The organism is Vibrio sp. ES.051, assembly GCF_002563795.1.
GTDB lineage: Bacteria > Pseudomonadota > Gammaproteobacteria > Enterobacterales > Vibrionaceae > Vibrio.
Genome location: NZ_PDJL01000003.1, coordinates 173,014 through 230,547 on the forward strand (window position 1 = coordinate 173,014; position 57,534 = coordinate 230,547).

57 protein-coding genes (2 of these 57 cut by a window edge) are annotated in these 57,534 nt (G+C 43.7%); 27 read left to right on the top strand and 30 right to left on the bottom strand.

What is annotated here, in order from left to right:
- The 6 genes in view from ATG66_RS01455 to ATG66_RS01480 are tightly spaced (at most 38 nt apart) and all read right to left on the bottom strand, a layout consistent with a single transcriptional unit that may run on beyond the window.
- Positions 1-517, bottom strand: the 5' end (the start) of a protein-coding gene (locus tag ATG66_RS01455) for a BatD family protein (protein WP_179885564.1). Its footprint begins 1,130 nt before the window's first position; 517 of the gene's 1,647 nt are visible here — the first part of the coding sequence; it begins with the start codon at positions 515-517; its stop codon lies beyond the left edge, outside the window.
- A gap of 4 nt (positions 518-521) precedes the next feature.
- Positions 522-2,318, bottom strand: coding sequence for a VWA domain-containing protein (locus tag ATG66_RS01460; RefSeq protein WP_098413639.1), 1,797 nt, complete (start codon positions 2,316-2,318; stop codon positions 522-524).
- Positions 2,311-3,315 (bottom strand): vWA domain-containing protein, encoded by a 1,005-nt coding sequence (locus tag ATG66_RS01465; RefSeq protein WP_179885565.1) that lies wholly within the window; start codon positions 3,313-3,315, stop codon positions 2,311-2,313. The genes ATG66_RS01460 and ATG66_RS01465 overlap by 8 nt, the downstream gene beginning before the upstream one ends.
- Entirely contained in the window at positions 3,308-3,784 is a 477-nt protein-coding gene (locus ATG66_RS01470; RefSeq protein WP_098413640.1) for a DUF4381 domain-containing protein, read from the bottom strand. The genes ATG66_RS01465 and ATG66_RS01470 overlap by 8 nt, the downstream gene beginning before the upstream one ends.
- A 38-nt stretch (positions 3,785-3,822) precedes the next feature.
- Positions 3,823-4,749, bottom strand: coding sequence for a DUF58 domain-containing protein (locus ATG66_RS01475; protein WP_098413641.1), 927 nt, complete (start codon positions 4,747-4,749; stop codon positions 3,823-3,825).
- A 14-nt stretch (positions 4,750-4,763) separates the two neighbouring features.
- On the bottom strand, positions 4,764-5,720 hold the full coding sequence (locus ATG66_RS01480; RefSeq protein ID WP_098413642.1) for an AAA family ATPase: 957 nt from the start codon (positions 5,718-5,720) through the stop codon (positions 4,764-4,766).
- Between the two features lie 298 nt (positions 5,721-6,018).
- Between ATG66_RS01480 and ATG66_RS01485 the strand changes: the two genes are divergently transcribed.
- The 5 genes from ATG66_RS01485 to ATG66_RS01505 all read left to right on the top strand — a co-directional run bounded on the left by ATG66_RS01485 (position 6,019) and on the right by ATG66_RS01505 (position 11,327).
- Positions 6,019-7,935 (top strand): methyl-accepting chemotaxis protein, encoded by a 1,917-nt coding sequence (locus ATG66_RS01485; RefSeq protein ID WP_098413643.1) that lies wholly within the window; start codon positions 6,019-6,021, stop codon positions 7,933-7,935.
- Positions 7,936-7,991: 56 nt separating this feature from the next.
- A complete protein-coding gene (locus tag ATG66_RS01490) occupies positions 7,992-8,192 on the top strand; it encodes a restriction endonuclease subunit S (RefSeq protein ID WP_098413644.1) in 201 nt (66 codons plus the stop codon).
- Between the two features lie 368 nt (positions 8,193-8,560).
- Complete coding sequence (locus ATG66_RS01495; protein ID WP_098413645.1) at positions 8,561-9,409, top strand: mechanosensitive ion channel family protein; 849 nt, start codon at positions 8,561-8,563, stop codon at positions 9,407-9,409.
- A 253-nt stretch (positions 9,410-9,662) separates the two neighbouring features.
- Positions 9,663-10,520: a glutathione-dependent disulfide-bond oxidoreductase gene (yghU, locus tag ATG66_RS01500; protein ID WP_098413646.1), complete on the top strand. Its 858-nt coding sequence runs from the start codon at positions 9,663-9,665 to the stop codon at positions 10,518-10,520.
- Between the two features lie 402 nt (positions 10,521-10,922).
- Positions 10,923-11,327 (top strand): SPOR domain-containing protein, encoded by a 405-nt coding sequence (locus ATG66_RS01505; protein ID WP_098413647.1) that lies wholly within the window; start codon positions 10,923-10,925, stop codon positions 11,325-11,327.
- A 369-nt stretch (positions 11,328-11,696) separates the two neighbouring features.
- Here ATG66_RS01505 and ATG66_RS01510 read toward each other — a convergent pair whose 3' ends face one another.
- The 4 genes from ATG66_RS01510 to cspE all read right to left on the bottom strand — a co-directional run bounded on the left by ATG66_RS01510 (position 11,697) and on the right by cspE (position 13,617).
- Positions 11,697-12,170: a peroxiredoxin gene (locus tag ATG66_RS01510; RefSeq protein WP_098413648.1), complete on the bottom strand. Its 474-nt coding sequence runs from the start codon at positions 12,168-12,170 to the stop codon at positions 11,697-11,699.
- A 593-nt stretch (positions 12,171-12,763) separates the two neighbouring features.
- Complete coding sequence (locus ATG66_RS01515) at positions 12,764-12,904, bottom strand: PA3496 family putative envelope integrity protein (protein ID WP_098413649.1); 141 nt, start codon at positions 12,902-12,904, stop codon at positions 12,764-12,766.
- A 52-nt stretch (positions 12,905-12,956) separates the two neighbouring features.
- A complete protein-coding gene (locus ATG66_RS01520) occupies positions 12,957-13,166 on the bottom strand; it encodes a hypothetical protein (RefSeq protein ID WP_098413650.1) in 210 nt (69 codons plus the stop codon).
- 241 nt (positions 13,167-13,407) lie between these two features.
- On the bottom strand, positions 13,408-13,617 hold the full coding sequence (gene cspE, locus ATG66_RS01525) for a transcription antiterminator/RNA stability regulator CspE (protein WP_098413651.1): 210 nt from the start codon (positions 13,615-13,617) through the stop codon (positions 13,408-13,410).
- Between the two features lie 539 nt (positions 13,618-14,156).
- On the opposite strand from cspE, the gene ATG66_RS01530 reads away from it, so the two are divergent.
- Positions 14,157-15,005, top strand: a complete 849-nt coding sequence (locus ATG66_RS01530; protein WP_098413652.1) for a pirin family protein — start codon at positions 14,157-14,159, stop codon at positions 15,003-15,005.
- A 256-nt stretch (positions 15,006-15,261) separates the two neighbouring features.
- Here the strand turns inward: ATG66_RS01530 and ATG66_RS01535 are convergent, their stop codons facing one another.
- Positions 15,262-16,176, bottom strand: coding sequence for a chemotaxis protein (locus tag ATG66_RS01535; protein WP_098413653.1), 915 nt, complete (start codon positions 16,174-16,176; stop codon positions 15,262-15,264).
- 253 nt (positions 16,177-16,429) lie between these two features.
- On the opposite strand from ATG66_RS01535, the gene ppiC reads away from it, so the two are divergent.
- The gene (gene ppiC / locus ATG66_RS01540; protein ID WP_098413654.1) at positions 16,430-16,708 is read left to right on the top strand and encodes a peptidylprolyl isomerase PpiC; all 279 of its coding nucleotides are present in this window, start codon (positions 16,430-16,432) and stop codon (positions 16,706-16,708) included.
- 401 nt (positions 16,709-17,109) lie between these two features.
- Here ppiC and ATG66_RS01545 read toward each other — a convergent pair whose 3' ends face one another.
- Positions 17,110-17,331, bottom strand: a complete 222-nt coding sequence (locus ATG66_RS01545) for a hypothetical protein (RefSeq protein WP_098413655.1) — start codon at positions 17,329-17,331, stop codon at positions 17,110-17,112.
- Between the two features lie 221 nt (positions 17,332-17,552).
- On the bottom strand, positions 17,553-19,007 hold the full coding sequence (locus ATG66_RS01550) for a glyceraldehyde-3-phosphate dehydrogenase (protein ID WP_098413656.1): 1,455 nt from the start codon (positions 19,005-19,007) through the stop codon (positions 17,553-17,555).
- Positions 19,008-19,893: 886 nt separating this feature from the next.
- Here ATG66_RS01550 and ATG66_RS01555 point away from each other — a divergent pair.
- Positions 19,894-20,877 (top strand): Gfo/Idh/MocA family protein, encoded by a 984-nt coding sequence (locus ATG66_RS01555; RefSeq protein ID WP_098413657.1) that lies wholly within the window; start codon positions 19,894-19,896, stop codon positions 20,875-20,877.
- A gap of 72 nt (positions 20,878-20,949) precedes the next feature.
- Here ATG66_RS01555 and ATG66_RS01560 read toward each other — a convergent pair whose 3' ends face one another.
- Complete coding sequence (locus ATG66_RS01560) at positions 20,950-22,287, bottom strand: MATE family efflux transporter (RefSeq protein WP_098413658.1); 1,338 nt, start codon at positions 22,285-22,287, stop codon at positions 20,950-20,952.
- Between the two features lie 120 nt (positions 22,288-22,407).
- On the bottom strand, positions 22,408-22,722 hold the full coding sequence (locus tag ATG66_RS01565) for a DUF496 family protein (RefSeq protein ID WP_098413659.1): 315 nt from the start codon (positions 22,720-22,722) through the stop codon (positions 22,408-22,410).
- 332 nt (positions 22,723-23,054) lie between these two features.
- On the opposite strand from ATG66_RS01565, the gene ATG66_RS01570 reads away from it, so the two are divergent.
- The 8 genes from ATG66_RS01570 to ATG66_RS01605 all read left to right on the top strand — a co-directional run bounded on the left by ATG66_RS01570 (position 23,055) and on the right by ATG66_RS01605 (position 31,477).
- Complete coding sequence (locus tag ATG66_RS01570) at positions 23,055-23,270, top strand: hypothetical protein (RefSeq protein ID WP_179885605.1); 216 nt, start codon at positions 23,055-23,057, stop codon at positions 23,268-23,270.
- Positions 23,271-23,439: 169 nt separating this feature from the next.
- Entirely contained in the window at positions 23,440-24,090 is a 651-nt protein-coding gene (locus ATG66_RS01575) for a YceH family protein (RefSeq protein ID WP_098413661.1), read from the top strand.
- Positions 24,087-24,404, top strand: a complete 318-nt coding sequence (locus tag ATG66_RS01580; protein ID WP_098413662.1) for a GIY-YIG nuclease family protein — start codon at positions 24,087-24,089, stop codon at positions 24,402-24,404. The genes ATG66_RS01575 and ATG66_RS01580 overlap by 4 nt, the downstream gene beginning before the upstream one ends.
- A gap of 397 nt (positions 24,405-24,801) precedes the next feature.
- Positions 24,802-25,899 carry an autoinducer 2-binding periplasmic protein LuxP gene (locus tag ATG66_RS01585; RefSeq protein WP_098413663.1) on the top strand — a complete coding sequence of 366 codons (1,098 nt, stop codon included), beginning with the start codon at positions 24,802-24,804 and terminating at the stop codon, positions 25,897-25,899.
- Positions 25,899-28,478, top strand: a complete 2,580-nt coding sequence (gene luxQ / locus ATG66_RS01590; protein ID WP_098413664.1) for a quorum-sensing autoinducer 2 sensor kinase/phosphatase LuxQ — start codon at positions 25,899-25,901, stop codon at positions 28,476-28,478. The genes ATG66_RS01585 and luxQ overlap by 1 nt, the downstream gene beginning before the upstream one ends.
- Positions 28,479-28,705: 227 nt before the next feature.
- On the top strand, positions 28,706-29,161 hold the full coding sequence (locus ATG66_RS01595) for a MarR family transcriptional regulator (protein WP_179885566.1): 456 nt from the start codon (positions 28,706-28,708) through the stop codon (positions 29,159-29,161).
- Between the two features lie 207 nt (positions 29,162-29,368).
- Entirely contained in the window at positions 29,369-30,427 is a 1,059-nt protein-coding gene (locus ATG66_RS01600) for an HlyD family secretion protein (protein ID WP_098413666.1), read from the top strand.
- Positions 30,428-30,439: 12 nt separating this feature from the next.
- Positions 30,440-31,477 (top strand): DUF2955 domain-containing protein, encoded by a 1,038-nt coding sequence (locus tag ATG66_RS01605; protein WP_098413667.1) that lies wholly within the window; start codon positions 30,440-30,442, stop codon positions 31,475-31,477.
- 140 nt (positions 31,478-31,617) lie between these two features.
- On the opposite strand, the gene ATG66_RS01610 is transcribed toward ATG66_RS01605, so the two are convergent.
- A complete protein-coding gene (locus tag ATG66_RS01610) occupies positions 31,618-32,544 on the bottom strand; it encodes a DMT family transporter (RefSeq protein ID WP_179885606.1) in 927 nt (308 codons plus the stop codon).
- Between the two features lie 148 nt (positions 32,545-32,692).
- Here ATG66_RS01610 and ATG66_RS01615 point away from each other — a divergent pair, with 148 nt between their 5' ends.
- Both ATG66_RS01615 and ATG66_RS01620 read left to right on the top strand, forming a co-directional pair.
- Positions 32,693-33,148 (top strand): Lrp/AsnC family transcriptional regulator, encoded by a 456-nt coding sequence (locus tag ATG66_RS01615; RefSeq protein WP_098413669.1) that lies wholly within the window; start codon positions 32,693-32,695, stop codon positions 33,146-33,148.
- A gap of 5 nt (positions 33,149-33,153) precedes the next feature.
- Positions 33,154-33,777 (top strand): class I SAM-dependent methyltransferase, encoded by a 624-nt coding sequence (locus ATG66_RS01620; protein WP_098414488.1) that lies wholly within the window; start codon positions 33,154-33,156, stop codon positions 33,775-33,777.
- A 553-nt stretch (positions 33,778-34,330) separates the two neighbouring features.
- Here ATG66_RS01620 and ATG66_RS01630 read toward each other — a convergent pair.
- On the bottom strand, positions 34,331-34,885 hold the full coding sequence (locus ATG66_RS01630; protein WP_098413671.1) for an ATPase: 555 nt from the start codon (positions 34,883-34,885) through the stop codon (positions 34,331-34,333).
- Between the two features lie 102 nt (positions 34,886-34,987).
- Here ATG66_RS01630 and ATG66_RS01635 point away from each other — a divergent pair, with 102 nt between their 5' ends.
- Positions 34,988-35,659 (top strand): SH3 domain-containing protein, encoded by a 672-nt coding sequence (locus tag ATG66_RS01635; protein WP_098413672.1) that lies wholly within the window; start codon positions 34,988-34,990, stop codon positions 35,657-35,659.
- Between the two features lie 117 nt (positions 35,660-35,776).
- On the opposite strand, the gene ATG66_RS01640 is transcribed toward ATG66_RS01635, so the two are convergent.
- Positions 35,777-36,820, bottom strand: coding sequence for a DUF4382 domain-containing protein (locus tag ATG66_RS01640; protein WP_179885567.1), 1,044 nt, complete (start codon positions 36,818-36,820; stop codon positions 35,777-35,779).
- 237 nt (positions 36,821-37,057) lie between these two features.
- Between ATG66_RS01640 and ATG66_RS01645 the strand changes: the two genes are divergently transcribed.
- On the top strand, positions 37,058-37,297 hold the full coding sequence (locus tag ATG66_RS01645; RefSeq protein WP_098414489.1) for a YdcH family protein: 240 nt from the start codon (positions 37,058-37,060) through the stop codon (positions 37,295-37,297).
- A gap of 54 nt (positions 37,298-37,351) precedes the next feature.
- On the opposite strand, the gene ATG66_RS01650 is transcribed toward ATG66_RS01645, so the two are convergent.
- The 3 genes from ATG66_RS01650 to ATG66_RS01660 all read right to left on the bottom strand — a co-directional run bounded on the left by ATG66_RS01650 (position 37,352) and on the right by ATG66_RS01660 (position 39,699).
- Positions 37,352-38,005, bottom strand: a complete 654-nt coding sequence (locus tag ATG66_RS01650; protein WP_098413674.1) for a cupin domain-containing protein — start codon at positions 38,003-38,005, stop codon at positions 37,352-37,354.
- Positions 38,006-38,220: 215 nt separating this feature from the next.
- The gene (gene azu, locus ATG66_RS01655; protein WP_098413675.1) at positions 38,221-38,673 is read right to left on the bottom strand and encodes an azurin; all 453 of its coding nucleotides are present in this window, start codon (positions 38,671-38,673) and stop codon (positions 38,221-38,223) included.
- Between the two features lie 375 nt (positions 38,674-39,048).
- Positions 39,049-39,699, bottom strand: a complete 651-nt coding sequence (locus tag ATG66_RS01660) for an HAD family hydrolase (protein WP_098413676.1) — start codon at positions 39,697-39,699, stop codon at positions 39,049-39,051.
- A gap of 470 nt (positions 39,700-40,169) precedes the next feature.
- Here ATG66_RS01660 and ATG66_RS01665 point away from each other — a divergent pair, with 470 nt between their 5' ends.
- Entirely contained in the window at positions 40,170-40,865 is a 696-nt protein-coding gene (locus ATG66_RS01665; protein ID WP_179885568.1) for a hypothetical protein, read from the top strand.
- A gap of 76 nt (positions 40,866-40,941) precedes the next feature.
- Here the strand turns inward: ATG66_RS01665 and manA are convergent, their stop codons facing one another.
- Positions 40,942-42,174, bottom strand: coding sequence for a mannose-6-phosphate isomerase, class I (manA, locus tag ATG66_RS01670; RefSeq protein WP_098413678.1), 1,233 nt, complete (start codon positions 42,172-42,174; stop codon positions 40,942-40,944).
- Positions 42,175-42,246: 72 nt separating this feature from the next.
- Positions 42,247-44,154 (bottom strand): fructose-specific PTS transporter subunit EIIC, encoded by a 1,908-nt coding sequence (locus ATG66_RS01675; RefSeq protein WP_098413679.1) that lies wholly within the window; start codon positions 44,152-44,154, stop codon positions 42,247-42,249.
- A gap of 381 nt (positions 44,155-44,535) precedes the next feature.
- Here ATG66_RS01675 and ATG66_RS01680 point away from each other — a divergent pair, with 381 nt between their 5' ends.
- Complete coding sequence (locus ATG66_RS01680) at positions 44,536-45,378, top strand: helix-turn-helix transcriptional regulator (protein ID WP_098413680.1); 843 nt, start codon at positions 44,536-44,538, stop codon at positions 45,376-45,378.
- 18 nt (positions 45,379-45,396) lie between these two features.
- Here ATG66_RS01680 and ATG66_RS01685 read toward each other — a convergent pair whose 3' ends face one another.
- Together ATG66_RS01685 and ATG66_RS01690 are read right to left on the bottom strand one after the other, a co-directional pair.
- Positions 45,397-46,173 (bottom strand): PTS sugar transporter subunit IIA, encoded by a 777-nt coding sequence (locus tag ATG66_RS01685; protein ID WP_098413681.1) that lies wholly within the window; start codon positions 46,171-46,173, stop codon positions 45,397-45,399.
- A gap of 8 nt (positions 46,174-46,181) precedes the next feature.
- A complete protein-coding gene (locus ATG66_RS01690; protein ID WP_098413682.1) occupies positions 46,182-46,484 on the bottom strand; it encodes a PTS fructose transporter subunit IIB in 303 nt (100 codons plus the stop codon).
- A gap of 281 nt (positions 46,485-46,765) precedes the next feature.
- On the opposite strand from ATG66_RS01690, the gene ATG66_RS01695 reads away from it, so the two are divergent.
- A complete protein-coding gene (locus ATG66_RS01695) occupies positions 46,766-48,643 on the top strand; it encodes a fructose-specific PTS transporter subunit EIIC (protein ID WP_098413683.1) in 1,878 nt (625 codons plus the stop codon).
- Positions 48,644-48,725: 82 nt separating this feature from the next.
- Complete coding sequence (locus ATG66_RS01700; protein WP_098413684.1) at positions 48,726-49,604, top strand: NAD(P)-dependent oxidoreductase; 879 nt, start codon at positions 48,726-48,728, stop codon at positions 49,602-49,604.
- A 61-nt stretch (positions 49,605-49,665) separates the two neighbouring features.
- On the opposite strand, the gene ATG66_RS01705 is transcribed toward ATG66_RS01700, so the two are convergent.
- From ATG66_RS01705 to malK, 5 genes are all read right to left on the bottom strand, one after another.
- On the bottom strand, positions 49,666-50,283 hold the full coding sequence (locus tag ATG66_RS01705) for a glutathione S-transferase family protein (RefSeq protein ID WP_098413685.1): 618 nt from the start codon (positions 50,281-50,283) through the stop codon (positions 49,666-49,668).
- A gap of 20 nt (positions 50,284-50,303) precedes the next feature.
- Positions 50,304-51,338 carry an NADP-dependent oxidoreductase gene (locus ATG66_RS01710; protein ID WP_098413686.1) on the bottom strand — a complete coding sequence of 345 codons (1,035 nt, stop codon included), beginning with the start codon at positions 51,336-51,338 and terminating at the stop codon, positions 50,304-50,306.
- A 131-nt stretch (positions 51,339-51,469) separates the two neighbouring features.
- Entirely contained in the window at positions 51,470-52,069 is a 600-nt protein-coding gene (locus tag ATG66_RS01715; RefSeq protein ID WP_098413687.1) for a TetR/AcrR family transcriptional regulator, read from the bottom strand.
- 50 nt (positions 52,070-52,119) lie between these two features.
- Positions 52,120-52,440, bottom strand: a complete 321-nt coding sequence (gene yqfB, locus ATG66_RS01720; RefSeq protein WP_098413688.1) for a N(4)-acetylcytidine aminohydrolase — start codon at positions 52,438-52,440, stop codon at positions 52,120-52,122.
- A 361-nt stretch (positions 52,441-52,801) separates the two neighbouring features.
- Positions 52,802-53,920 (bottom strand): maltose/maltodextrin ABC transporter ATP-binding protein MalK, encoded by a 1,119-nt coding sequence (gene malK, locus ATG66_RS01725; RefSeq protein WP_098413689.1) that lies wholly within the window; start codon positions 53,918-53,920, stop codon positions 52,802-52,804.
- Between the two features lie 672 nt (positions 53,921-54,592).
- On the opposite strand from malK, the gene malE reads away from it, so the two are divergent.
- The 3 genes from malE to malG form a co-directional block, all read left to right on the top strand.
- On the top strand, positions 54,593-55,771 hold the full coding sequence (malE, locus tag ATG66_RS01730; protein ID WP_098413690.1) for a maltose/maltodextrin ABC transporter substrate-binding protein MalE: 1,179 nt from the start codon (positions 54,593-54,595) through the stop codon (positions 55,769-55,771).
- A gap of 78 nt (positions 55,772-55,849) precedes the next feature.
- Positions 55,850-57,424, top strand: coding sequence for a maltose ABC transporter permease MalF (gene malF / locus ATG66_RS01735; protein ID WP_098413691.1), 1,575 nt, complete (start codon positions 55,850-55,852; stop codon positions 57,422-57,424).
- A gap of 12 nt (positions 57,425-57,436) precedes the next feature.
- A protein-coding gene (gene malG / locus ATG66_RS01740) for a maltose ABC transporter permease MalG (protein WP_098413692.1) crosses the window boundary here: on the top strand, positions 57,437-57,534 show its 5' portion. The gene runs 793 nt beyond the window's last position; only the first 98 of its 891 coding nucleotides appear in the window; its start codon is at positions 57,437-57,439; its stop codon lies off the right edge, out of view.

The following is a 57,534-nucleotide window of genomic DNA, read 5'->3' on the forward strand; positions in this document are numbered from 1 at the left end:
GCACAATCTGTGGGTTATCCAGACGGCGGGTATCCGCTTTGATCAAAAGCTGCATACGTAATGTCGCAGATTGCTGAGGGTACAGCGTGCGGTTGTCGACATTGATATTAAAGCTAAATAGGTCATCGAGATTAGGTTCTGCTTGGCTTGCGGTGACACGCAGTTTTATTGGCTCCGTTCTCATGCCATCAGCGGAAAAACTCGGAATAGTCAGCACACCTTCTTTCATCGGCGCAATCGAGATACTCCACTCAGTACGCACAGATTTTCTTCCGTTAATGTTATTGCTGGAGCGCCCATAATGAGGTTGACCCAAGAAAAAGTCTTTCTCAAGTACATTAAAGTCAATTGCATCTGAGCTGATCTCAGTATCTGCCATGATCCTGAGGTTGATCACTTCATTCTTAGCAACTTGTGTTTTATTGACACTGGCTTGAAGCGTCTGTGCCATCACCGAGAAGCTGGATAATAGGCTGGCCACAAGAATAAAGATCAGTTGTACGCCTTTGTTCATCACGGGCTTACCACTCCTTTTGAGATTGTTGTGGAGGTTGTTTTTGTTGAGCTTGAAGCTGCATTTGTGCACGAATCAAAAAACTTGGGTCGCGAGCGCTTTCGACGGCTTCTAGACGACGGAATTCAGGATCATCCTGATGCGTATTTTTTGGCTGCACTTGAGCCTGCTGCATTGGTTCACCTTGTTCCTGAGCTTGCTTTTCATCTTGTTTTGGTCGATGTTGCTCTGTTTTTTTCTTTTCTGTTTTACTTTCAGATTCTTGCTGGTTTTGTGACGGCTGCCCTTGCTCTTCCTTCTCACCGTTTTGAGACTTGTGTTGCTGTTGCTGTTGCTGTTGCTGTTGCTGTTGCTGTTGCTGTTGCTGTTGCTGTTGCTGTTGCTGTTGCTGTTGCTGTTGCTGTTGCTGTTGCTGTTGCTGTTGCTGTTGCTGTTGCTGTTGCTGTTGCTGTTGCTGTTGCTGTTGCTGTTTCAGCTTCTGTTCCACAACCGACAGGTTTTTCTTTGCGGCTTCAAAGTTAGGCTTTTCTTCAAGCAGTTTTTTATAAAGCTCTGCCGCTTCTTCTAATTGGCCATTTTGCGCCAGAGAGTTGGCAAGGTTATAGCGGCCGTTAAGAGAGGCATCATGAGAAAATGCTTCGATAGCGGCTTCGTAGTCACCTTTTTGGTAACTGGCTGCCCCTTTCCAGCTTGGGTTTGTAAATAGATTTTGGGCTTGTTCATATTCCCCTTGCTTGTAGAGTTCCGCTCCTCGTTGGTCGGCATTTAAGAACGGATTGGCTTCGGCGTGTGGTGTCCAAGTCATCGGTATTATGGTTGCCACAAACATCCAAATCAGGCCGCGTCGGAACAGTAAAGCTGCAGGCAGAAGTAACAGCGGCAGTAACCAAAAGCCACCATTTAAGCGAGAGTCAGTGCTCACTTCTTCACTCTGCTTGGCCGAAAGGTGACTGCCAACGTTGTTCGTAAAGGCCGAAATGTTCTCAACATCGCGATTGGTGTGCTGAATAGGAACAAAAATTCCACCTGTTTGCTTGGCTAGTACTTGTAAGTTCTTAAGGTTTGTTTTCGCTACGACTGTTGTACCTTGTGCTGTCTTTAAAAGCGAACCGTCGGGTAGGGCGATGGGCGCGCCATTAGCAGTTCCTACTGCGAGAACAGAGATGCGAATGTTTTTACCTTTGACTAAATTCAACGCGCGAGACAGCTCTGATTCATCAAGGTCATCGGCTAACACGATGATGTCGCCTTGCAGCGTGCCTGTTTGAGAGAACTGATTAAGCGCTAATTCAATCGCGGAAGGCAGGTTTGCCCCTTGAAAAGGCATCAGTTCTGGTGACAAATTCTCAATAATGCCGGCAAGCGTGCTTGAGTCGGTCGTCAGTGGACTTAAGTTATAGGCATCGCCAGCGTAAGCAATAAGCCCCGTAGCGCCCTCTTGCCATTTAGGAAGTAAGTCCAGCGCTTTATAACGCGTTTGTGTTAGTCGATTGGGCTTGATGTCCGTAGCAAACATCGAACGAGACATATCAAGCACTAAAATGCGGTTTTGGTTTAACTCAAAGCTTGGTCGAGCGTTGGATTGCCAGCTTGGTCCCGCTAGCGCAATACAGGCAATCGCCCAAGCTATGCCCCAGAGAATAAAATAGTGTTTGGACTGCGCGTTTTGTCCGAGTACTTTTGCTAGATGAGGAGCAATCAGTGTCGAATTTTTTGCTCTAAATTTGTGATTGAGCAAGAGCGCGATAGGGATCGCGATGAGCCCCAACAGCCAATAAGGGTTAAGGAAAATAAACTCAGCCATGTTTTCTCCTCAGTAGGAATAACAATACCGACAATACGAATGCAGCGCTTAATGGGTATGGGAACCATTCTGACTGCGGACGCCAAGTTTGCGTGTCGCTAGACACGGGCTCGAGCTGGTTGATCGTGTCGTAGATCTTTTCGAGCTGCTCAGTATCTCGCGCCCGAAAATATTGTCCTCCCGTCATCTCTGCCACTTTAGTGAGTGTTTGCTCATCCAAGTCGGCTGCGGTGTTAACCTTGCGAGTCATGAAAAACTCTTTCACCATCATTTCACCAGCGCCTACGCCGATGGTGTAAATGATCGCATTGTATTTTCTCGCGATTTCCGCTGCTTCGAGCGGTTCGAGCACACCAGCAGTATTGCTGCCGTCACTGAGCAAAATCATGACTCGTTGCGGAGCGTCACTGTCTACAAAGGTTTTCGTGCCTAGGCCAATGCCATCACCAATGGCGGTTCGTTGACCAACCAAGCCGATGACGGTTTGATTAATCTGCTGCATGACGGTTTTACGGTCTGCAGTGAGTGGCGTTTGCAAATACGCGTGATCGCCAAACAAAACAACCCCGAGACGGTCGCCTTTTCTCTTTGCCACGAAATCCGACAGAACTTTTTTGACAGCGGTGAGGCGGTCGATATATTCGCCGTTGAGCTCCATGTCTTCTTGCTGCATCGAGCCAGATAGGTCGACGATTAACATCAAGTCCCGATATTTGGGTTGAAACTCAACTGGATCACCAAACCAAACTGGACGCGCACAAGCAATGATCAGCAGAACCCAGATCGCCATTGATAATGCTTTTTGCAGGGCTTGCTTAGGCTTGCTGCCATTCTCATTCGTTGGTAAGTACGCCAATTTGATCTCGGCTTGTTGAGATTCTTGTGGCAGGAGCTTGTATACCAGCCAGGGGACGGGCAGCAAAAATAGTGCCCACCACCAGACCAATTCAATGTTTAGCCATTGGGCAAGACTGGTTATGAGTGTTGGCTCAGTCACGGTTATTTGCCTTTTTCTTTGGTGGCAAGGCGTGAGTTATCCAAAAGACACAATCATCGACCAAGCTTTGATGGTTTTCTTGAGAGGACTTCTGATACAACGCCTCTTGCCACTGATGTTGTTTGTCTACAAATCGAGTTTCTTTGGTATGGCTATCGAGAAATTCATACCAAGCGATCCCAGTTAATGGTGCGATTTCTTCACGCGGAAAGTAACTCAATGCCGCCTGACGCAATATTTCCAGAGCAGAGGAGGGGGTATGAGGTGTGACAGATTGAGTTAAAAGTTTTAAGGCTGTCTTTTGCGCGCGTAGGCGTTTTTTACGCCATTTCGCATAAAGATAAATGCTAAAAACGAAAAGCACGGTGGCCGCCAGCACTGTCCACCATCCCCAAGCGAGCGGAAACCAATCCGGAGCGTTTGGTAAAATCAGAGGTTCAAGGTCTAGGCTTTGGTTGTCTGTTGTCATTATTATTACTGCTTAATAAATGCTGCTGGTACAGTTTGTTAGCTTAATTGTGAAATTAGGGGCCAACCACTTGATAGCGTGTTAAATGGAATCGCCATCGAATGGCATTGATGTTTAATGGTTTCTTGGTGTTGAGTAAAGTGTGTTTCGAGTTCCTTTCTTTGGCCCTTGGAGCCAAAGTTGAACCATTGGCTACGTTGTCCATCCGAGGCTTTTACTTGGCCTCTAAAGTTTGTTTCGCCTTTTTCTAATGGATCATAAAACTGAATAGCCCTCACACTGTTGTGCTGTTTTAGTCGACGTAACTGTGTCAACTCTGCTGCGCTTATGTGGGCAAAGTCACTAAGCATAATCAGCTCGCTACCCTTAGGTGTCAGTGTATGAAGTGTCTCTAACACCTGAGTATACGGCAGTGTACGAGCCTCGCTGTTGGCAGTACGAGCCACCTGCGCGTTATGTGTATCGACGATAGCATTAAGAATCCGCAGCCCCTGTTTTTGTAGAGAGGAAGGGCGAAACTCAAAACATTGATGTCCATCGTCAATCACCGCACCGATGCGATCCTTTTTAGCCAAAGTGAGCCAAATTAGCACACTGGCAAAGTGGGCCAATTGAACCGACTTAAGCACATACTTAGATCCAAAATGCAGGCTAGAACTCAGGTCAAGGTAAAGAATCACAGCTTGTTCTTTGTCTTCTGCAAACAGCTTGGTGTGCGCTTTCCCGGTACGAGCCGTTACCCGCCAGTCAATACTGCGAATATCATCGCCAGGTTGGTATTGGCGAACTTCCATAAAATCCATACCTCGCCCTTTTTGGCGGCTGGTATGGTTACCGCTCATTTGCGACCAGATATTTTGTGCGGGTGGCAACCAACGTACAGATTGAGTGCGGTATTGCAGCAGCTCTTCAAGGGTTAATGTCACCCCATTCGCATGAGGTGGCAGTGGATGCGTTGTGGACATATCATTCACCCGTCCTAGGCACTGCCAACGAGGTTTAACAACTTATCGATGACTTGGTTTGCGGTAATGCCTTCCGCTTGCGCGTGGTAACTCAGTAATAAACGGTGGCGCAAAACCGGATAAGCCATGGTTTGAACATCTTCTGGGGAGACAAAATCACGACCCGCAAGCCAAGCGTGCGCACGAGCACAACGATCCAGAGCGATGGTGGCACGCGGACTAACGCCCATTGACAACCATTTATCCAGTTCAGTGTCATATTCGCGGGCTCGACGTGTCGCCATAACTAAACGAACGATGTACTGTTCTATCGTTTCTGCCATGTGAATATCCAGCACTTCTTTACGCGCGGTGAATATATCTTGTTGGCTTAACATTGGGCGCTCGACGGTCGTTTCGCCTTTTGCTTCACCACGGTTAATACGCAAGATAGAGAGTTCATGCTCCGCATCTGGGTATTCCACTTCTAAATGTAATAAAAAGCGGTCTAGCTGCGCTTCCGGCAGCGGATAAGTCCCTTCTTGTTCAATCGGGTTTTGAGTGGCCATGACCAAAAACAACTCTGGCAGCGGGTAAGTATGACGGCCGGCTGTGACTTGTTTTTCTGCCATTGCTTCAAGCATCGCCGCCTGCACTTTGGCTGGCGCGCGGTTTATCTCATCCGCAAGAATAAGCGAGTTGAAGATAGGGCCAGATTGGAAAGTGAACTCTCCGGTTTCGGGGCGGAAGATATCGGTGCCGGTTAAATCGGCTGGCAGCAAGTCAGGGGTAAACTGAATTCGGTGGAAGTCACCTTCAACACAGTCTGAGAGTGATTTTACTGCACGGGTTTTTGCCAGCCCTGGAGGACCCTCAACCAAAATATGTCCATCTGCCAAAAGGGCAACAAGTAGTTGCTTGACTAGATCTTGCTGACCAATGATTTGCGATTCTAGGTAATACTGAAGGCTTTCGAAGTTAGATTTATGCATGCTTTGGACTCTCGATATCCATTTGTTTTTTGGTTTTGAGTATTGGTTACTTCCGATAAGGAAAAGTTCCAGTTCGCTCTCGCAATTATTGTTCAATATTGGGGCGTAAAAAAGAATTGCAAGCACTTGTTAACGAGCAAAGTACTTAAATGACAACACGTTACATCTAATTTTCATCAGATAGTGAGAAATACCTCTAGTTTTATCAACGTGAGCCGATATAAATATCGTGATATGAATGCCCCTGAGTTCGCCAATTTTGGGGTCAATGACAAGTGATTCTTTAAAAGGTCCGAATATGTTGAAACTTTATTCTCTGAGTATCAAACAGAAGGTTGTACTTGGTATTACTTTCGCTGTTCTGGCATCAACAATCATTGTTGGTGTGATGGCTCAGCGCCATGCAAGAGATGTGTTGAGCCACCGTCTTATTGATATTGAGCTACCGGCAATCTTGCAACAAATCAATACGGAAATTGACCGCGAAGTTGTAGAAATGCAACAAGCCGCAAAACAGCTTGCGACAAACGAGTTTATTGTTGAAGCCTTATCGAATACAGACCGCGACCCGTCGGTAGAAGCTCAGTTGGTTCAGCAGCTGAATAACGTGAAATCCCAATATGATCTGAACGATGCGTCAGTCGCAAATCGTCAAACGGCCTATTACTGGAACCAAAATGGTTTCTTACGTCAGCTTAATCAAACACAAGATGCTTGGTTCTTTGACTTTACTTCTTCACGAAAAGAGACATCAGTAAGCATTTTCCAAGAGGCGAATGGCGACGTAAAAATGTTTGCCAACTACCAAGACCTGAATGGGACGTCAATGTCGGGTCTTTCTAAATCGATCGATGATATGGTTTCGCTGCTCAATGGCTTTAACATTGAAGATACCGGTTATGTTTTCCTGACAAATGATCAGGGTAATATTCAAATACACCGTCAACAGGGCAAAAACCAAACATCGATTGCTAAGCTTTTCGGAAGCGATGTGAATCAGCTATTGAATAAAAATAGCTTTAACCTGATAAATGTAGAGTTTGAAGGGCAGGATACCTTTGTCTCTAGCCTTTATGTGCCTTCGATGAACTGGTTCGTCATTGGTGTGGTTCCCGTTGACGAAGTATTTGCTGACCTGAATGCAACCGCTCAAAAAATGCTGTTTACAACCATCATCGTGGCTGTAGTGTTTATCTTAATGGGCGTATGGTTGGCGAACAGTATCACGAAACCAATTCGACTGATTGCCGATCGTTTTACCGACCTTGGGCAAGGCGAAGGCGACTTGGCGCAGCGTATTGAAATTCAGGGTAATGATGAAATTGCGCAGCTTTCAAAGGGCTTTAACGGATTTATTGAGAAGATCCACACAACGATGAAAGAAGTGGCGTTGACCAGTGGCTCATTGAGTCACGCAGCGGAGAGCGTCTCGTTGAAAGCGACATCAACGTATGACAATAGCCAAGAGCAACGTGACCAGACCATTCAAGTCGTCGCCGCTATTAATCAAATGGGCGCGACCATCAGTGAGATTGCTTCTAATGCTGCAACCGCTGCCGACACGGCTAATCAGGCCTCTGAGAATACACAAATCGGTCGTGAGGTTGTGATGAAAGCAAAAGAAGTCATCAGCCGTTTAGCCGATGATGTCGAGTCAACCAATATCGTCGTGACTCAATTGGCTTCTACTACCAAAGAGATTGGCTCTATTCTTGGAGTCATTCGTGATATATCAGAGCAAACTAACTTGTTGGCGCTTAATGCGGCGATTGAGGCGGCCCGAGCGGGTGAGCAAGGTCGTGGTTTTGCAGTGGTAGCCGATGAAGTGAGAAACCTTGCATCACGTACAAACGACTCTACAGAAGAGATCCAGCGTATGATCAACCAACTTCAAAGCGATGCGCAAGATGCGGTTAGTGCCATGGAAGCAGGCAAGGTAGTGACGATTGAAGGGGTTGCGTCTACAGATGAAGCGGTAGAAGTATTGATTAACATATCCGAGCGAATTACTGACATTTCAGACCGTAATACCCAAGTGGCGACGGCGACGGAAGAGCAATCTACCGTGGTTCATGCGATCAACCAGAACATCGAAGAGAGCAACGCAATCAATGAAATGACGACGGCGACAGCTGAAGAGCTGGCTGGTGCGAGTCGTGACCTTCAAGCCCTCTCAGCTCGTTTGGATAAGATGGTTGGTAGCTTCAAGCTTTAGAGTTGGATAGAATAGACCAAGTTTAAAAGTTCAATGACTATATTTGGGTGAGTACTATGAATGACTTTGAAAATGAACTAGAGCAGATATCTCAAGAAGCAGGGCAAGAGCCAGAAGTAAAGCTACCATCGCTAGAGGAACAAAAAGCGATTGTTGCAGAGCTGAAAAAGCTAGAAGCAGAAGGTAAACTGACGCCAGAAGTGTTAGAGCAACACTTTGGTCAATTTAACCAGAAAAACGCTGTGCCAGTTCACTAGATAGCGTCATTTTCATTGTCAACATTAGCTCGAAAGAGCAACGCTTATTCTTAACAAAGGGAGTCGTCGATACTCCCTTTTTTTATCTCTTCAAAAAGATTAGACCCCAATAATTCACCAGTTAGAAGTTAGAAGTTAGAAGTGATTGCCCCTGTAATCATTTTTAGTCAATTCCTCTCATTTAAAATCGTTGCCGCGGCTGCAAATCAAGTCATTTTCGCTGAACCCAATATCTTGACGTTATTTGGGTGTTTTTAAAAAGGTTTGCGCGGACAACTTACTGAATAATTTGTTATGGTTACCTGCTAATAGGAGATATTCCTAATCGATAGGCTATAGGCCATATTTTTATACAAAGGAGCTGGGTAATGGAGAGAGTGCAGTTGGTGGTCGATTTTCTTCTCACTCATAAATTGTTTTTTACTGCATTAATATTTTTTCTCATGTGGTTAGTTCGTCGAGCCATTTTGTCCATGATTCGTGGCGATGACGCCTTTCTTTCGGAAGATCAGCGCAGTTGGATGTCCAGAACTAAAAATGGCACCTTTACGATTACCTTGCTGATTCTATTTATTTTGTGGCAGTCGGAAATTAACGAATTCGCGCTAAGTGTGACCGCGATAGCTGTTGCAATTGTTGTGGCATCGAAAGAGATCATTTTGTGTTTTACTGGCTCCATACAAAGAGCAAGCTCGCGTTCATTCCGAGTCGGTGATTGGATTGAAGTCGGTAAGTTGTGTGGTGAAGTGATCGAACATAATATGATGGCAACCGTGATCCAAGAAATTGATCTCCACCACGGTCAGTATCACTACACAGGAAAAACGGCGACGCTACCTAACAGCATGTTTTTTACTTATCCTGTAAAAAATCTCAATTTTATGAAGCGTTACGTTTACCATAACTTTTCTGTGGTGGTGAAAGACTTCGTTAATTTATACCCTATATTGCCGACATTGGTCGATAAAATCGAAGAACATTGCAGTTACTTCAGAGATGTTGCCCACCGCTACAATGCCATGATTGAGAAGCATGCGGGTGTTGATTTACCTGGGGCTGAGCCACATATCCATATTTCAAGTAACATTAATGGCGAACAAATTCTGCATGTTATGATTTTTTGCCCGACAGATAAGGCAAACCATCTAGAGCACCTGATTCGTAAGGACTTTATGGAGCTTTATGAACAGCGGTTTCCTTTCGTGAGTGAAAGATAAAGAAGAATGAATCTACGCTTAAATATAGCCCGTGGTCGAAAGTAGCGGGTTTGTTTATTTTTTTGACTAGACTCCAACCACCTCAAGAGATTTGATTCATCGAAAATGGTTTGCTTATGGAGCATTGATATTGAAAGTTCAGATCAATACCTTGAGTATGGCCATTCGAGAATGAGGCGAATAAATTTAATCATGCTGTCGGCGCGTTGAGTCGTCAACTTGCAAATACATTCAAACACAATAAGGGATCACCATGACTAACGAATACATTCCACCAAAAGTTTGGACAAACGATAATGAAAACGGCGGTCAGTGGGCGAGCATCAACCGACCGGAGTCTGGTGCACGACATGAGCAAGAGTTACCAGTTGGTGAACACCCATTTCAACTTTATTCTATGGGCACGCCAAATGGGCAGAAGGTGACCATCATGTTTGAAGAACTGCTGGCAGCTGGTGTGGTAGAGGCAGAATACGATGCATACATAATTAAGATTGGCGATGGTGATCAGTTTGGCTCTGGTTTTGTATCGGTCAACCCAAACTCGAAAATTCCTGCTTTAGTCGACCGTTCTGGAGATGAACCAATAAACGTGTTTGAATCTGGTAACATTCTGTTTTACCTGGCGGAAAAGTTTGGTCACTTCCTACCAAAAGAAGGTGCGAAACGTGTTGAGGTGATGAACTGGTTATTCTGGTTACAAGGCTCCGCTCCTTACTTAGGCGGCGGTTTCGGCCACTTTTATGCTTACGCACCAGAAAAGTTTGAATACCCAATTAACCGTTTCACTATGGAAGTGAAACGTCAGCTCGATGTGCTTGATAAGCGCTTGGCGAACAATGAGTTCTTGGGCGGCAATGAATACAGTATCGCGGACATCGCAACATGGCCATGGTACGGTAACTTAGTATTAGGTCGTGCTTATGACGCCGCTGAGTTTCTGGATGTTAATAGTTATAAGAACGTCGTACGTTGGGCGAACGCGATTGATGAGCGTGAGGCGGTGAAACGTGGTCGCATTGTAAACCGCTCATGGGGGGAAGAATGGGAGCAGTTACCTGAGCGACACAGCGCAGAAGATATTGATAATGTATTAAAACTTAAACCATAAGTGTCCTATAGCTAACGATTTCAAGAAGCTGAATTTTGCGAGAAGCGGTCCTTGATGCCACCAATATTCAAAGAGTAAGGCGTTGGTAAAAGTGTGCGACTAAGTAGGTACGAATATAGTTAAAGAGACAAAAATGAGTTGCATTAGAATCAGCAGAGGAAAGCAGTATTATGGTAGGTTTTATTGTAGCGAGTTGGTTCTAGTCATTGATTAAATTAAATCAATTTACTAAGGCGGCCTAGATGGTCGCCTTAGTTTTTTGGGATACTCATTACGCTCAAAACTGTAAACCGTCTTGTTTATATGGTGTTTCCACAAGAAATTGTGTTTACAGGAAGGTTATATTACTTATCAGTTTTTGAGTGTGAGAGAAAAGAAACTAGAACCAAAATGGAGTGACACGTGCACAAGATTTTATCTTTGACATTGATTTTTTCGCTCATGGGCTGCGCCATGCCTCATCAACAAGTCGATAGCGGGCAGTGTGTTGGAGTGATGAATTCTCAAGATGCATATGGCTATTTAAACCCGAATCATTACACGGTTCAGGTGCTAGCGCTCAAACAAGAGAAAGATGTGAAAGATTACATTCGTTACATCGATCCCAAGCACCCTGCATGGGTCAACTGGAAAAATAGTCGAGGTACTCGCTGGTATACAGTAACCGTTGGCGATTTCGAAACCAAGCAGGACGCCTACAGTGCGCTTTCCTCACTGCCTAGTCGAGTGAAGCAGTCGTCTCCGTTTGTACTGACTTTCGCTGAAATGCAGCGCAAACAAGAAACAAGTGTTGTGAGAATGCGCTAACATCTCCTATTAAGCCCCCAACCATCGAACGGTATTGAATTGGGGGCTGTGTTATATGCTCTCAATTCTTAAAACCTCCCCCTATCATTTCTTATTTTTAATATAAACCAAATCAATAACGGAATAACCACGTACACGTTTTAAGAAATACTTGACTATGCATATAAGTGCAAATGATGCCTCATATGTTAAACCTTATTGTTATTTCTATAAGTCTAGGAGGGGAAAGCATGTGATGGGACAGTGGTGGGGTTACTGAACGTGCTTATTTGTTGGCGATGTTGCTAATTATGTGGGGTCGAAGAAAACAGTTTGAGATGTATAAGAGAACAATCGCCCCTATGACGTAGGGGCGATTAATTATAAAAGTTAAAGCGCTGCAAGAATGGTTTCTGCTTTACTTGCTTCAAACTCTTTTGGTTGTTCTACGTTAAGCGTTGTCACGATGCCGTTTTCAATGATCATAGCATAACGTTGTGAGCGAACGCCGCCAAAGCCGCCCGTATCCATGTCAAGGCCCAACGCTTTGGTAAAGCTTGCATCGCCATCGCCTAACATCAGGATTTCAGAAGCATTTTGCGCTTCACCCCAAGCTTGCATAACAAATGCATCGTTTACAGAGACGCATGCAATCAAATCAACGCCTTTCGCTTTCAGTTGATCTGCCAATACAACATAGCCTGGTAGGTGAGCTTCTGAGCAAGTAGGAGTAAATGCGCCAGGTACAGCGAAAAGCACAACTTTCTTGTTGGCGAACAGTTCAGTGACCTCGTGATTGACCACGCCATCGGCAGTCAGTTCGCTGAGGGTCGCAACAGGTAGTGCTTGGCCTTGTTGAATCATGATTTCTTCCTTTTTGTGCTGAGTTTTGCTCATTCAGTCTAGCGTTTAACCGCAGAATTAACCACGGAAGGTTTGTAAGGGTATATCATCTTGAGCATTTTACTCAAGGTGGTGCTGATTTTTACAGAGTAGAGGGGCAAGCGCTGGTTAACCGTTAATGTAACCGCGGAAGTGTCTGAGTGAATTAATTGCCACGACAACGCCTTTACCGAAATCACTAGGTATTCTGGGGCATCTTCATGCGCAACACAGACTAGACCACACCTTTTCTGTGCCAACTTGAATAGGACAAGCACGAAAGAATTTTTGATATGCAAGTGACACTCTATTTTTTGGAAGGGCTTGAATAAATGTGTGCATAGTTCATGTAAATTTATTAATTTAACTATACCCAAATAACCTTGGTGTAAGAACTAAATAAAAGTCATTTGGGTATAAAAGGCTCACAAATCATATATGCTTTTTATGCAACGATATTTTGGCCTAGAAGAGTTTGATTCTGAAGAGCTTGGGTATTCGTGTGGCAAAGGTAAGTGGCGGTACCTTGCACAACGATAGTGATGTCATAGCCTTGGAAGAGTAGCTGAAAGGTTTTAGAGATCAAATAACTTATCAAATTCTCTTTGTTCCATAATATCTTCTATACGACGTCGTGTTTGTTGTTTTACAGCGGCCGTATTTTTCTCAGACTCTTTCTTTTCTTTTTCAATCTGCTTTTTAGTTTTTTTAGCCATTAGATACCTTCCAAATTAATTTGCATATATTTATTAATGCCTGAAAATCGTATTATTTGACAGTAAAACTTCCTAACTTTGAACCTGAATCACAGAGAATGGTCCCAGAGAGTGTTTTTTCACAATATTGAAAATCGATAAGATAGCAATCAGAGTGCAGTTTGGGTAATACATGCCTTCTTAAAACATCACCATTTAACTGATGTATTTTGGCCTTCCAAGAGGTATGCGATTGTTCTAAATTAAATGCAATTTCTAACATTTATTCTCCTGCGGTGTGATAATTTTTTCTTTATTGATCAATTGATACCAGTGCCTTTGACGGCCTGTTCTTCTTGTGGACATAAGTTTTCCTTTAAATAATTAAATAAATTGTACTGCTCGTCTTATTTTAAGCAGTAGAATACCGAACCTGTTATTTAGGTTGAGTATTTTGTGGGGATAGATTTCGAAAAGGGGAGAGTTTGGTGCAGCATGGGGATGCTACACCAAGAAAAGCAGTCTTATAGAGGAGAGACTTCAGTCGCTTGAGGACCTTTTTGACCTTGCTCTACATTGAAGCTTACTTTCTGACCTTCAGTTAGGGTCTTGAAGCCATCAGCAACGATAGCGTTAAAGTGTACGAATACATCTTGACCGCCGTTGTCTTGAGATAGGAAACCGAAGCCTTTAGTTTCGTTAAACCATTTTACTGAACCAGTTACTTTAGACATAAAAATACCTTTGAATTAAACATTAAAATTATGATTTGTTTGGTGGATCTTTTCTAAGCTATTGAATGTTCAATCAAGAGGAAGTTGTACGCAGGTGTCTGAATTGGTGATTCAAGATTTTACTGAGAGGAAACTTAAACTAAATGTTGCATTAACAGCTCTCTTCTAAGAGCCAAGGCACACTATACACCTTAACTAGGAAATAGCTACATTTATTTTTAATTATTTTATCCTTCAGTGACCTCAAGATATTTGGTCGAGCGAGAATAAATTTGGCTTGCAGATGCAATAATGATTTGCAGATCTGTTATTTAAATATTTTATTAGCTAAGTATATTGAACAAAACAGTTCAACCTAACCGTTTATAAGCGAGGGTTCTTTTTGTGTGACCGAGAACTGTATCTTTAAATCGTCTTTAGGCACAACCATGTTCGAAAAAATCGAATAACTAGCTCAAATGTATCCGCTCATTATTTTTTTATCTTCAACTTACAATGAATTTATTCAGTCGGAGGAATTAGGGTTGAGGAGAGTAACAATGAGTACCACTAGAGAGATTCGTCAGGTTATGACCGCGCAACCAACCGCTGATGGAGATGGAGTGAAGATCCAGCGAGTGGCTGGTTTTAATAACACTAGTTTCTCACCATTCCTAATGATGGATGAATTGAAATCAGATGATAGCTCTGATTATATCGGTGGTTTTCCTCCTCACCCTCATCGTGGTATTGAAACACTCACTTATATGTTGAAAGGGCACTTTCAACATCGTGATCATATGAATAACGTCGGGGAGCTTCGCTCTGGTGGCGCGCAATGGATGGCCGCTGGTCGTGGTGTTATTCACAGCGAAATGCCGATTATGCAAGAGGGTGAGTTACATGGCTTTCAAATTTGGATTAACCAACCAGCGAAAAATAAGATGCAACCCGCGCAATACCATGACTTGCAACCAGAAACGATCAATGAATATGAGACAAAAGAAACAGGCGTGGTACGTGTGATCTCTGGTCTTCTAAATATTAATGGAGATAGTGTTCAAGGCCCGCTCACGGAAACAGGTGTAGAAGCCACTCTGGCTGACTGGCAACCTCATTGTGGAGCGAGCTTGAGTCTAGAGACAGACCCAAATCACAATATGATGGTTTATGTCTATAGAGGGTGTCTCGAGTTACAGCAGCGTGCGGTTAAGCAAGGTGAAATGGCCATTTTATCTAAAGGTGAAGTGGTTGAATTGAAGGCCAAGGATAATAGCGGCGTATTGATTTTTATTGGTGAGCCCATTAATGAGCCTGTGGTTCATTACGGTCCCTTTGTGATGAACAGTATGCAAGAAATCGAGCAAGCAATCCAAGACTACAATTCTGGGGTGTTCGAAACTTATTAAATTCAGCCTAACTATGAAAAATTTTAAGCCTGATCATTGGGCTTGACCTAAAGCAAATACGATAATCCACTGCCTTCGAATTTGTGTTCGCCACGTTTAAACAACGTGGCTTTTTTATCTCAGGGTTATCATGGGTGCCGTTTGAGCTAAGTCACTCACTTATCCATAGTAGCGTTATCATACCCACCACTTTTTCTGCTTTAACGACTGGGTAATCTTGGTCAATAAATAAAAATTCAAAAAAATTATTAATGTTCTAAGAAGCCATTGCTTTTGTTTCTAGGTCTTTTGCACCACGTAGCATAGCTTCAATCAACTCACCGGCATTAAACTTCTCAAGCGCTTCGTGAGCGCCCACTTGATGCGCTCTGTCGACACAGATCTCACTCGATAATGACGTGTGCAAAATACGGTATGAACGATTCAGTGCCGAGTCATTTTGTACTTCAAATGCCAATTCGTAGCCATCAAGGCCGGGCATTTCAATGTCACTCACCAGCATATCCACAGGACGATGAGCTTCAGCCTCACTTTTCATGAGTTGCAATGCATCTAAGCCATTTTTACAGATTTGATAAGCAATATTAATGCTATCAAGCGCGTCACAAAGTTGCTTACGAGCTATTGAGGAATCATCGACCAACAAAATGCTGAGTGCTTTTAGACGTTCTCGTTCAACATCCGTTAGCATCGGAATCTTTGAGTTTTCATATTGTGGATAAATTTTTGAGAGTAGGAGTTCAACATCTAGCATTTGAACCGTTTTATCTTCGTAGCGAGTAATACCCGTCACGAAAATGTTTTTGCCCGCACTTACTGGTGGTGTTTCAATGGCTTTCCAGTCGCACTCAATGATCTTCTCGATACTACGAACCATAAATGCAACCACCGTTCGCAAACAGTCGGTCACGATAAGGTAGCAGTTCTTATACTCTTCTTCACTGATTGGACGAAAGCCCACAGCGGCAGACATATCGATCACCGGCACGGTTAAATTACGAATGGTAACCGTACCAATCACATGATGGTGTGAGTAGGGGATCTTAGTGGTGGGCATGTAAGGTACAATTTCACGGACTTTTAGTGTGCCTATCGCGAAGCTCTGTTGCAGGGTGAGTTTGAACATCAACATGCCCTGTGATTGATTCGCCTTACTAACGACTTTTGCCATGGAATAACCTTATAAATACCACCAATTTGTGTCTAATCTAATCTTATAAAGCAACCGCTTCAACTATCGGAGAGATAAATGTGAGCTTTTTAGACAATCTATGAATTTATAGCGACTAATTGAGCAGGATTTGGCTGTGTTTTAAGCTATTTTTGTAGAAGGTTCGATGAGCGTTGCTCTTGAGATGAGAAATGCTTGGCGAGTTTAGAGCGGATGGGTACACTTGCGTAAACAGAATCGTGAGAGAGAAAAAATGGCAAATACAGCAGCCGCATTACACATTCTTGTGAAGCACAAAGAGCAAGCAGAAGATATTATCAAGCAACTAAAAAAAGGGGCGAAGTTTCAGACATTAGCGAAGAAATATTCGACTTGTCCATCCGGTAAGCGAGGTGGTGATCTTGGGGAGTTTCGCCGCGGTCAAATGGTGCCTCAGTTCGACAAAGTCTGCTTTTCTGGAGAAGTTCTGACGCCACAGTTAGTCAAAACCAAGTTTGGTTGGCATGTGGTGAAGGTATTATATAGGACGTAGATTTCGGGTAGATAGTATAGGTTGAATTCTGAACACCTTAAACCTTATCGATTCGATGTCGATTTTTATACGAGTTAAAAATGGCAGACACGATTTGAGCTGTCATTTTATCATCGATTCGCTGTGACTAATTGGTTGGCGAAAATAGTCCCGGCATCAAGTTTGATTTATAGCGACTTAGGTTTAAAGAAATCGCGTTATTAAAGGTCTCATCGTAGTACTTAGGATTACAATAGCTTAGGAGCATCAGTCGTTTCTAAGTTCTAGCTATAAACAAAATTCGTTTTTTTAATGTGGGTAAGATAATCCTTACTCATATGCGATATGCCGTGCTGATGGGAAGAATCGGTATGGCTCTTCTGCATCCTCTTTAACCATTAAAAAAGTTGAGAATTTTAATATTATCGGCGAACCTCTTCGAACTCGCCTTCAATCGCATCCGGTTTTCCTGTATTAAACTCATACTCTTTATGTACTTCCTTCTGCATTCGTTTCACGCGCTTTTCAATGCGCTTACCAGCAATTAGTGCCGCAATGGTCAATGGAATCGCGATGATCAGGCTAAAAACTAATGTAAAAAAGCCGATAATCAATGCAAGTGCTGTAACGATAATCCGATTCATAATGTTGACCTCTCTATTCGTCTATGTGTTTAGATTAACGCTGTATAGATGAATGAAACATGAACAATCTACAGGATTTTGTCTGGAAAGTGTTAAATGGCTTAAAACGAAAAAACGCCTGAGGTGATCAGGCGTAGAAACGGGGGGAATAAATATTAGTACTGCGCTTTAACGCTTATTATAAAGAACAAATGTTAGATATTGTCCGTTACGTTATGTGGTTAACGTTGTGGAGCAAAGTTCACCTGAGGGAATGTTTGGTAACGAACACCCATCATTTGTTCCATACAGTGCACGACTTGGCAGCTGTAACCGAATTCGTTGTCATACCAAATATACAGTACACAACGTTTATCTTGCGCAATCGTTGCCTGTCCATCAACCACACCTGCATGGCGAGAGCCAACCAAATCTGTCGATACGATTTCAGTTGAATCTGTATAGTCAATCTGCGCTGAAAGCTCAGAGTTCAGTGCTATTTCACGCAGGTAGTCATTGAGTGAATCACGGTCAACATCTTCACCTAGGTTAAGGTTCGCCACTGCCATTGATACGTTTGGTGTCGGTACGCGAATCGAATTGCCTGTTAACTTACCAGCGAGCTCAGGCAGCGCTTTGGCAACGGCTTTTGCAGCCCCTGTTGAGGTCAGAACCATGTTCAGAGAAGCACTACGTCCACGACGGTCACCGGAATGGAAGTTGTCGATCAAGTTTTGGTCGTTCGTGTATGAGTGAACGGTTTCTATGTGACCTGAAAGTACACCGTACTTGTCATGTAATGCTTTTAGTACTGGTGTTATTGCGTTAGTCGTACAACTCGCGGCAGAGATAATAGTGTCATCTTCTTGAATAACCGACTCATTAACACCAAATACTACGTTCTTAATGTCGCCCTTACCCGGCGCGGTTAATAGAACTTTCTCTGCCCCTTTACTGGCGAGATGTTGGCTTAGGCCTTCTGTATCACGCCAAACTCCTGTGTTATCGACAATAAGTGCGTTGTTAATCCCGTAAGTTGTGTAGTCTATTTCACTAGGATTGTTCGCGTAGATAATTTGGATGTAGTTACCATTTACAATCAGTGCTTTACGTTGTTCATCAATAACGATGCTACCATTAAACTGGCCATGTACAGAGTCACGACGTAGTAAGCTAGCACGTTTCTCTAAATCACCTTTTTTACCACCACGCACTACGATCGCACGCAGTCGTAATGGGTAACCTGGACCACTTTTCTCGATGAGTAGACGGGTCAATAGTCGACCTATGCGACCAAAACCGTAAAGCACCACATTGCGAGCTTTAAGTGATGAGTCTGCATCGCGCGCACCGTCAAGAGCCGTGATAAGGAAGTCATTTAGGGCTGACGCATCTTCGTGTTCATTCCAATACTTAGTCGCCAATTGGCCAACATCGACTCGGCATGAAGAGATGCTCATCTCACAAAGCGCTTGGATGATAGGCATTGTATGCTCAAGCGAAAGCGGATTACCTGTGTAACGTCTTGCTACGCGGTGAGTTTTGAGAATGTCTATCGTAGTCGCGTTGATAAGCGTCTTACCAAACAGAACCACTTCGATTCCTTTTTGACGATATAGCTTACCAATAAGAGGGGAAATAGATTCAGCAATCGTTTGGCTAGTTTGCCAATCTTGGAGATATTTCTCTGGACTCATTGTTGTATTGGACCTTTCACGTTTGGGGGCTAACCATACTCTCTACAATTGCCTCTGCAGGAGAATGCAAGAGTATGTAATCGGGTTGTAATAGTTATGTGCCAGATTCTACGGTGGGAGGTCTTATTCTGCTAGGAAAATTAAATCTAGTGAAAAACACTATTTCATCGTTTAATAATGGTGGATTAATATGGCTAAAGCGGCGGATTTCACATATTGACATTTAGGAAAGAGTTGGCTTTTTTCGCGATGATAACGAATAACTTCAAAGTGTTGCTGTAATAATCACTAATAAACTTGCACTTTAATGTGACTGGAATCCTCAAGGCAACTTAATAAGTAAACATCCTGAGAGGATCTGACCTTACAAAGTGTTGGTTCTTAGGGATCAGAGAAATTTGATTGCTTTTGTTTTTTCTTAAGATCAAAAAATATGCGTTACATCACAATTCTTGCTTTGCTGTTAGATGAGTAAATAACCAAAGAAACCCAATCATTTATACGTATTAATTGAAGCCGTAACTCATCAGACTGAGCAACTCGTAACTCAAATTAATGAGCAAAAGAATTTTGGTGACATTGTCACTTATAGTGTATCTACCCCCAGAGACTAAGCCTTTCGAATCGATCAACGAATATTGACCGCTATGAAAGAGAGACGTCGATGGGACAAGACAACTGGACGAAAAACGCAAAGACTATTGCCATTAAATGAGTGTGTTAGCCGCCATCATCTAATATTTCGCTGTAGGGATGGATGCCTATTTATCTAAACCGTATAAATCGAACCCGTGATTTGAGTTGTTTAATGAACCAAAGATTGCTTAAATCGCGCCAACCAGCCGAAATTATTTTTGGCTCTTAGACGCAAATAAAAGGAAGTGACATGTTTAAGCTCGCTGTTATCGGTACAAACTGGATCTCTCAACAATTCGTTGAAGCGGCAATTCAAACAGAGCAGTTTTGTCTAAAAGCGGTGTATTCGAGAGATATTGAGAAAGCGCGTTTGTTTGGGACACCTTATGACGCGGAGATTTATTATGATAGTCTCGAGGCGTTGGGAGATGATGCCGAGATTGACGCAGTATATATTGCGAGTCCGAACTCATTTCATGCCCCACAAGCGATACAGATGCTAAAGGCGGGCAAACACGTTATCTGTGAAAAGCCAATGGCGTCAAACTATGCTTTAGCTCAGGCGATGTTTCAATGCGCGGAAGAAAATAATGTCGTTCTTTTTGAAGCGTTCATGTCGCCATACACGCCAAACTTTAATGTCTTGAAAGAAAGTATCCCGTCAATTGCGCCATTGAGGCACGCCACGATTAATTATTGCCAATATTCTTCTAGATACCAAAAGTATTTAAACGGTGAAAACCCAAATACGTTTAACCCAGAGTTTTCGAACGGATCCATTATGGATATTGGCTATTATTGCGTAGGTTCTGCTGTTGAGTTGTTTGGAGAGCCTAAAGCGATTCAAGCGAGTGCTCATGTTTTGACTTCTGGTGTGGATGGGTGCGGCAGTGTGACATTGGCGTACGACGGCTTCAACGTCAACCTGTTACATTCTAAAGTCAGTGACTCATTGATTCCAAGTGAATTTCAAGGCGAGCAAGGCAGCATTCTTGTCGATATGATTGCAACAGGCCGAGATATAGAACGCAAGCTCAGAGGTAGAGAAAAAGAAACACTGACATTACCTCAAACAGAAAACCACATGTTTTATGAAGCACAAGCCTTTGCTAAGCAACTTCAACTAGGAGTGATTGATCCTCAAATGAAACAGCGCTCATTGACAGTTGCAAAAGTATTAACGGAAGTGAGAAGACAAACAGGCGTCATTTTTCCTGCCGATCAACAAGCGTAAGTAGTTAGTTGGTTTCAGCGCTTATGAAAAAGCCCTCAATTGAGGGCTTTTCTGTTGGTCGCCGTGTGAAAGTTAAGTGGTCGCTTGGTGTGAAGCCAGCGTTTGTATTGTTTTCCGGTATGTCAGGTATGCAGACATGCCAGCCATCATGTTGCCAATACACGCACCCAAAAGAATACCTCGTATCCCGGCCATTTGAGCGCCTACCCATAAGCATGGTAGGAAAAATACAAACAAGCGCAAAGCTGAAATAGTTAATGCGGTGTAAGATTTCCCTAGTGCATTACATAGAGAAACCATGAGCATACACACGCCTAATGAACCTAAGCTGATAGGTACAATCATTAAATGCATCTCTAAAACTTGCTCGACTTGACCATCACTTGTCATTAATAACGCTAGCGGGTTGGCGATGACAAATGTAATCACTGCGATTAAGAGCTGGAAACCTAGAATGAACTTTACCGCAATACTGACTAGCGATTGAATGTCCTGATAGTTTTTCGCCCCCAGTAATCGCCCAACCATCGGAGGCATAGACATGGTTAACGCTAAAACAGAGACGATCGCGAAAAATTCGTAACGAGATCCTAAAGCCCAGGCGGCAACAGCAGCAGTACCAAAACTAGCTAAGAGCTTAGTTGCTAACATAGACGATAGTGGAGGGAGCAGTTGGCTGATCATCGCAGGCCCCATAATATTCCCGATAGAAGCAACACTTTTGATAACGTTCAGATCTTGCCATTGTGTGGTTGCCCAGTGATGCTTTTTCACGCGGGGAGCAACCACTAAAATACCAAAGCCAAACGCGACAATGGTGGCGATCGCGGCGCCATTAATGCCTAGATCTAAGGTGAAAATAAACAGGGGATCGAGGACTAAATTTACTCCACTGGTTACCATCATCATTGTGCCTGGCAACATCGTGTTTCCATTGGCTCGGCAAATGCTGTAATAGAAATACAAAACAGCCCCTGTCCATGAGCTTAGTAACCACCAAGGCCAGTAACTATCGATGATAGGCATTACTGAATCTGGTGCGCTTAATAGAGATAAAATTGGGTAGCGTAAAAGCCAAATTAAACCGCTAAATACCGCCACACCAATCGAGCCAATCATCAACACTAAGCCACCTAATTGTTTAGCATAGCGACTTTCGTTTGCTCCTAGGGCTTTCGATATTACGGCAGTCGTCGCGATACCTAAACCGACTTGAATACCGATGATGACCATTTGAAGTGGAAGGGTAAAACCCTGCGCGGCCAAAGGCAAAACACCAAGTTGGCCGATAAATGCACTGTCCACAAGTTGAAAGCTCATTAATGACAATACGCCAAAGAGCATGGGCCAAGTCATAGTGAACAATTGCTTAGCAAGTGCGGGTTGTGTGCTAGTCGTAGTTGAGGACATAGAAAGCTGGATATGTTGAAAATAATAATTAGATATATTGTACACGTCGCTTTGTTCGGAAACAAAATAAACCCCGAATAAGGCAGCCTTATTCGGGGTTTAAAACTTAACCAGTCGCGTTTATTTTTTGCCGCTAGTTTGTTTAACTTCTTCCGTTAATTCACGAATTCGACGACTAATATCACGGCGTGCTTTAGAAATTTCTGCACTCTTAATGATGTGGTCATCAACACGGTCTTCGTAGTCACATTTCATGTTTTTGATGATCGCTAAAATTTCGTCGTGAGTCATTTCTGGTTTGATGTAGTCTAGTAGATTCTCTAGCAAGTCGACACGTTTGCGGTTATCACGAACTTTTTTTTCGTTATCAAGTAGCTCACGTTTTAGTTTATTTTTACGACGAGCTTGGCTAACTATTTCAAATACGCTACTCATAGTTCTCTTTCCTAATTTTGTGAATATCTTTCTCGATTAAAGCACAACATCCCGTGGCATAACAGCCTTTAGATCAATCGATATGTTGAATTGAGCGTTTATCAACCAATGATGATATACCCTAATCGCTCCCACCACCTCAAGGCTGCTAGCGTCGATGGCCTAGCTGTTTTCCTCATGACTTTACTTTTCACCTTTGTCCAAGAATAGGTGGCACAACATCTTTCTTGATACGTTTTAGCCAAACACATCAAGATCGCAAGTCAGAATAAATCGATTCATTGTCATAGCATGACCTTCACTATATTATCAACGGCATTGAATGCAAAATGATGAAACTTGATATGGACTCTGGTCACACAGCGGAGCAAGTAGACAGTCAAGAGAATGGTCAAACCAACAGCTCTGTGACTGAAAAGTTAAAAATGGCATACATCAAAGCGCGCGAGCAGCTCGAACTTACAGAGGTCGAACTTAATCGCTCGAAAATAATGATGGTCGATCAAGACGGCAATTTGACGAAAGTCCCTATTCTCTCCGAGCATTGAGACCTGACCCGATTCGCAAAAGGTGTCAGGTCTGGCGCTATGTTTTAGCCTGACACCGATACTCAAATGATCTTCAAGTGTTTCATAAGCCTCGGTTATGGGACCGAATAAAAAATCGCTAGTTTGTTTGGGTACAAAGTCAAATGCAAAAATAATAAGGAAAGGCATTATGAAAGTTGAGCTAACGGCAATTGAAGCACGAATCATTGGTTGCTTAATCGAAAAAGAAGTCACTACCCCAGATCTGTATCCTCTTAGCCTAAACGCACTCACTAACGCATGTAACCAAAAAAGCAATCGTGATCCCGTCATGACATTATCAGAGTCCGATGTGCTCGATGTCGTTGATGCACTGATTGAGCGCAGACTGGTTAGTGACGAAAGTGCGTTTAATAGCCGTGTAAGCAAGTATCAGCATCGTTTTTGTAACACAGAGTTTGGTGACCTAAAACTCACCGGGCAAGAAAAAGGCATTGTGTGCTGTATGTTGTTACGTGGTGCCCAGACTCCAGGAGAAATTCGTACTCGAACTAATCGTCTGGCAACTTTTCATGATGTAAAAGAAGTCGAAACCGTTTTAGAACATCTAGCCAGCGAAGAAAAAGGTCCACTGGTTGTTAAATTATCACGAGAGGCGGGTAAGCGAGAGTCACGTTATATGCACCTGTTCTGTGGTGAAGTCGATACCTCAGCCCTTGCTGCACCTGCTTTGGTTTCTACTTCTAGTTCCGAGCGCGTAAGCCAACTGGAGCAAGAAGTTGCACAGCTTCGAGAAGAGCTGAATGAGCTAAAAGCTCAGGTTGATGACTTATTCTCATGATTGAGGCCGCGGAGCAATCTTGGAGTGTTTATTTGATACGCACGAGCCACAATGCGTTGTACTGCGGTGTGACCAACGACATTTATCGTCGGTTTAATCAACATCAAGCGGGGAAAGGAGCGAAAGCGCTAAAAGGAAAAGGTCCGTTAGTACTAGAGTGGTCCTCGAATTTCGAATCAAAGACAGTTGCCATGCGTGCAGAATATTACATTAAGCAACTCACAAAGGCGAAAAAAGAGCTCTTGGTTTCATCAAAACTGTGTATCGTTGTCGATGAAAACCAACAAATGCAGCTTAAAATGAAGACACCTTAACCCTGTTGTTCTCATACCAACATTGCAGAAAAACCGCCATATAAAGGCGGTTTTTTTAGATAATAATAATATTCCCATCATGTAAAAGTGTCTACAAAACAACAGAATAGAAATTTTTAGTGTGTTTAGGTATACCATGTCAGACTAATCTGGCGCATAATGGGTTGGTGTTCTGTTTAAATAACTGAGTGTTGGAAATCAAAGTCTATTCGAATTACGTTTTGATGTTGAATATTAGGCGATGACTAATATCTTTTACCCAAACTTAGGTTAACTTAAGACAATTTACTATTGAAACACACACTCAGAGGAAGGTAGATTACAAAAGTAATGGATGACTCGGCTAGGTGACAAATAGAGCGATAATAAGCTCAATAAAAAGCTAAAAGAGCAATAGATGAAAAAAGCGTTAGTACTTTCCCTGATTTCAATGGCCGGTATTACTCCGGTTGTAGAAGCTTCTCAAGTCCTTAGTGGGTATTGGGCATATCAAGAGTTTTTAGATGAGTTTCCCGAGCAGAAACAACTGACGGATGCGCTAGCAGAAGCCGTTCGTGAAAAACCAGTCCCAGTGGCGATAGAGAAAAAGCGCCCGTTAACGATCTCCGTTGTTTATCCAGGTCAGCAGATCTCCGATTATTGGATAAGGAACATCAATGCCTTCGAAAAGCGCTTGGATAAGCTCAATATTGATTATCAGCTTAATCAAGTGTTCACCCGACCAAATGCAGATATTAAACAGCAAAGTCTCTCCTTGATGGAAGCGCTCAAGAGTAACTCTGACTATTTAATTTTCACGCTTGATACCACGAGACATCGCAAGTTTGTTGAGCATGTATTGGACTCAAAGAAAACCAAACTGATCTTACAAAACATTACAACTCCCGTTAAAGATTGGGAGCATCATCAGCCGTTTCTATATGTTGGGTTTGATCATGCGCAAGGAAGCCAAAAACTCGCAACAGAGTTTGGAAAACATTTTCCAGAGCAGAGCCAGTATAGTGTGATCTACTTTTCTGAGGGGTATATTAGCGATGTGAGAGGTAACACATTTATTCATCAAGTGAAGCGTGATAGCAAGTTTGAACTACAATCAGCTTATTACACCAAAGCAACGAAACAATCGGGTTACGAGGCGGCAAAAGCAAGCTTAACCAAGTATCCGGATGTGGATTTTATTTATGCGTGCTCAACGGATGTGGCGCTTGGCGCAGTTGAGGCTCTAACAGAGTTAGGGCGTGATGATGTGATGATTAATGGATGGGGCGGAGGTTCTGCTGAGCTGGACGCCATCTCGAAAGGCGAGTTAGACATTACTGTCATGCGTATGAACGATGATACCGGCATTGCGATGGCTGAAGCCATAAAATGGGATCTTGAAGGAAAAACCGTTCCAACAACCTATTCCGGTGATTTTGAAGTGGTTACCAAATCCGATTTACCAGAAAGAATAGAAGCGTTAAGAAAACGCGCATTTAGATACTCCGATAATTGATGACAACGACATCGAAAGTAAGAAAACGTCGCTCTTTGTCGACGCTCATTACTAAAATCATTATTCTCGTTCTTGCTCCGATTATTTTAGGGATCTTCGTTCAGAGTTATTACTTTTCCAAACAGATTATTTGGCAAGAAGTCGATAGGACGAAACAACAAACATCCGCATTGATTCTGAATATTTTTGACAGTCATTTCGCGGCGATTCAGATTCACCACAACAGCAATTCGAAAAGTGATGTTGTTCTAGACTTCTACACCAAGCGTAATGAAGAAACCCTGAATTACTTTTTCCTCAGCATTGACCAAAATGATCCCTTACACACACCGGAATTTCGTTTTTTATCGGATCATCAAGGTATTATCTGGGATGACGGCAATGCGAATTTTTATGGTATCAATGACTTGATGCTCGATAATATCGCCAGCAAAGTCACCTTTAGCAATAATTGGTATTATGTGACTTCACATACCCAAATGGGAACACGTCATCTGTTCGTTAGACGAGTCCCCGTTCTGCAGCCTAAAACCGGCGAAGTGATGGGGTATTCTTATAATGTTGTCGTTCTAGATAGTAACTTTGGATTAATGGAAAGGTTAAAGAATGAAGGCAATGTTGATAACGTTGTCTTAGTCGCGAATGACACTCCGGTAGCTAGCTCATTGATCGGAGATGAGGTTTATAAGGTCTTTGACGTCCTCAAGCGTAGAGAGTCACAACGAAAACTGGACCAGTTATTGGTCATTAAAACGCCGATTGAAGTCAATGCAACAGCAACCGATCTGTGTTTACTCACGGTGCAAGACAATCAAAGCGTTGTCACACTTCAAATTCAGCACCTATTAGCCATGTTAGCTTCGGTTATCGGGATGGTAATGATTGCGCTGATGACCAAAGAATGGATCGAGAATAGGGTGGTGGAAGAGCTTAGTTCTTTAATGTCTTACACACGCTCTGCGAGAGAAGAAAAAGGCTTCGAACGTTTTGGTGGTTCTGGAATTGAAGAGTTTGATCATATTGGTTCGACGCTAGAGAGCACCTTTGAGGAACTTGAAGCACAGAAACGGTCATTCCGCGATCTGTTTAACTTTGCGTTATCACCCATCATGGTGTGGTCAGACGGTGGGGTGTTGATCCAGATTAACCCCGCAGCGCGAAAAGAACTGATCATTGAAAGCGACATTGCTGAAACGATGCATCCAGTGTTTACACATTTCAAAGAGAAGTTGATGCCGCACCTCAGTATGGCTGCACAAGGCGCCACGTTAACCGGCGTCAATGTGCCAATTGGCGATAAAGTTTATCGCTGGAACTTATCCCCCATTCGAGTCGATGAAGGTATTAGCGGTATTATTGTTCAAGGACAGGATATTACGACTCTTATTGAGGCTGAAAAACAGAGTAATTTGGCCAGAGCAGAGGCTGAAAAGTCTGCACAAGCTCGCGCCGATTTTCTAGCTAAAATGAGCCATGAAATTCGTACCCCGATTAACGGCATTTTAGGGGTCGCTCAGTTATTAAAAGGCTCGGTAGAAACGGAAGAGCAGAACAACCAAATTGATGTGCTTCGACATAGTGGCGAGCACCTATTGGCTGTTTTAAATGATATTCTAGACTTCTCAAAAATTGAGCAAGGTAAGTTTAATGTTCAGAAACACCCATTCATCTTTACAGATACGATTCGAACATTAGAAAATATCTATCGACCGATTTGCGAAAACAAAGGGGTCGACCTTATCATTGAAGACAACATCGATACTAATGTGGAAATCTTTACTGACCAAGTGCGTCTTAATCAGATTTTGTTTAATCTTGTTAGTAATGCGGTCAAATTTACCCCTTCCGGCAGTGTACGTATAAGTGCGGACTTAGAACAGTTCTATGGCGCCGAAAACAGTGTGTTAGTGGTGGAGATTGCAGATACAGGCATAGGTATTGATTCGGATAAGCTCGATCAAATGTTTGAACCTTTTGTTCAAGAAGAAGCGACGACGACAAGAGAATATGGCGGCAGTGGCTTAGGCCTGACGATTGTGAAAAACTTGGTCGATATGCTAGAAGGTGACGTGCAAGTCTGCAGTCAAAAAGGGCTGGGTACGAGGTTTGTGCTTACCTTGCCGGTAAAAGATCGTGAGCGAATATTAACGCCACTCGATTCGGATCTTCGCGTTAAGCCTAGCGAGCTGTTTGAAGAGAGCTTGAAAGTACTGCTGGTTGAAGACAATCATACCAATGCGTTTATTCTGAAAGCTTTTTGTAACAAATATAAGATGCAGGTTGATTGGGCAAAAGATGGCCTTGAAGCGATAGAATTCCTAAAAGTTCATGCTTACGATTTGATTTTAATGGATAACCAATTACCGCACCTTGGGGGTATTGAAACAACCGAAGCGATTCGACAGGAACTAAAACTAGGGACCCCAATTTACGCGTGTACCGCAGATACTGCAAAAGAAACCAGTGATGCATTCATGGAAGCGGGCGCAAACTACGTATTGCTTAAACCGATTAAAGAAAATGCCCTGCACGAAGCGTTTTCTGACTATAAGCAGCGGTTCTTAATTGATCGGACATAGTCACTTTTACCTCATTCAGTTTAAGTTACCTGAGCTCAGCGCTGAGCGATACACAACACAACTCAAATGCTTTTGAGTTGTGTTTTTTGTATTGGTTAACTCATCTTTACTCGTATTTTTATAATCCTTATGGTTTATCATTTATCTCGATCACGTCACAAAAAATATTTACTTAGCGTGCTAACCAAGTTATATTACTTAGCACGCTAAGTAAATGAGTGAGTCATATGATTCAAGATATCGACATATTGAGAGATCTTTCCCTTGCGGAGAAGCTTTCCCGCGTTGCTCGTTTATGGAAAACGGTGGCAGATCGAGAATTAGAGCCATTAAACCTGACATATCCTCGCTGGACCGCTTTATGGAAGCTTTATCGATTGGGCGATAATGTCAGCCAGAAAAAACTCTCAGAAGCATTAGAAATTGAACTAGCATCGCTGATGCGAACTTTGAAATTACTTGAAGATCAATCTTTCATTACCCGACATTGCAGCGAGCATGACAAGCGAGCGCGTATTGTGAGTCTTACGGCAGAAGGGAAAGCGCTAGTTACGCAGGTGGAGGCACGAATTCTTCAAGTTCGCAGCAAATTACTGGCGGATATGGATGAGCAAGAGTTACAAAAGCTTGGATTAGTCCTTGAGCAAATCGCTCAGAATGCTCTGAATACACTTAGCGAATAAATAATACCAGTCAAAATAAATATGTGATCATTCTTGCTTGTTAAAATCACTTATAGCTTCGTTGTCGATTTGGCAGTAGAACAACCTGTTCGCTAGCTAACGGCAATCTAACCCTCGATCTAAGCGATGTTTATAGCGTCATTATTTGAACACCTATTTATCCTCCCGATTGGTATCAGAAACCGAAGAAAGAGAAGTAAAACACCTATGACTCCAGACCAAAAATTCGCACGTTGGATCAAATGTTCTTGCGTCGCGTTTGCCCTTGTCTTTGCCTATTTTCTGGTTGCGGATCTAGTCATGCCCTTGACGCCGCAGGCAATGGCAACTCGTGTGGTAACCAAAGTGGTGCCACAAGTGAGTGGACAAATTACACGCTTATATGTAGCTAACAACCAAGAAATAAACAAAGGCGACCTGTTATTTCAGGTTGATCCCCAACCGTATCAACTCGCGGTTGAGGAAGCTCAGCTCAACTTAGAGCGCGTAACTCAGAATAATGAACAACTGGATGCTTCTATTGCTGCGGCGAAAGCGGACGTTGAAGCCAGCAAAATTGTCGCTGAGCAAAAAGCCCGTGAAGCGAAACGTCTTGAAACTTTGTTTCACCGAGATGGCACTTCACAACAACGACGTGATGATGCGAACAGCAGCGCAACAGCAGCAAGAGCCAACTTACTGGCCGCTCGTGCACGTCTGAAAGAGCTAGAGGTAAACCGAGGCGACTTGGATGCGACAAATTTGAATATCCGTGTGGCACAAAACCAGCTTAAACAAGCGGAGCTTAATTTATCTTACACCCACATCGTGGCTGAACATGATGGTGTGGTTGCGAATCTGCAATTCGAAACAGGTGCTTACGCCGCAGCCGGAACACCTCTTGTGGCGTTAGTATCGGATGACGTTGCTATTATCGCGGATTTTCGTGAAAAGAGTTTACGACACTTCAACCAAAACAGCCGTGCGTTGATCGCCTTTGATAGTTTGCCAGGCGATGTCTTTGAAGCGAGTATTACGAGTGTGGATGCAGGAGTCAGTTCGGGTCAATTTGATGCAGATGGACGATTAGCAACGCCCACCGATTCTAACCGTTGGGTGAGAGATGCGCAGCGTTTACGTTTACACTTAGCCATTGATGGGGCACAACCACGAGCATTCCCTGCTGGCGCGCGTGCCACCGTACAATTACTGCCAGAAAGCTGGCTGTCGGGTTACTTAGCAAGGTTTCAGATCCGTTTTTTGAGTTTTCTTCATTACATTTATTAACGGGGAGGTGGTATGAAATTATGGGACCACCCCATGTCGGAAAACGACTTCCGACAGTGTTTACGCATTGCAACCGGCGCTTCTATTGGTTTTACCTTATGTAAGGTGTTCGGCTGGAACTATGGGGTCTTTTTTACCGTAACGCCAATGCTGTTGCTTGGTATGGTGCCAGTCATGAGTTTACATGCCGCACGTCAGCTGATTTTTGCCGCCGTCGTGTGCGGCCTAGAAGTGGGCATTCTCGGTGGTTTATTTGGCGGACACCCCGGTATGATGACGTTAATGGCTTTCGGGCTATTTCTCTATAAATTCGCCTGTATGTCAAAAGGAAGTTTATTCCTGTTTGGTGCAAACAGCGTACTCAGCTTAAGTATCATGTTGCACTTTGCGAGCTACCCGACGGCGGATCTTAATGAGCTAATCTTCAGTAATCTACAAGCGAATGTGCTCTCTGTCATTGTGGCTTACTTAGTTACATTCTTGATCCCTGATGCGGAGCCTCGTCAACCACCGGCAAGAGCACCGGAGCCAAAACAACGCCAGCGGATGCGTCATGAAGCGCTAATGGGGGCCAGCATTGCGACGCTGTCTTTTCTGGTGTTTCAAGTTTTCGATCTCCGTGACTCGATGTCCGCTCAGGCGACGACCTTACTGCTATTGTTTCCTATGCATTGGAATGGTGCGCTGGGATACGCACGTAAAAGAGCCATGGGGACGTTAATGGGGGTAACCTTCGGTATTGTCGGCCAGCTCGTACTTTACGATTGGTCAGATACCTTACTGTTTATTGTTCCGTTACTTTGGATTGGCGCAATGATATTCAGTTACATGCATGTAAAAGAATCGAGTGGTTCAGGTGCGGGGTTTGGTGGATTAACCACGTTAGGTATTCTGTTTGGCCAATATCTCACGCCAAATGGCGATTTGATCTTCAGTGCATTGTATCGAGTGAGTAGTATTTTATTTGCGATCGTCATTACGCTGCTAGTGACATACGCGATACACCGAGTTCTTAACAACTTTGAGGCAACTCGCTTTAGCCAACAGTAAGCTATCAGACGTTGCTGGTCAGAAAAGACGGCTCCAGCAACGCTCTTGTGAGTTTATGAGTCACCTCAATCGGCTTTTCATATTTTATTCCCATTATCCAGTCTTTCACCAACCCCTTAACATTCGTAACTAAGCATCGATTATCGGTGAATTGGTGGGCGATAAGTTTGGCCCCCCTTATTCTTCATAAAGATTTGGCTCGCCACAATACTGCCACAAGTCACCAACATCAGAGCCAACCAAGTAAGCGAATCTGGCTGCTCACCAAATATAGGAATAGCGAACAGTGTCGCAACCACCGGCGTTAACGAACCAAAAGCGGCACTGGCTTCTGCTCCGATTATTCTGATTGCGTAGATATAGGTAAAAGAAGCGATCAGGCCAGCCCCAATACCTTGAAGCATAGCGTGGGCAAACAACTCATCCCAAGGCCAATACTTGAGCGGAGTTACTGCTAAGTGGCTGTCTATCCAACCAAATCCGGCAGCGACAATAAGTAATAATAAAGAGGTTATTGCCACGAATCCTGCACAGACGTGAGCGTTAAGGTTGGCAACTCGCGCACTGATGGTGAAGATAGCCCACAGGATGCTACCCGTTAGAAAAAGGCTATGACCTTGTAACTGAGACCAGTTGTGCTCGGCGTCAATGTTAGAAAGAAGGAAAACGAAAATACCTAATAAAACAGTTGAAAGCCCTACCAAGCGCTGGGAGCTGAGTGACTGCTTATAACACAGCACTGCAATCGCAGAAACAAACAGTGGCAGCGTGCCTGGTACCAACGCGCTACCGTGCGCAACGGGAGCGTAGTGCATGGCAGTTCCTACGATGAGAAAATAGGGTAAGCCACTACCAATAACGACACCAGCCAGATAACGCTTAGGCACAACGCGAAACGCTTTTTTATTTTTAATCACGAAGGGTAATAAAATCAAACTTGGGATAAGAAATCGAACTAAGGCGATATCAGCGGGTTGTAAGATGGAGATCGCGCCTCCTTTTAGAGAAATGAAGAATCCAGACCAAAGCAATAAGGTCATTAATATAGCCGCGTATCCCAAAATCATTATTGGCGTGTCCATGTGTAATCAATGTGTTAATTGTTGAATAGAACTCGCGCTAAGTGGAGGCAAATTTTGACGAAATTATGTTTAATATTGGTAATAAAATGCGTATAAACGTAACTTGATAGTAATTATTGGCAGGAAGTAATGGATGGACAAAATTGACAGGCAACTGCTCAGTTTAATGCAAAAAAATGCCACACTGACGACAGCGGAGCTAGCCGATCGAGTAGGGTTATCGGCATCGCCTTGTGCAAGGCGCATTAAAAGGCTAGAGCAAGAAGGGGTGATCAGCGGCTATCGCGCAATAGTTTCAAGAAGCACAGTAGGTATTGCAATGACTGTTTTTGTGGAAGTCAGTTTGAATAATCACCAAGCGGCGTCTATTGATGAGTTTGAAAGTGCTATTGTTGAAATGGATGAAGTGATTTCATGTCATGTGGTGTCGGGAGCATATGATTACTTGCTCGAAGTGGTGAGTAAAGATCTCGCTGGGTACGAGGCGTTTACCCGAAAGCTACAGCGATTAGAAAATGTGAAAGACATCCATACACACTTGGCGATGAGGCAAGTGAAAGGAAATGGGAGCGTGCCGATTTATGCGTAAGAATGATGAAATTCCTCGATAGACTGAAGATAGCGAATTATCACCGCAAGCGGTATCGGCAATTTGGTAACGATAGAGCTAGAGCGCTTGGATGGCAAGACAAGTACAGTCAGATCAGTCGATTTGAAGCGTTGTGTCGCGGGCTTAATTTAGACGCCACCAGCATTCTAGACATTGGATGCGGTTATGGTGACTTGCTGGAGTTTGTTGAGCTTAGTGGTCAAAGCCCTAAAAGGTATATTGGGATTGATCAGCAAAAGCGATTTGTTTCTGATGCCAGAAAGCGGAACTTCCGCACTCCGAGCGACTTTATATGTGGCGACTTTTCCAGATTCGTTCTGCCTCGTTGTGATTACGTGTTTGCTTCAGGCTCATTGAATTATCAATCAGCGAATAAAAGTCACACCATTGAAATGATTGAGAAAATGTATTGTGTTGCTGAAAAGGGATGCGCTTTTAACCTCTTGGATGAAGCCAAGTTACCTAGTATGAGAATGTTAGCGTCGCACAATAAAGAAGGCGTATTGCGTTATTGCCGATTGTTATGCCCAGATGCAAAGTTAGTCGAAGGGTATTCAGAGCATGACTTTACCATTGTTATGATCAAAAAAGCGGAATCAGTTTCCTGACTCCGCTTCATAAATTTTTAAGCCTTATTGGTGTCTGTAATGCGAGATTACACAATTACCAGTGTATCTATCAACTTTGAATGAGAATGCAGCGGAATGGTACTCCCTCCCATCACTCCATATTGTTTCTCCGAAGATTTTACAAAGGTCCAAGTCATTGATTGAACCGAACTCTTTTACGTGCCTAACTACTGACAAAAACTTGGCGTTGGTAGTATTAGGACAATCCCTGTAACTTAATCGATTGATAACCATTGTTATAGTATCATCTCCAGCCAAATGTGACTTTTTATTAAATTTTATGAATGGCTAACCTAACCAAAAATTGTCCATAAGTAAAGCATTATTGTGACCTATGTCTCTATAAGTTAGCTGGCTTGGTTATGGTTTAGTCAAGTTTGTTAAAAGGAATCGTCTCAATTTTTACATACTAAACTGAGCGAGTATAAATCTGACTTAAAAGTACGAATTGCGTCCAATGCTGAAGTGAAAGTATGATACCGGAGTTTCACTCTGGAGACACTTTTAGAAGATATTGCTTCTGCGACTGGGCTTATTTCGACACATCTTGTGCATACTGCAAAGCACGAGCTTCTTTGTCGTATTGTTGAGCTAGTGCCAAATACTGCGAAGAGAGGCGGGTATAATCATCTGCCAATTGCAGAGCGTTCGTGTGGTACCACTCTGCGCTGATCTGATTGGTGATCGCAACCTCATTTGACTCGAGGCATTTTTGAGCGAGTTTCTTCCAGCTATTCGCAGACCACTTCGATTGAGTACTGAATGTGATCAGTTCGTTGGCTGTGTCTGTTAGCTCCTCGCGATATTGAATTGATGCTTTTAATTGGCTTTGAAATACGTTTTTGTTGGATTGGGAACGCCAAAGCAAAACGAGTTCATGCAGTGAAAATATTTGTGACAATAACTGGCGCTGATTATGATCGGCTAAAAGTGTATTGAATACTTTAACATGTTTATTGTAATTGGACTCTAAACGATTGAATTGGGTAAGATTGTCATTCCATGACGATTCGGTACATTGAATATTGGCATACCCTAAAGTAGGGAACAAAAGAAACAGCAGTATCCAATTGAGTTTGTTGATCATTATCGCTCGCGTAAGTTAACTGATCCTTTTTGAGTATATACCCAAATAACCGCGGCATGATTGTTCTTAGCGAGATAAGCATAAAGAATACAAAGGAAAAAAATGAAAAAAATTCTCACCGCAGTGGTGGTCATTTTGTTACTCAGTGGTATCGGCGCGGGTTATTACTTCTTATTTATGCAGAAAGATGCAGCAGAAGAGCCTGCGGCCACTCAAGAGGAAAACGCACCAGTAGAACAGGAACGGCCGTTAAAGCCCATTGTGGATTTGGATCCCGAGCCACCTGAAGTGACGGAATATTATGTTATCAAACGTCGAATCAACGCTCACAATAAACCAGATGACAATGCTTTGGTTGTCGATACTTTGTATAAGGGAGAAAAAGTATCGGTGCTAGAAAAAGTCAAAGGCTGGTATCGTATTTCAGGTTATCTTGTCTACAAAGAAGGGGGACAAGAAACGGCAGAATGGCTCAATGCCGAAGGACTCTCTGACGCAGAGCCTGTCATCAAGGAGCAGGAACGGTTAGAAATACTTGATGGCTATTTACAGAAGTCGGATGATTTGAGAGTCCACTTGGATATCTTCCGTATTAAAACACAACAGTTGCTAAATGACGAAACCTGCGATCCGAGTGACTTTGAAGAGCTCGGTGGCTGGGTTCGCTCTGTCACCTATAACCAACGTAATGTTTACTTTATTTACTGTGGTGGGTTGGAACAAGAAAACAAAATTTATCTAGATGTCGATAAAGGTGAGATCTTTTACCGTTAGCTGGGTTTGAGGCGTTATTCAGATAGAAAGTCTGCTTTTTAAGCATCAAGAAAGGGTTGGTTAAATGAACGCTATGTACAGACCGAGCCAATATTGACTCGGTCTGTACATTCAGAGCTAGAAATTTGCGTTAGTTTGTGAACCAGCCGTTACGTTTAGCCCGCTCGTCGATTTATAAATGCTAAAGGTTTCGTCTGCGACAATGCCTTCTTCAGCATCGTCGTTTGCGGTACAGGTATAGCCCACAGAGTAAGTGCCGGGCTGCACAAAACCAAATTCATATTCGTAATTCGTATCATCAATATCAAGAACGACATTGGCTGCAGCAATCGGCATCTCTTGACCTTCTACACCAGCAAGCGGCCCCATATTGTCTTTTAAGATATTTCCAGCATACAAGTAAACGGCGTGTACATACCCATTATTACTTAGTGTATCGGTTTCACAGTTTTGGTAGTTTAAGGTTGTCACGTCCCCCTCAATCTCACCTGTTGTGACGGTATTAATCAAAGTGACGGAAGTGCGTTGAATGCTGTATCCCTCGTTTTGACTTGTCCCGTCTTTTAACCCTCGACGTAGGTCAAACTCAACCACGAATTCATTATTGTCCGGATTAACCGCAAAAGTGTCGTTAAAGAACAGTACGCCGGTGTTCGGTTCTTTTCCGACGCCTTGTGGACATGCACCATCGCCTTTCACTGTCAAGGGAATCTGGTTCCCTGTCGCTTCATCAACGACGTAAGACGGGTAATTGGGGTGGGCGCCATCGTGAGCAAATACGCAAAGCTTGTAGTTGCCAATGGGTATTGCTTCATCATCAATGAGATCTTGTGCATCACTGCCTTGAAAGTTGAGTAAGTTAACGCTTAAAGGTAATGGTTTTTCGTTTGCTGCAAGAGGATTGCCATTTTCATCTACCCAGTTGCCTTCATCATCGGTTTTATACACATTGAATATTTGTGGTGTGCCTTCATCAACATCAATGGGAAGAAACGCGACTTTGTTATATGTGATCACCACTTTAGATAGGTCGTCAACAGGGGCATCGGATACAGATAACGTCACCGGTGTCATGGTACTGACAGAATCACTGTCTGAATTACAGCCAATAAGTGCGACGGTCACTGCTGCACTGATTAAGCCCATTTTTATGCTATTCATTGGATTTGCCTTGTGCCTTTTTGTAAGGAGAGTATTAAATGTAGTCGATAATTGACCAAAATAGAGTGGTGAGAAGTGAGCATACCGCATGCTAAAGAGAAGGAAGACACTTGAAAGCGTTCAGTAAAAGTGTGCTCAAATCGACGATATAGTGCTCAATGAAGTGCTATGGTTAATAATGTGTCGCTCGAAAAAAGAGCGGAGATATACATTAACAACGCTAGCCAAGAGGTCTCTATGTTAGGTGAAAATCACTCATTAACTCATGAATTTCCGGAACATTTGGATACCATCACTCAGCTCACAGAAAACGATGCGTCATTTGCTGAAACCGTTAAAAACTATAATGCGTTAGATAAGAAAATCCGCGTACTAGAACTGCAAGGAAATCCGATTGATGACCATGAAATGAACGTGTTAAAACTCAATCGAGCAGAGCTAAAAGATTGGCTCCATTCAAAAATCATGAGTGCTTAGTGACGCAATAATTACCGGCTCGTGTATGTGAGCCGGTTAAGCAACGCTTAAGGCTTAGTCTATTGGCAGATGCCCAGTTTTTACCCAAATGACCGTTTCTTCCTCAACATAAGGAAAGTGTTCGCTCTGATGTGGGTTTCGTACCCAAGTATGTTTTGAATAGCTTCCGTTCTCGTCTTTAAATTCTCCAAGTAAGACAAAGATCTCTTCGCCACCAAAGTGACGATGCGGTTGAAACTTCTCACCCTTCGGCCATTTCACTAGCGCAACGTGCTCGTGTTCAAAGTTATGCAGTGGCATTACTTGCAATCCGCCAATACCGGGCAGCCATTGAGCTTTATTAGTCTTGATGCACACTGTTTCAAGATCATGAGGTGCGAACTGGTTGAGCTTGACCAAGATTACACAACCTTCTCTACTAAAGGGCGCATGTTGGCTACCCGGAGGATTACGCAAATAAGTCCCCGCTGGGTAGTCACCATTTTCATCAGAAAAGACACCTTCCAATACCAATATTTCTTCGCCAAACGGGTGAGAGTGGGTCGTGAATTGTGAGTGAGGTTCATACTTCACGACGCTGGTGGTGTATCCGGACTCTTTTGCTTCTCTCTCCAATGGTTTACGCCAAACCCCAGTAGCAGGGCTGGAAACCCAATCTTGCTTATCTGTGTCGACAACAATTCTTTGAGAAAAATCCATATTTAACATGCTGAAATTCCGTTGATTATATGGTGTAAATAATGCACTGATCCTGTGTTGCTCTACTTCAAATTCATGTCAGTGTAACGAACATTAGAATCAACTAAGCTTGTGCGAGCAGTTAAGCTAAAAATGGCCTAATAAAAATAAAGCCAGTCACTTACTGACTGGCTTGGCGAAAGCTTTTCTCTTAGTAACGGTTTACCAGAAATCGACTTACGTTCTTATTTGAATTCAAACTTACCCTGCATGACTGCCCAGTGTCCAGGGAATGAACAGAAGAATGAGTAATCATCGCCCGCGTTCATTTTTTCTGTGCTGAAGGTGATGCTTGTGCTTTCTCCACCGCCAATCACTTTTGTGTAAGCATAAACACGATCGTCGTTTGGCTTCACGTAGTTGTTTTCTGCACCTGCGGCCATTCCATCAGTGCCTACCGCTTGAAGGTTGGCAGTGTCTGCGATCACTACGTTATGACCCATAGATTGTGCCGGCATTTTGCCAGTGTGGTTTAGCGTCAGTTTTACTTCTTCACAAGTGGCTGGCACGCTAAGCGTTTTAGTAGAAAATTGCATCATATCGTTAGCATCCAACGAGACTTCACACTCGGCATTAGCTTGTGCGCCAAAACTCATTCCCACAAGTGCGAAGGTTGCAGCTAATAAACGTAAAGACATATAACACTCTCCATTATGTATTTTGGTCTGACTTGGATTAATATCATCCAATAGTTCTCATTATCAGTCAAATCTCGCTTTAAAAACGTGCTTCAACCGGAAAATTGACGCTTTATTACAAAGTTAAGAAATCATAACGTTGTACTGATTGATTGTATTATTTGATCACTCAGGGATCTTATTTCACACCGCAGCGTGAGTTGTATCGAACAGAACAGAGAACAAAGAACAAAGAACAAAGTGCAGGGGGTAATAATAGCGGTGTCCAACAGAAGCCAAAAAAGTAATGTTCGTAGAATCATGTCCCTTCTGACTACTAGTAGGGAGAGAAAAAAGCTCAGTCAGTGACTGAGCTTTCTGTAAGAAGGTTGAGGGTTAGCACGTTTGTTTCAACGTATTTAACACATCATGCAATGAAGGCACAATCGCATGACCAAATTGGCGCACTTCTTCACAAGGTTCGACCAAATCAGGGATTTGATAGGTGATCATGTTCGCTGCGATCGCTGCGCGAACCCCATTATTGGAATCTTCAAAAGCCAAACACTGACTTGGTTCTACGCCTAGACGGTCTGCCGCTAATAAATAAATTTCTGGGGCTGGTTTACCATGGCTCACTTCACAACCTGTCGTTAGGTTGTCGACGTATTTACTCAAGCCCGCGAATTCCAGTTTGATCTTCGCCACTTCTTTTTCTGTAGAAGTCGCTACCGCGATGGGTAAACCTTGAGCTTTTAGCCATTCTAAAAGCTCTACCACTCCTTCTTTGACTGGGATGGCTTGGTGTTTTACCACTGCGTTGTAACGAGTGCGCCATTCTTGATGTAAACGCTCAAGGTTCTCGCCATAGGCTTTACGGAAAATCGTCTCAATACCCGCCGCATTACGGCCAATAATTGATAAGTAGACATCATCATAAAATGGTAGGTCTTGTTCTTCACACGCTTCTTTAAAAACACGCATACAGACGCGCTCAGTATCAAGAAGCAAGCCATCCATATCAAAAATAGCAGCTTGGTAGTTCATTACATTACAGACTTGTTGAGTGAGGGAACATATTCTGGCATAAGCCGACGTCATTTTCTCGGAAATTTACTTTTCTGTTTGCTGCAGCTGTATAAAGCGGATGCGGTCTTATTCGATAGGGTGACTTTATGGCTCTAAAAAATGGTGACAGCGCAGCGTATATCATTCTGATTCATCAATATTATTTCTATTGATTTTGTTTATTTTTCTGCTGATCCATTATAAATATTGATTACTTAAATGCTGTAGATTATTCCCGTAGAGTTTTTATAAAAACTACCTCTATTTAAAGCGTGAAACTTGTCGTAATTAATCACTTGGTTTTTAGGTTCTTGAGTTGAATGGTTTTTTTATCACTACAATAGATGTGGTTTAAGGTATGAATATCTCGATAACCATTCCTTCAAGCTTAAAGAGTGTAGAACGTTTTAATGAAGTACGAAGTGAGTGGTTTGTATTGGAGTTTAAGGATGAAGTTTAAAGTCGGTTTAATATCCGCCGCTATTTTATTATCTGGGTGCGCGACTCAAAAAATGGTTTTCCCGACACAAAACACATTAACCATTACAGGCAATACGTTGGTGTACGACGGCATGATTACCGGGGATGCCGTGCTCGAAGCCATAAGAATGGTGAATGATAGTGACCAGAAAGTGACAACATTGCGCATTACCAGTAGTGGTGGTGATATTGGCGTCGGGATCGAGTTTGGTCACTTCATAAAAAACAACGATATGGATGTGGTCGTCAGCCAATTGTGTTTTTCTGCTTGCGCGAGTTACATATTGCCTGCGGCGAAAAGTGTGGTGATTGGAAAAGATGCGCTTATTGGGTGGCATGGTGGCGCTAATCAGAGTGACGAGATGTGGGATCAATCGGTTCCTTCACAATTCGAAAAACAGTTTTATCGCTATCTCACTCGCTTACGAATTAAAGAGGCAGAGTTCTACAACAAAGTAGGAGTGGACCCAAATATTACCGTTTATGGGCATACGAGAACTAATACATGTCAACGTTCAACGCTCGCGAATGGTTGGTATTACACCGAATCTGATATGCGGTACATGGGAATTAAGAACCTGACTGTACAAGGTGAATTACTGGATACCTTGAACTACAACAACAGCGAGATTAATTCTTGTTTGATGCCGCAAATATTTAATTAATTATCACCGCCACAAAAATCACTCTAATGAAAAGAAAACGCCTCGCTTAAATTGCGAGGCGTTTTTTCAACTTGAATCAACTATAAGCCCGCGCTACACGACCTTCGCAATTCAAGGTGTATTGTTTGGCATAAGCTGGGATGAAAACAGACTGGCCTTTGTCCACTACACACGTTTCACCATTTGCGTGTGTAAGCACGAGTGTGGAGTCTAGCGGCAATAGGATTTCTGCGCTTTGTGCATTAAGCGTGCGCTTGTTGGCGTGCGGTATCAGCGCGAATTTGAAATCGTCGACGGGAATTGGGTATTCTAATATTCCATCGTTTTCTATAGGTTCGAGCAGAAGGCTATCGAATGGTTTTTCATCGAAGCGCGTGCACGCAACCAACTCTTCCACATCCATGTATTTTTGGGTTAAACCTGCGCGCAGAACGTTGTCGGAATTCGCCATGATCTCAAGACCTGTGCCTTGTAAGTATGCGTGTGGCGTTTCTGCATCCAAGAACATCGCTTCGCCCGGTTGCAACGTAATTACGTTAAGCAGCAGTGGTGCAAACAAACCGATGTCGCCTGGATATTGTTTTTCCAATGCCAAAATCAGATTGAACAGTGGTAAGTCAGTGAGACGAGCTTGAGCTAATAACACGGTGAGTGCCATCTCTTTTTGTGCGCCTTTGAGAGACAACAAACCAGAGAAAAATGTCGCTAAACTTGTTGGTGTTTGGTTGGTGATAAGGTCGTCCACTAAGCCATGTAACTCAGGAATCGCAAGCTCAGAGAAGAAACTGATGATTTCGCTTATCGGGCGGAAGCCATTCATGGCTTGGTATTCAGTCAGCGCATAAACCAGCTCTGGTTTGTGGTTTGGATCTTTGTAGTTACGGTTCGCGGCCGTTAGAGGAATGCCCTGTTTTTCTTCTAGCGAAAACCCCAACTCTGCTTGCTGTTTGTTTGGGTGCACTTGAATCGAGAGCGCTTTTTCTGCGGCTAGTATTTTAAATAGGTAGGGAAGTTCACCAAAACGTGTTGCGACTTCTTCATTCAGGAAGGCGTTCACGTCTTGGGCAATCAGTTCAGAGAGTTTGGTTTCTTTACAGTTGGCCATCACCATAGAGCAGCCATTCGGATGCGCGCCCATCCAAAGTTCTGCTTGCGGCTCGTCCGCTGGATTTTCAATACCAAACAGTTGGCTAACGGAAGTCGTACTGCCCCAAGCGTAGTTTTGAATTACGTTGTTCATCAGAAAAAACATCGGATGCGCAGCTTGGGTTTGCATCGTTTGTGTATCGGAGAGAGTTAAATCAGACATAGAGTATCACCATGAAAGAAAATCATGGCTTGGGCGACATTGCTCAAGCCATTGGAGTAGTGAAAGAAGAGATTAAGCTGCTGCTTGCTGCATTTTTGCTTGACGCACTTTCTTCAGAGTCACGCACGTTACTGCGGTAACCACAGCACCTGCCGCCATACAAATTAGAGCAAGAGCTGGATGGTTCATCGCGCCTAACAGAGCGACTACGGGGCCACCGTGCGCTACGCTGTTGGTGATGCCGAATGAGAATGCCATGACTGCAGCAACCATTGAGCCAAGTACGTTTGCTGGAATCACTGACATTGGGTCTTGCGCAGCAAATGGGATGGCACCTTCAGAAATACCCACCAAACCCATTGCTCCAGCGGCTTTACCTGCTTCGGTTTCTGATGCTTCAAACAGGTTAAACTTACGACCAAGTACGGTTGCTAGCGCCATACCCAGCGGAGCAACAGGAATGGCACATGCCATTGCCCCCATGAACTGAGTTTGACCGTTGGCGATCATGCCCACTGAAAAGAGGAACGCGACTTTGTTGAATGGACCACCCATATCGAAACCAGCCATCCCCCCAAGGACAATACCTAACAGCACCACGTTACCGGTACTCATGCTGGTTAGTAGTGCGGTTAAACCGTCCATGAGGCTTGCGATTGGCGCGCCGATAACAAAGATAAACAGACCTGCGATGAACAGGGAGCCGGTGATTGGCGCAATTATGATGGGCACTAAAGGCCGAATGAATTTGTGGTAGTTAATCGACGTAATCCACTTCACGAAGTAACCCACTAATAAACCGGCGATGATGGCACCGATAAATCCAGTCCCGGCTTCTGCGCCGTAGAAAGAGCCATTATTGGCAATCCAACCCCCGATCAAGCCCGGAGTCAGGGCTGGGCGGTCAGCAATCGCGTAAGCAATATAGCCCGCTAAAATTGGGATCATCAGAGTAAAGGCCACCACACCCACATTGAGGATTTGGGTCCACATGCTGCCTTCTGGAATGGCCATGCCTGCTTCACTTGGCTCTCCACCTACAGCGAGTGCAAGGGCAATCAATAGACCACCCGTGACTACGAATGGGATCATGTGAGATACACCGTTCATCAGATAACGGTATAGGTCTGAACGAGCTTGAGATGCTTTGTTGGCAACCGAAGTTTGAACGGTGCTGTTTGCTTCAGCTTGATAGGTTGGTGCGCTTAACGCCTCATTAATCAGCTTTTTTGCGTCGCGGATTGGAGCTTTTACGTTGGTCTTGACCACACGCTTGCCCGCGAAACGGCTCATGTCGACTTGTTTATCACATGCAACTATGATGGCATCAGCACGCTCGATGTCTTCTGCCGTTGGGCTGTTTTTCACCCCGATTGAGCCATTGGTTTCCACCTTGATGTCATAACCCATAGCCGCCGCCCCTTTTTCTAGCGCTTCAGCTGCTAAGTATGTGTGGGCAACCCCCGCAGGACAGCCTGTCACACCAATGATAAAACCTTGGTTTTCTTCTCTATTCATTGCAGGTTGCGGCGCTGGTTCTGCGAGCAGTATTGCCAGTGCTGCTGCGCTGTTTGGTGCGCTTAAGAACGCGTCGATAAAGCCGTCTTCAATCAGTTTGGAGGAAAGTTCAGCAAGCACTTCAATGTGATGGTTATCGCCACCGTCTGGTGATGCGATCATGAAGAACAGCTTGGAAGGCAACCCATCTTCTGCGCCGTACTCGATCCCCGATTTGCTCACGCCGATCACTACCGCGGGTTCAATCACGGCAGCGCTCTTTGCGTGTGGTATTGCAACGCCATCTTCAAATCCGGTATTACCTAATTCTTCGCGTGCATTTATATCGACTAAAAATTGTTGTTGATCAGAAATACGGCCTTGGGAATGGAGAACGGCAACCAGTTCTTTAAATACGTCTTCTTTTGAAGTCGCTTGAAGATCAAGCTTGATTAAGTTTTCATTTATTAGTTTGGTGATCATTGGCGAACCCTTATAAAAACACTTTTTATTTAAGGGCTATTTTGAAATCAGCTTGAAAGAGACTGTAGTGAAGAAAAAATGCATTTGCTGGAGGATTGTAACGCTCTAACTATAGTGTGATTTAGATCGTTTGAGGGATCAGATTAACTGCATATCTGTGACATCGTAAATGACCGTTGATTACAAAGGTAGATTTATTTTTATCTTATTTTTAATTGGCTTAGATAAGTTTTTGGTCTCTACTTAACTAGAGAATTGGTGCGTTATCTGGATTTTTGTATCATTTGTTCGGAAGTGTGACTAGACTCAATAGCGAAAAATACTGGTCCAGTGTATACCGTTAGCCAATAGTAACCATCATGCATAGTTAGAGTGTTGTAAATGATTTTCCATGATTTAATTTCAGTAGTACTACATGAAAGAGAGCCATTTCATAATATTTGGTTTGCTGGAGATTTCCATTCACCACCTGAATTTAGCTATCAAGTGAATTTTCCTCGTTTAGAATTAGTACTCGATGGTGAATATATTAATGAAATGGAAAGTCATGATAGGAAGGTCACCCATATCGTTGCTAAAAAAGGTGATGCGATATTTATTCCGCCAAACTGTTGGAATAAGCCAGATTGGGATACGAATTGCTCTGTTGTCAGTATTCTATTTGGACGTCGACAGCTTGGGTTTAGCTTGGTGAGTAAACGCAAAGGTGAAGCCAGCTTTTACGACATCCAGAAGCACAGCATTCAAACCCGTTCAGGATTTGCTATTGATAATATTTTAGAGGCGCTCAGTGCGTTGGCTCGTGAGAACACCAAGAAGCCGATGGATGAATTATTACTACAAGCGCTACTGCAATACGCGAAGTCGATGTTAGATACACCCATCGAGCAGCAATCGCATAATCGTGTGCAAGATCTCTATCAAGGCATTTGTATCTATATTCAGGAGAACTTTCACCGTCCAATTACGCGAGACAGCATTGCGTCGAGGTTCAGTATCTCTTCAAACCATTTATCGCGCCTTTTTCGTCAGCAAGGTCATATGACGTTGGCCGATTACATTACTTGGGTAAGGGTGGATCGTGCGAAGTTTATGCTGAAGAAATACAACTTCAAACTGAATGAAGTCTCGGTGCGTTGTGGGTTTAAAGATGTGAACTATTTCTGTCGGGTATTTAAGAGCCGCACGGGCAGAACACCCACGGAGTATCGCGGCTCAATTTAAGGCTTTATTTTTCACGCTTTATGCCATCAGTCTCGACATGGCATACATCAACAGAGCCTGTAAGTCGACACTGCATTTTGTTAGCAGCAAACGTTCTGCCATTTGGTCAGTAAGCAGGTTTCGGGTGAGGTTGGTAGCGGCGATGATCTGTTCGCGAGTTGGTTTTTCTGGCATCACCAGTGCTATCGCGAGATGCACATTTCCCATTTTGGATGCCCAGTCCATTGGTTTTTCGTTGGCGATGACGGCGACGGAAATATGGTCGATTCCGGCAAACATAACATGAGGTAGGGCGATTCCCGGAGTGACGCAAGTCGAGGAGCGTTCCTCTCGTTTAATGAAAGCTAGGATCAGTTCGTCAGGATGGATGGGGTGGATCAGTTGAGCTAACCCTTTCAAACACTCAAATTTTGTGAGTTCGGTGTGCGCTTTGGCGTAATGCCACTTGATGTCGCAAGGGGGACAAATTTGCGGTAAACGCTCTACCAGTTGGCTAGAAAACTCGTAGTTGATTTGAGAGCCAACCACAGTGAAGTGTTCGGCAATGATGTCTTTGATAACAAAACAGGCCAGCTCTGCATCAATGCCGATGGCGGTAATTTGACACAGATCGCCTTGTCGCAACCCTACTTGCAAGACTGCCACGGACTTGGTGAGATCTGCAATACGATTTTGCGTTATATTAATGATATGTAAGGTGCTTTTGAATTTTTTTGCCACACGATTAAGCGGCTGAGCCACATGCGCACTCGCGTTAGCATGGTCGACAAAAAAAGTGATTTGGTATTCGTTCATCAGCAAATTTAATCGCGGCAGTGAACGAGAAACACTTTGTCCACGTTGAGCAATACATCTTCAATTGGGATTTGAATTTTATGTGTACCTTCGAACCGGGCTGGTTGTTCAATCTCGATATCGGACACAATTAAGACTCTGTCTGCTTGGGCGATATCATGAGGCGTGAGCGGATTTTCAATCCCCATCGCACCTTGCGTTTCGACTTTAATGTGCACCTTATGTTTTGGGGCTGTTTTTATTAAAGCATCTGCTGCCATATAAGTATGAGCGATGCCTGTAGGGCATGCTGTCACCGCTACGATTTTCATGTTCTATCCATTCTATTTTTTGTGGATACTAGCACAGCGAGAGTCGATTGAATTGATCTATACCGGATAAACGCAAGAGCTCTATCACAGTTTGTCTCTCATGTTACATTAATCCAGTTAATGCATTTTTAGTCCTATATATCAAAAGGAAGGTACTGATTAATCTATGCCCAAATAAATGATCAATAATGGACACAACCCAAGCAAGTTTGCCCAACGGGAGCCTATGTCTCAAGCTCAGTAGGGGGTATATTCGAGCGTGAATATTAGAAGGTACAACAATGGATATCACAACCCTGATTGAGCTGGAAACAATCTGTCTAGATTTAAAAGCTCAAACCAAAGAAGAAGCGCTTAAAGAGCTGGTTGATATGCTCGACGCAACCGGAAAGCTTAATGATCAAAACCAATTTTTGGCAGACATCTGGAAGCGGGAAGAGATCGGTAATACAGGGTTTGATGATGGCATTGCGATTCCACACGCCAAAAGTAGTGCGGTAGCCAAGCCTGCTGTTGCTGTCGGGATAAGCCGTAATGGGATTGATTATGGCGCAGATGATGGTGAGCTGTCTGATGTGTTTTTTATGTTGGCTTCGCCAGATGGGGATGACCACCACCATATTGAAGTCTTGGCACAAATTTCCTCGAAAATTATCGAAGAGGGCTTTGTCGAAAAATTGAAAGCAGCGAGGTCGCAAGAAGAAGCGCTTGAGATGCTCATCGATATTCAACCTCACTCAGTGGAGTTTCAGCCAAGTCCATTTGTCCTTAATTCAGAACCCTTAAGCCCGTGGGCGCAGAGACTTGCGCGAACTAAGGAACACTTATTATTTGGGACGTCACACATGATCCCATTCATTGTCGCTGGTGGTGTTTTATTGTCGTTATCCGTGATGATTTCTGGCCATGGCGGTGTGCCACAAGAGGGCATTCTGGCCGATATCGCCCAGATGGGAATGGCGGGCCTGACGCTGTTTACGGCGGTACTTGGTGGTTACATTGCTTATTCGATCGCCGATAAGCCGGGGCTCGCACCAGGCATGATCGGCTCTTGGATTGCCGTCAGTCATTACAATACCGGCTTCTTGGGGGCGATCGTGGTCGGCTTTTTTGCCGGATTTGTGGTTTGGCTGCTGAAGAAAATTCAGTTGCCAGACAGTATGAGTTCGCTTGGTTCTATTTTCATCTATCCGCTGGTGGGCACGTTTGTTACCTGTGGCGCAGTCATGTGGGTGATTGGGGCGCCAATCGCAGACGCGATGACGGCCATGAACGGGGTGCTTACTGGAATGGCGGGCTCGGGCAAAGTGATGCTCGGTACGGTGCTCGGGGCAATGACCGCGTTTGATATGGGTGGCCCTATTAACAAAGTCGCGACGTTGTTCGCTCAAACTCAGGTGAATACTCAACCATGGTTAATGGGCGGGGTGGGCATTGCGATTTGTACGCCACCATTAGGTATGGCGCTCGCGACGTTGTTGGCACCAAGTAAATTTAAACGTGATGAACGCGAAGCTGGCAAAGCGGCGGGCATCATGGGGATGATTGGTATTAGTGAAGGTGCCATTCCTTTTGCCGCAGGCGACCCTGCTCGTGTGCTTCCGGCTATTGTGGCTGGTGGTGTGGTCGGGAACGTGATTGGCTTTATGTTCCAGGTTATAAACCATGCGCCGTGGGGGGGCTGGATAGTGTTACCCGTCGTTGATGGTAAAATTGGCTACATTATCGGTACGGTTGCGGGTTCTGTGACAACAGCTCTGATTGTGATCGCATTGAAGAAAACCGTCACAGAAGATAAAGATTATACGGGTGACTCTCAGATATACACGTCTGTACATGGCGAGGGAGAAGCCGATATCTTAGCGGTGACGTCTTGTCCTTCTGGCGTAGCGCATACGTTCTTAGCCGCTAAGTCTTTGGAAAAAGCGGCGTGCGCGCTTGGCATTAAAATTAAAGTTGAAACGCAGGGTGCGAATGGCGTTATCAACCGGATTACAGAAAAAGATCTCACCAAAGCGAAGTTTGTTATTTTTGCTCATGATGTGGCGATTAAAGAGCCAGAGCGTTTCAGAAAGATCAAGATACTGGATGTCAGTACCAAAGATGCGATGCTGCATGCTGCGGCGCTGCTACAAACAAGAATATCGCATGCTGAGTGAAGGATAAATCACAAGTAATGTTTTGAATTCTTTAGTAACATGTTACTAAAGAATTCAGTTCGGCGAATAAGGGAAACGTGCAATGGAAAAACAACGAGTAGCGTTTATCGGTTTAGGGGTGATGGGCTACCCTATGGCGGGATATTTGAGTAAAGCGGGGCATGAAACGAAAGTTTACAACCGCACAAAAGCCAAGGCTGATAAATGGGCTGCAGAGTACAACGGCATTGCGTGCGAGACGCCGCGAGAAGCAGCAGAAGGTTGTGATATCGTCTTTACCTGTGTCGGCAACGATGATGATGTGCGTAGCGTTGTTTATGGAGAAGAAGGTCTCCTTGTGGGGTTAAAAGCAGGGGCGACGTTCGTTGATCACACCACGACATCTTCAGACTTGGCAGTTGAGCTTGCTGAAGCTTGTATTAAGTACGGTAATCACTTCATTGATGCGCCAGTGTCCGGTGGTCAAGCGGGCGCTGAAAACGGTGTCCTAACCATCATGTGTGGCGGTGAGCCAAGCGTCTTCGAGCGCGTTGCACCGGTGATGGATGTTTACGCAAAGCAAATTACGCGATTGGGTGAAAACGGTCAGGGTCAGCGCTGTAAAATGGTTAACCAGATCTGTATTGGTGGAGTCTTACAAGGTCTGAGTGAAGCATTATTATTGGCGCAAAAGTCGGGTTTAGACATTGAACAAGTCGTCGAGACGCTAAAGCATGGCGCAGCAGGTTCATGGCAAATGGAAAACCGTGCCCTGACCATGGCGCAAGACCAGTTTGATTTCGGTTTCGCGATTGATTGGATGCGCAAAGATCTGGGTTTTTGTTTGAAAGAAGCAGAACGTGTAGGCCTTGATCTTCCTTTAACGAAGAAAGTGGACGAGCAATACGCTGACCTTCAGCGCGACGGTCTTGGCCGTATGGATACCTCTGTACTGATTAAAGCGGTAGCAAAAAGTCAGTAGTGTCTGAATGAATAACGTCCCTTTGATGCCATTTAAATGCACTACCAAAGGGACGAAAATATTAAGCGTACTTCACTTCAATCTGTTCAGCTTTTCCAAACGCAGGGTGCGTCTCAAGTTGTTTTCCATAACGTACAATGTTAGGGAAGTGGGTAGCTAAACCAAATTTATGAACCAACTCAACAATGAAAGACATCATAATGTCTGCACCCGTTAGGCGCTCTTCTACCAAGTAAGTTTTGCCTTCTAATGATTGCTCAAAGTAACCCAGCACGTTCATCGCTTCTTTGTCTGCATAGCCTGATAGAAACTGGGTCTCATTTGATTCTTTGCTCACGAAAATCTTCAATAGCATAGGTAAAATTGCTGAACTCTCAGCAAAATGCATCCATTGTAAGTATTCTGTATGCGCTTTGGTGCCACGTTTAGGTGCGAACGATCCGTCACTGTATTTCTCAATCAGGTATTCGGTCATCGCACCAGATTCAATGACAAATTCGCCGTCATCTTCTAGCAGTGGCGATTTACCCAGTGGATGAACACTCTTTAGTTCTGGTGGTGCCATGAAAGTGACTTTATCACGCACGTAAGGCACGATTTCGTAATCCACATTCAGCTCTTCAAGTAACCAGATGATGCGCTTAGAACGAGACTGATTGAGGTGGTGAAGTTTAATCATTAATTATTCCTTTTTTATGCTTATAACGGATCGTTAATTTGTACTACAAGTTTGCCGAAATTCTTGCCTTCCAACAGACCGATAAATGCTTCTGGCGCATTACCTAGCTCTTTTACTAGGTGTTCACGGTATTGGATCTTTCCTTCTGCCAACCATTGGTTAATATCTTGAGCAAACTCACCGTAACGGTGTCCGTAGTCATCAAAAATAATGAAGCCTTGGATTTTAATTCTCTTAGTCAGTATCTTACCCATTAACAGTGGTAAGTGATCTGTTCCTTGCGGCAGTTCAGTTGCGTTGTATTGAGAAACCAAGCCACACAGCGGGATACGCGCATTGGTATTGAGCAAGGGTAGTACCGCATCAAATACTTTGCCGCCAACGTTTTCGAAGTAAATGTCGATACCTTTGTCACAAGCGTTTTTCAGTTGCTTAGCAAAGTCATCGGCTTTGTGATCAATACACTCATCGAAGCCAAGGACTTCTTTTGCATAGCGGCACTTCTCTTCACCGCCGGCAATGCCAACAACGTGGCAGCCTTTGATCTTGCCGATTTGACCAACCGTTGCACCCACTGGGCCCGTGGCGGCGGCCACAACAATCGTTTCACCTGCTTTTGGTTGACCGATGTCTAACAGACCCATATATGCAGTAAAGCCAGGCATACCCGCAACGCCTAGTGCATAAGATGGGTTTTGTGGCTCTTTACCAAGTTTAATCACCATTTCGCCCGTGGAAATCGCGTAATCTTGCCAGCCCACTGTGTATGCAAGCACCCACTCACCCGCTTCATAGTCTGGGTGGTTTGATGCTTCTACTTGGCAGACCGTGCCACCAACCATGACATCATCAACAGCGACAGGATCAGCGTATGACTCCGCATCGCTCATACGACCACGCATGTAAGGGTCTAAAGACAGATAAACCGTTCTCAGTAGCATTTCACCATCTTGAGGGATAGGTTTCGCTACTTCTTCGAGGCGAAAGTTTTCTTTTGTTGGTGCCCCATGTGGACGTGAAGCGAGGACGATTCTTCGATTGATAGGGTTTGTCATATTCATTTCACCTTTTGATTAGACCGGTCGTCTAATTTGATTTCAAAATGACCCGCCATAATGGCGGGAACTTTGTGGCGTTACAAAGGGAGTTTCTCCTCAGTGAAACACGTGTTAATTGGTACTAATGCTTACGGGCAAGAGCGGGTGTTTTGCAACAAGTGTTGTGTATAGATCAGGCTTTGTGTTAATGCTGCCTGATCTTGATACAGCTTGTTAAGTAAACTCGCACCATTCCAAAGGTAGTATATTTGTCTTGCGAGTAAAGCACTGTCACCATTTGGAATCGAGCCGTCTTGAATGCCGACGTCAATACAATCAGCTATCGCTTGAATAGTTTTATCAGCACCTTGTCGCAATGCTAGGCGCATTGACTCCGACAGGTCTGAAACTTCTGCGCTTAACTTGACCAATAAACACTTGTTCGCATTACACACATCATCTTCCACTTTGACCATTTCTTCAAAGTAGCTCATTAAGCGTTGATGTCCATTGAGATCGGTATTGGTAAAGCGCGCTTTTAAGCGTTCAAAGTACTTAGTAAAGTAATCTTGAATCATCGCTTCACCGAATTGTTCTTTGGATTTGAAGTAATGATAAAAAGAGCCTTTGGGTACTGCGGCCGTTTTTAAAAGCTCTGAAAGCCCAACACTCGTAAACCCTCGGGTTACGATCAATTCGTATCCTACGTTGATAATGTGTTGGCGAGTGTCATTAGTCTTTGCGTTCATGGGGCGTACTATAGAATTAATTAGACCAGTCGTCTAGTCTTTGTTGGGTGTTATTTGATCAATTCGTATTCAATAACAAAGAACGTCTCTGTATTTGGGTAAATTTCTCGGATCAATTTTTTTAACTTGGGTAACTCCATTGCTTCTTGTTCTGCATGAAACTCATTGATTTCATAAAATTTTAATGGTTTCACGGAAAGGATTTTGATATCGCAGACTTTGCGGTCTGTCTCCAAGGTAAAGACTTCCACTACTGTATTTGGCACGTAGTGACTTTCTGACTCATCGCGAATAGTGATGGTCTTTTTGCCAGATGTGATTAAAGGCGTTAGGAACTCAAAGAAGGTGATTTTAGTTGGATGAGATGACATTATGTACTCACTTATCTGTTGGTTTGGTTCGATTATATACCCAAATAACCTGTTCTGTGAGAATGATTCGTAGTGAGGAACAAACGAGTTTTGTCGATAAGCATGAAATTTAGAATTTGAGCTAAGTTTGGCAAGTTAAGAACAAAACAGGCATTGATTAGCAGGGAGTTAGAAAAAGAACTGAAGAGGAAGTCTTAATATCAAGTATAGGGGTCGTTGAGGGTAGGTTTTATCGGGATTTCGTCATTGGAGTATGAATAATGAAGGAGCATTTTCTTTCAAATTATGACACTCTGTAGTTGAAGAGAAATAAAACAGTCCCTCTCCATCGAGAGGGACTGTTAGCAACAAACTCAGTTGTTTATTCTGCGTCTAGGCCGTTCTCTTTGTAGAGTCGGCGACATGCACGGCCATCACTATGGAACAGGTGACAACGATGTGCCGGAATACCAATTTCTAACTTATCGCCGGCTTCAACCGCTAAGGTATCTGGTTGACGGAAGATAACGTCTGCATCTGCGCCCTCAAGGTTGAGGTATACTTGAGTCTCGTTACCCAGCTTCTCGACAATCATCACTTCGCCGTGAATCGAAGCATCTGCTTCCGTGGCGCTTATCAAATGCTCAGGACGCACACCGAGGGACATACGGTCACCGCGATTAATGGTCGTGCCATCGACGGGAATCCAGAATGATACGCTGTTAGACAATTGAACTTTCACGCGATCTGATTCAACTTCATCAATAAATACACTCATGAAGTTCATTTTTGGTGAACCGATAAAACCGGCAACGAAACGGTTTTGTGGATAGTGGTATAGCTCGAGAGGTTTACCTACTTGGGATACATTACCACCGTCTAATACTACGATCTTATCTGCCATGGTCATTGCTTCTACCTGATCGTGCGTTACGTAGATCATGGTACAACCAAGTTGGCGTTGTAGTTTCGTGATTTGAGCACGCATGTTTACACGCAGTGCTGCATCAAGGTTAGACAAAGGCTCATCTAAAAGAAATACGTTTGGTTGGGAAACCAGAGTACGACCGATAGCGACACGCTGACGTTGGCCGCCAGAAAGCGATTTTGGTTGACGCTCAAGTAAGTGTCCTAACTGTAGGATTTCTGATGCTTGTTCAACACGTTTATCAATTTCGGCCTTGTTTGCTTTCGCTAGCTTGAGACCAAATGACATGTTGTCGTATAAATTCAGGTGCGGGTATAGAGCGTAAGACTGGAACACCATACCAACGCCACGTTTGGATGGTTCGACGTCATTCATGTGTTGGTCACCAATATACAAATCACCTGAAGTAATGTCTTCAAGGCCGGCAATACAACGTAACAGGGTAGATTTACCACAGCCTGATGGACCTACGAAAACAACAAATTCACCTTCGTTGATTGTTAGATCCACGTTTTTAGAAATCAGTACGTCGCCATACGCTTTACAAACATTTTTTAACGTGACACTCGCCATGTAGCTCGTCCTCGATCAATTTTTTTATTATTTACCGCTCATCATTATATGAATTATCAAGCGAGCAGTAACAGTAGAAATTGGTAAGTGATTATGGTTAGTAAGAAAAGTAGGGTAGCACTTCAATAAAATGTCCTAAATAGAAGTGCTACCCATAATAGCCAAATACGAGTTTCACTCCCTCACATCATTCGTGTTGTCTCCCCCGTGAAATAATGACCACTAACAACACCAATAATGACATTCCACTCGCCTGGCAATGCAAAACCAGCACATCTTTTCCTAACCTGTAGGCACTGCTGGTAAAGGGTTCTTACCATCCACTCTTGGATGACTGCAGTTTCTAAGATTGTGCGTAGGGCTACATCCTCCTAATAAAAATAATTGCAGGGGGAGTAGACGGGGAGGAGTAAAAAAGGACAGGTAATGAAAGAGTTGGTCGGAAATCACATAATTGCCTTGTCTAAAGTTGAAATCGATCACAGGAAGTGTCTATTTTGTGAGTTGAGTCTCTTACCCTTGGCGATTGAGATCACGAAAATACGTCATAATCGTAAAGGCGTAGGGATTAGGAGGATGAGACATATTGGATTATTTCAGAAGATATATGTCGGAATATGGCTGAACCTCAATGGACTAGCCCTACATCAAAAATATAAAAAGGATACGAACATGAAAAAGTTAAGCGCTCTAGCACTAGGTACTTTTGTTGCTTTGGGGTCTTTTGGTGCTAATGCTGCCATCGAAGAAGGACAACTTACTATCTGGATCAACGGCGACAAAGGCTATAACGGTCTTGCTGAAGTGGGTAAGAAGTTTGAAGAAGATACTGGTATTAAAGTGACAGTGGCTCACCCAGACGGCCTTCAAGATAAATTCCCTCAAACTGCTGCGACTGGTGATGGTCCTGATATTGTATTCTGGGCCCATGACCGTTTCGGAGGTTACGCAGAAGCCGGCCTACTAGCAGAAATCAAACCTTCGAAAAACATCCAAGAAGGCATCGTTGATTTTGCATGGGATGCAGTACGTTACGACGGTAAACTGATTGGTTACCCTGTTGCGGTTGAGTCTCTATCTTTAATCTACAATAAAGACCTCGTGCCAAATCCACCAAAAACGTGGGAAGAAGTTGCAACGTTAGACGCAAAGCTTAAGAAAGACGGTAAGTCTGCAATCATGTGGAACCTAAAAGAACCATATTTCACTTGGCCTCTAATGGCGGCTGATGGTGGGTACGCGTTTAAATACACTTCAGAAGGTTATGACGTTAAAGATGCGGGTATCGCAAACGAGGGCGTGAAAGACGCCATGGACTTTGTAAAAGGCCTTGTCGACAAAGGTGTCATCTCAGCAGATATGGATTACTCAGTTTCTGAGTCTGCGTTTAACCAAGGTGAAGCAGCAATGACCATTAACGGCCCATGGTCTTGGGGTAACATCGAAAAGTCAGGTGTGAACTATGGCGTAACAACGCTTCCTAAGTTTCAAGGCCAATCTTCTAAGCCGTTTGTTGGTGTACTCACCGCAGGCATCAGCACCGCGTCACCGAACAAAGATTTAGCAGTAGAGTTCATTGAGAACTACCTACTCACTAACGATGGCTTGCGAATGGTTAACAATGACAAGCCTTTAGGTGCGGTTGCGCTTAACTCGTTCCAACGCGAACTGGATTCAGATACTCGTATTTCAGCGACAATGGATAATGCGATGAACGGCGAAATCATGCCAAATATCCCTCAAATGAACGCATTTTGGGGCGCGGCTAAGAACGCGATCATTAACGTTGTTGATGGTCGTCAAACTGTGGATGCAGCACTTGCAGATGCAGAAAAACAAATGACTAAATAATCCAGTAAGACCTTTTAAGGAGGGGGTAACTCCTCCTTACTTTTCAATGTTTATTTTATATTCGCTAGCAGGTTCCCTATGCAGTCAGTTCAAGGTACAAATGCTATGACAGCACCAGAAGCCAGCCTTCCGAGCAGTAAGAAAGTGTTCATGAAATGGTCACTTTTAGGTACTGTCGGTATTATCAATGGCTACGCAACTATCCTTATGTATTCACGCGGCGAGATTGCGTTTGCACTACTTACCCTCATTCTTACCGCTTTAGCGTTGTTCATTTTTGGTAGTAAAAAGACGTACGCACACCGTTATATTTATCCTGGCATTGCAGGGATGATCCTTTTCATCCTTTTCCCTTTGGCGTATACCATCGGTTTGGCGTTTACCAACTACAGCGCGAAAAACCAGCTCTCTTTTGAGCGTACGCAGAGCGTTCTTTTAGATAGAACTTATCAAAGCGGTGATAGCTACCCGTTCACTCTGTATAAAACCAAACAAGGCCACCAACTTGTGGTTGAAAAAGACGGTGAGTTACTCGCAACACCAAACTTCCAACTCGACGATTTGTCTGTCTCTGAACTTGACCTTGAACCTATTGAAGCTGCGAGTGGCGAAAAAGAGTCAATCAAAACGATCATTAAGAGCCGTAATGCGTTAAGCGAAGTTGACCTGAACCTTCCTAATGGCGAAGACATTCGTATGAGTGGCTTACGTAAGTTTGCTGCAGTTGTACCTTTGTACACTTTGCAAGAAGATGGGGAGACATTGTACAACAATCGCACTGAAGAAACGTTTCGTCCAAATATGGAAGTGGGTTACTACCAACCTGTGGATGAAAACGGTCAGTTCGTTGGTAATACCGTATCACCAGGTTTCGTGGTGAATATAGGCACGCACAATTTTGAACGTGTGTGGAAAGACGATGGCATCAAAGAGCCATTTATTAGCATTTTCATTTGGACGATTGTTTTCTCAGCACTGACCGTGTTGTTCACTCTAGTGATTGGCCTTGTCTTAGCCAGTGTCGTTCAGTGGGAAGCATTAAAAGGACGGGCCGCTTACCGATTGTTACTCATTCTGCCTTATGCGGTCCCTGCGTTTATTTCTATCTTAATCTTCAAAGGTCTGTTTAACCAAAGCTTTGGTGAGATCAACATGCTTCTGGAAGGTTTGTTTGGTATTAGTCCTGCTTGGTTCTCTGACCCATTCATGGCGAAGAGTATGATCTTGATTGTAAACACCTGGCTCGGCTTTCCTTATATGATGATTCTGTGTATGGGGTTGCTAAAAGCGATTCCAGATGACCTATACGAAGCGTCTGCGATCGATGGGGCGAACTTTATCACTAACTTTACACGCATCACCTTACCGATGATGTTGAAACCACTGACGCCACTATTGATTGCGAGTTTTGCTTTTAACTTCAATAACTTTGTACTTATCCAGTTGTTGACAGGTGGTGGTCCAAACATGATTGGTACGTCAGAACCGGCAGGCTATACTGACCTATTGGTCAGCTACACCTACCGCATCGCATTCGAGGGTGCTGGGGGGCAAGACTTTGGCCTAGCAAGTGCAGTCGCAACATTGATCTTCCTGTTAGTTGGCGCGCTGGCTCTTATCAACCTACGTGTAACTAAAGTAGCTCAAGATTAAGGAGAGATTACCATGGCAATGGTACAAGGTAAGTCATTAAAGTATCGTGTTTGGGCTACTCATATTGCAATGTGGGCATTCTTGGCACTCATTATTTTCCCTTTGCTGAT

Coding starts and splice junctions, on each gene's coding strand:
- ATG66_RS01460 (WP_098413639.1), bottom strand. CDS start 2,318: ATGGCTGAGTTTATTTTCCTTAACCCTTATTGGCTGTTGGGGCTCATC.
- ATG66_RS01470 (WP_098413640.1), bottom strand. CDS start 3,784: ATGACAACAGACAACCAAAGCCTAGACCTTGAACCTCTGATTTTACCA.
- ATG66_RS01475 (WP_098413641.1), bottom strand. CDS start 4,749: ATGTCCACAACGCATCCACTGCCACCTCATGCGAATGGGGTGACATTA.
- ATG66_RS01480 (WP_098413642.1), bottom strand. CDS start 5,720: ATGCATAAATCTAACTTCGAAAGCCTTCAGTATTACCTAGAATCGCAA.
- ATG66_RS01485 (WP_098413643.1), top strand. CDS start 6,019: ATGTTGAAACTTTATTCTCTGAGTATCAAACAGAAGGTTGTACTTGGT.
- ATG66_RS01490 (WP_098413644.1), top strand. CDS start 7,992: ATGAATGACTTTGAAAATGAACTAGAGCAGATATCTCAAGAAGCAGGG.
- ATG66_RS01495 (WP_098413645.1), top strand. CDS start 8,561: ATGGAGAGAGTGCAGTTGGTGGTCGATTTTCTTCTCACTCATAAATTG.
- yghU (WP_098413646.1), top strand. CDS start 9,663: ATGACTAACGAATACATTCCACCAAAAGTTTGGACAAACGATAATGAA.
- ATG66_RS01510 (WP_098413648.1), bottom strand. CDS start 12,170: ATGATTCAACAAGGCCAAGCACTACCTGTTGCGACCCTCAGCGAACTG.
- ATG66_RS01515 (WP_098413649.1), bottom strand. CDS start 12,904: ATGGCTAAAAAAACTAAAAAGCAGATTGAAAAAGAAAAGAAAGAGTCT.
- ATG66_RS01520 (WP_098413650.1), bottom strand. CDS start 13,166: ATGTTAGAAATTGCATTTAATTTAGAACAATCGCATACCTCTTGGAAG.
- cspE (WP_098413651.1), bottom strand. CDS start 13,617: ATGTCTAAAGTAACTGGTTCAGTAAAATGGTTTAACGAAACTAAAGGC.
- ATG66_RS01530 (WP_098413652.1), top strand. CDS start 14,157: ATGAGTACCACTAGAGAGATTCGTCAGGTTATGACCGCGCAACCAACC.
- ATG66_RS01535 (WP_098413653.1), bottom strand. CDS start 16,176: ATGGCAAAAGTCGTTAGTAAGGCGAATCAATCACAGGGCATGTTGATG.
- ppiC (WP_098413654.1), top strand. CDS start 16,430: ATGGCAAATACAGCAGCCGCATTACACATTCTTGTGAAGCACAAAGAG.
- ATG66_RS01545 (WP_098413655.1), bottom strand. CDS start 17,331: ATGAATCGGATTATCGTTACAGCACTTGCATTGATTATCGGCTTTTTT.
- ATG66_RS01550 (WP_098413656.1), bottom strand. CDS start 19,007: ATGAGTCCAGAGAAATATCTCCAAGATTGGCAAACTAGCCAAACGATT.
- ATG66_RS01555 (WP_098413657.1), top strand. CDS start 19,894: ATGTTTAAGCTCGCTGTTATCGGTACAAACTGGATCTCTCAACAATTC.
- ATG66_RS01560 (WP_098413658.1), bottom strand. CDS start 22,287: ATGTCCTCAACTACGACTAGCACACAACCCGCACTTGCTAAGCAATTG.
- ATG66_RS01565 (WP_098413659.1), bottom strand. CDS start 22,722: ATGAGTAGCGTATTTGAAATAGTTAGCCAAGCTCGTCGTAAAAATAAA.
- ATG66_RS01570 (WP_179885605.1), top strand. CDS start 23,055: ATGAAACTTGATATGGACTCTGGTCACACAGCGGAGCAAGTAGACAGT.
- ATG66_RS01575 (WP_098413661.1), top strand. CDS start 23,440: ATGAAAGTTGAGCTAACGGCAATTGAAGCACGAATCATTGGTTGCTTA.
- ATG66_RS01580 (WP_098413662.1), top strand. CDS start 24,087: ATGATTGAGGCCGCGGAGCAATCTTGGAGTGTTTATTTGATACGCACG.
- ATG66_RS01585 (WP_098413663.1), top strand. CDS start 24,802: ATGAAAAAAGCGTTAGTACTTTCCCTGATTTCAATGGCCGGTATTACT.
- luxQ (WP_098413664.1), top strand. CDS start 25,899: ATGACAACGACATCGAAAGTAAGAAAACGTCGCTCTTTGTCGACGCTC.
- ATG66_RS01595 (WP_179885566.1), top strand. CDS start 28,706: ATGATTCAAGATATCGACATATTGAGAGATCTTTCCCTTGCGGAGAAG.
- ATG66_RS01600 (WP_098413666.1), top strand. CDS start 29,369: ATGACTCCAGACCAAAAATTCGCACGTTGGATCAAATGTTCTTGCGTC.
- ATG66_RS01605 (WP_098413667.1), top strand. CDS start 30,440: ATGAAATTATGGGACCACCCCATGTCGGAAAACGACTTCCGACAGTGT.
- ATG66_RS01610 (WP_179885606.1), bottom strand. CDS start 32,544: ATGATTTTGGGATACGCGGCTATATTAATGACCTTATTGCTTTGGTCT.
- ATG66_RS01615 (WP_098413669.1), top strand. CDS start 32,693: ATGGACAAAATTGACAGGCAACTGCTCAGTTTAATGCAAAAAAATGCC.
- ATG66_RS01620 (WP_098414488.1), top strand. CDS start 33,154: ATGAAATTCCTCGATAGACTGAAGATAGCGAATTATCACCGCAAGCGG.
- ATG66_RS01630 (WP_098413671.1), bottom strand. CDS start 34,885: ATGATCAACAAACTCAATTGGATACTGCTGTTTCTTTTGTTCCCTACT.
- ATG66_RS01635 (WP_098413672.1), top strand. CDS start 34,988: ATGAAAAAAATTCTCACCGCAGTGGTGGTCATTTTGTTACTCAGTGGT.
- ATG66_RS01640 (WP_179885567.1), bottom strand. CDS start 36,820: ATGAATAGCATAAAAATGGGCTTAATCAGTGCAGCAGTGACCGTCGCA.
- ATG66_RS01645 (WP_098414489.1), top strand. CDS start 37,058: ATGTTAGGTGAAAATCACTCATTAACTCATGAATTTCCGGAACATTTG.
- ATG66_RS01650 (WP_098413674.1), bottom strand. CDS start 38,005: ATGTTAAATATGGATTTTTCTCAAAGAATTGTTGTCGACACAGATAAG.
- azu (WP_098413675.1), bottom strand. CDS start 38,673: ATGTCTTTACGTTTATTAGCTGCAACCTTCGCACTTGTGGGAATGAGT.
- ATG66_RS01660 (WP_098413676.1), bottom strand. CDS start 39,699: ATGAACTACCAAGCTGCTATTTTTGATATGGATGGCTTGCTTCTTGAT.
- ATG66_RS01665 (WP_179885568.1), top strand. CDS start 40,170: ATGAAGTTTAAAGTCGGTTTAATATCCGCCGCTATTTTATTATCTGGG.
- manA (WP_098413678.1), bottom strand. CDS start 42,174: ATGTCTGATTTAACTCTCTCCGATACACAAACGATGCAAACCCAAGCT.
- ATG66_RS01675 (WP_098413679.1), bottom strand. CDS start 44,154: ATGATCACCAAACTAATAAATGAAAACTTAATCAAGCTTGATCTTCAA.
- ATG66_RS01680 (WP_098413680.1), top strand. CDS start 44,536: ATGATTTTCCATGATTTAATTTCAGTAGTACTACATGAAAGAGAGCCA.
- ATG66_RS01685 (WP_098413681.1), bottom strand. CDS start 46,173: ATGAACGAATACCAAATCACTTTTTTTGTCGACCATGCTAACGCGAGT.
- ATG66_RS01690 (WP_098413682.1), bottom strand. CDS start 46,484: ATGAAAATCGTAGCGGTGACAGCATGCCCTACAGGCATCGCTCATACT.
- ATG66_RS01695 (WP_098413683.1), top strand. CDS start 46,766: ATGGATATCACAACCCTGATTGAGCTGGAAACAATCTGTCTAGATTTA.
- ATG66_RS01700 (WP_098413684.1), top strand. CDS start 48,726: ATGGAAAAACAACGAGTAGCGTTTATCGGTTTAGGGGTGATGGGCTAC.
- ATG66_RS01705 (WP_098413685.1), bottom strand. CDS start 50,283: ATGATTAAACTTCACCACCTCAATCAGTCTCGTTCTAAGCGCATCATC.
- ATG66_RS01710 (WP_098413686.1), bottom strand. CDS start 51,338: ATGACAAACCCTATCAATCGAAGAATCGTCCTCGCTTCACGTCCACAT.
- ATG66_RS01715 (WP_098413687.1), bottom strand. CDS start 52,069: ATGAACGCAAAGACTAATGACACTCGCCAACACATTATCAACGTAGGA.
- yqfB (WP_098413688.1), bottom strand. CDS start 52,440: ATGTCATCTCATCCAACTAAAATCACCTTCTTTGAGTTCCTAACGCCT.
- malK (WP_098413689.1), bottom strand. CDS start 53,920: ATGGCGAGTGTCACGTTAAAAAATGTTTGTAAAGCGTATGGCGACGTA.
- malE (WP_098413690.1), top strand. CDS start 54,593: ATGAAAAAGTTAAGCGCTCTAGCACTAGGTACTTTTGTTGCTTTGGGG.
- malF (WP_098413691.1), top strand. CDS start 55,850: ATGCAGTCAGTTCAAGGTACAAATGCTATGACAGCACCAGAAGCCAGC.